This is a genomic window from Chryseobacterium hagamense (genome assembly GCF_007991455.1).
GTDB classification, from domain to species: Bacteria; Bacteroidota; Bacteroidia; order Flavobacteriales; family Weeksellaceae; genus Chryseobacterium; species Chryseobacterium hagamense.
This window is the reverse complement of sequence record NZ_BJYJ01000020.1, coordinates 1-57,671: the sequence shown is the minus strand read 5'-3', so window position 1 is coordinate 57,671 and position 57,671 is coordinate 1. Positions and strand designations below refer to the sequence as shown.

The following is a 57,671-nucleotide window of genomic DNA, read 5'->3' as shown; positions in this document are numbered from 1 at the left end:
GCTTTACAGATCTGCCATCCCGTGAAAATTCCGATCTGCGGGGAGGATTCGTTATCGATTTCCGTGTAGAACTTTGAAAATGGCCCCGGCGCGATGAACCGGTCTTCCAGGCGGTGATCATCCCCGAAAATCAAATTGTTTTCCACGAAATAATTCCAGATGTTGGCTTCGTTGGCTTCGGCCCATTCGTACTGTTTCTGGGTGTAATTCATTTTCAGATATTCCGGATAAGTCGGCAGGAAGGCATCTTTAAGAATCATGATTTTACCGTTCAGGATCATCATGTCAATAAATTTCTGGTGGTCCGGTGATTCTTTTACAAAACCTTCGGCGAAGATCTGCGCTACTTTCGGGACGATGTTATTCGGATTCATAGACTTCTGGAAATACATTTCCAGCCCTTTGTAATTGGGGTTTCCATCGCCCATAAAGCCTGTAATATCGATGAACAGAAGGTTTTCTTTGGCATTGTAGAAGATCGGGTCCTGCACCATCTGCAGAGCGGAAGAAAATAAAAAGACCTTCGGGCTTTTAAAGGAAGGGAAATGGTATTTGATATGCGAGAACATATCCTCCAGATCCGTCTGCAGTTTTTTCTGGTCTATTTTGGCAATGGCTTCCCGGTAGATCTTAATCTCGCCTGCATCCGTCCGCCTTTTGGAAAAATCAGCATCACTGACCGTTCCCTGGAACCACGGGTATTTTGCTTTAAACTGCTCCGAGGAAACGCCCGGATTGTAAAGTTCTTTGGAAATATCGGTAATCTCTACTTTTTCGGCAGGAGCGGTAATTTCTACGTTCCACTGGTTCCGGCATTCTTTCTTACAGGAGTTCAATCCTAAAACGGATCCTGCGGAAAGGGCAATAATTCTGAAAATCTTCATATTTTTACATGAAATTAAAGTGTACAAAAATAAGGATTTAAACACAACCTGATGATTAAAAACAAAATTATTCTGTTACTGCTCTTTATTTTTGCATTCCCTTTTTCCAGGGCACAGCAGCTTTCTTTTAAGGATAAAAATTTTGAGAAAGCCGTTCTTGAAAATTACGACCTTAACAAAGACGGAAAAATAAGCCAGCCTGAAGCGGAATCGGTTGAAAATTTATTTCTGATGAACAAAGGCATTACTTCTGCGGAAGAGGTTTCTTATTTTAAAAATGCACGGATGATTATTCTCGATCAGAATAACATTTCCCGGATATCAATGAGAAATATGGATAAAGTTGAGCTGATTTCCTGTGCCGGCAGCAAAGTTTCCGTCTTTACGGCAGAAAACCTGAAAAGCCTGACTTCATTATACCTGGATGGCAATATGATTGAAAATATTTCCCTGAATTCTACCCCGGAAATTAATCAGTTAACCGTATCTTTAAATAAAATTAAAACAATTGATGTGAGTTCGCTAAGACGTCTTAAAAAACTGAATCTTGAACATAACCTGATCCAGAAACTTGATATTTCCGCAAACCCCGTCCTTCAGACCCTAAACCTCATGGACAATCCTATCATGGAAAAAGACGTTAAAAAAGGACCGGCAAATGTCGTTATCTTCGGATTGGATGTACCTTAAGCACATCTACTCGGAAACGGAACGATGTATTTTCAGAAAACAGGGAATTATTGGACCGGCCGGAATCTGCGTTTGGTACGAACTTAGCCGTGAAAACTATCGTTAAACCCCGTCAAAATTTTTAATTTTGAATTTCATAAATAATAACAGACTAAAAATATAAACAATGCAGACCCAAAAGATTATCGATCATATTGTAAACTGGCTGAAAGATTATGCAGTAAAAGCAAAAGTAAACGGATATGTCATCGGTGTTTCCGGTGGGGTGGATTCCGGTGTGGTGTCCACCCTCTGTGCCATGACAGGCCTTGAAGTTTTATTGCTGGAAATGCCGATCCGCCAGAAGGAAGACCAGGTAAACCGTGCCCAGGAACATATCGCTGATTTAAAGAAAAAATTCCCGAATGTTAAGGCACATACGGTAAATCTGACTCCTGTGTTCGAAAGCTTTGAGCAGTCCGTTCATGAATATGCCGAAGGAAACCCTAATAAAAACCTGTCTTTGGCCAACACCAGATCGCGTTTCAGAATGCTGAACTTATACTATTTCGGCCAGCTTCACGGACTTTTAGTATGCGGAACGGGAAATAAAGTGGAAGATTTCGGGATCGGATTCTATACCAAATACGGAGACGGCGGCGTGGATGTTTCCCCGATTGCCGATCTTTATAAAACAGAGGTGTATGAACTGGCCAAAGGACTTGATCTCATCGAAAGCATCCGGAATGCCATCCCTACCGACGGGCTTTGGGATGCGGAAAGAACGGATGAAGACCAGATCGGTGCTTCTTATCCTGAACTTGAAAAAATCCAGAAAGAATACGGAACGAAGGCTGTTGAAGATTACGAAGGGCGGGATAAGGAAGTCTTCCTGATTTTCGACCGGATGCATAAAGCGGCAAAACACAAAATGGTTCCCATCCCGATCTGCGATGTGCCGGAAGAATGGAGAGCCTGAATAATGTAACGATGGATCAATGTAACAGTGTAACAATGGATCATTGCAACAACGGATGAATATATTGATGGAGTAAGGTTAAAATTTATTCATTAACCCTTTGGCAAACTGTTACATTGGTAAATTGCTATATTGTTATATTGTTATATCGGTAATTAATTAAAGTATGAACGGTAAAATAAGATCGCTGTTTTTCATTTGCCTCGGGCTTCTCTTCGGAATGTCTGTGATGTAGATCTACAACAATTTTATTGCGGATAAACAAGAGATGCCTCATGTAAAACCAGTTGTGGAATACGGCAGTTCCGGTGGAAGCAGTAGCAGCTACCCTGCCGGTCAGGAATCTGTTGATCAGCTCACGGAAGATAAAAGGGTTGTTCTGTACGTAAAGCAGAATCGCCGTTTACCCGATTATTATCTAACGAAAAACGAAGCCCGGAAACAAGGCTGGAACCCTGCGAAAGGAGATCTTTGCGAAATACTACCGGGGAAAGCCATCGGCGGAGACCGGTTCGGCAACCGGGAAAAAATCCTGCCCGACGGTAAAGAATACTTTGAAGCGGATGTTAATTATCATTGCGGAGGAAGACAGGCCGACCGGATCGTCTTTACAAAAGACGGTGAAGTTTACCTCAGCAAAAACCATTATAAAAGTTTTGAAAAGCAGTAATTTTGCCATTGCCCGGTAAAACGTGTTTCATCAGTAATGTACAGGAAGAAATCCTGCTGATAAAGAAACCGGCTTCTATAAAAAAAACAGACCGGTTTTAAAGGAAAAAACCGGAAATTCAATTTAATATGAGTACAATATATATCGATTTTACAGACATAGGAGATGAGGAAGACTTCTATGCCCAATTAAAAGAAAAGCTTCCGCTTCCGGAATACTTCGGCGACAATCTGGATGCGCTTTCGGATGTTATTAGAGGCGGAGTGGAAATGCCGCTCCATCTTGAATTCGTGAATATGACCGTTGATCAGCTGGAAATATTTGAAGATCTTCTCAGCACCCTTGAAGATGCGGAAGACGAAACGGAAGATTTCACTTTCACTTATTTCCTTGAGCAATATGAGGATGATGAAGACGGAGCTGAAGAAGATTAAATTACAACTTTTATACAGGCTGTCTTAGAATTTCAGACAGCCTTTTTTCTATTAAATCCGTAGTTTTCCGGACCAGCCGTATCCCTTCCTAAAATGCGACAGCCATCCTGTTTGATGATTTTAGCAGAACTCTTAAAAACTTTATTTCTCCTGAATTTTCCATAATTTAAGCAAAAAGCTTAAAAACTCTTTATATAGGGCATTTTTGGGGCATCTATGTGGTATCTTTCCGTTTTCCGGCAATGGGTTATTTTATTAATTTTAGCTTCTACAATCAACTATTAAAAATAATCTATGATCATCTCAGAAAACCTCTTGTTTTCTTATGGAGCTGAACTGCAAAATTACCACTCCGGTGACTTTATCATCGAAGAAGACGGCACCCCTAAATATTATTTTCAGATAAAATACGGCACAGTAAAATTGAGCAGCTTTTTGGAAGACGGTAAAGAATATTTATCCACGGGATTCCCTTTGATGGTTATTGTTTTGCGGAAACGTACCTTTTTTCGGACAAGAAATATGCGGTAAATGCCATTGCCATCACCGATTGCGAAATCATACGGCTGGAAAAAGTGAGGTTTGTGGAGCTATTGCTGCAGCAGCCCCAGCTTATCTTCAATCTCTATTCTTTTACGGCAGACCGAATGCATTACCGGTATGTAACATCAGCCCCTTTTTTCTTCAAGGACCCGGTAACGAAACTTCATATTCTGATGCGGCACATCAAATCCCACTTCGGTTTTAAGGAGCAGTTTTCTTTCCCGATCCCCTATACGCGGCAGCAGCTTGCTTCTATTACCGGTATGCGGATCGAAACGGTGATCCGCGCCATCAAGAAAATGGAAAAACAGGAAGTGCTGAAAATCGATAACAGCAAGATTTATATTTAAGGTGCAATCGGAGCAGAACCCGGATGAACAGCCTGGAAGGGGAAAACCGGATGATGGAAATGATCCTGTCAACCTTAAAATCCTGATTCACGATCTGAATTCTAATCTTCATTCAGTAATCGACTGAAAATCAATTAATACAAGCAAATCAAACGTTATATTTAATTAAACCTTTACCTGCCATAAAAAAATCCTTAACTGCCCAGGCGGTTAAGGATTTTGATTTTATAAAAGGGAGGCCTATTTTCCAATCGCTTCGCTGATCGGGTTTCCTACGTTTCCGCTTGGAAACTGGATTTTCAGCAATGAGGAAACTGTGGGTGCAATATCGGTCATGAAATAAGGCTTGCTGCTTTCCCCATGCTGGATTCCCCATCCCATAAAGATTAAAGGAATGTGTGCATCATACGAGTTCCATACACTGTGGGTAGTTCCTGTTTTCGAATACGGGGGAAGCATGGAATCATGGGAAATGAGCTGGATATCCCCGCTTCTCTGCCTGTTGATCCCGTTGATGATCCTCTGCTTGATCGGTTCCGGGATTGTAGCTTCCGAAACTTTCGTTACGGCTACGGCATACAGATCGGACGGATCGTTTTCGATTTCCTTTACCGTAAAATCCACCACGTCTTCCAGTTTAATATTGTTGTCTTTCAGCAGTTTCCTGTCGAAATAGATCTGGTAATTATCTACAGCATTGATCAGCTTATCCACTCCGAATTTTTCTTTTAGTTTCTGGTTGACGTTTTTATCCATTCCGTCACCGAAAAATCCGGTGGCTATTTTATGTTCCTGCAGAAATCCTACCGAATGCGCCCCGCCGTGGTCTGCCGAAAGGAAAACCGTATACTGCCCTTTTCCGACTTTGGAATCCAGGTAGCTGAAGAACTGCGCCAGATCCTGATCCAGCCTTAAATACACATCTTCCACTTCAATAGAATTCGGACCGAATTTATGGCCGGCGTAATCGGTGGAAGCCAGATTGACTGCCAGCATATCCACGACCTCGTCTCCGCCTAATTTTTCGCCTTCCACAGCGGCTTCGGCTAATTTTAAAGTTAAAGTATTTCCGAAAGGGGTATAACGGATGTTGTCTTTCTTAAGCTGGTAATCGGCTGCCAGGTTGCTGTATGGGAATGTCGGGGTCTTGGCACTTCCCAGAAGTCCTTCCCACGAGGAATTGTCCGGCGCACTTTCCGTATACTGATCAATCGGCAGCAAAGTGCTCCACCCGTTTGCCACCAGTTTTTCCGGAAGATTCTGGGCATTGAAAGTCCTGATCCACTGCGGAAGGTCGTTCATGTACCAGGTACTCGTGATAAAATTCCCTGTAGAATCGTCGAACCAGAAAGCACCGTTCGGTGTATGGCCTGCAGGAAGAATGGACGCCCGGTCTTTCAGGGAAACCCCGATCACTTTACCCTGGAAATTGGTGGCGAGCTTCAGCTCATCGGTAATGGTGGTCGACCACAGGTTTTTCGGGGAATGGCTCCCGATTTTGGCATTGGTGGTTCCTACCGGCTGTACGCTCTCATCGGTGGTACAATATACATTTTTCCCGGTTTCCTTATCCGTCCAGTCGTTTCCGGCAATCCCGTGAATGGCAGGAACCGAACCCGTATAAATGCAGGTATGGCCTAAAGCCGTTACGGTAGGCACATAAGGAATATGTACATTGTTTAAAGAATAACCGGTATTCAGTAATCTTTTAAATCCGTCATTGCCATATTTGTTGTAAAAACGGTACAGATAATCCCATCGCATCTGGTCCACCACCAGGCCTACCACCAGTTTCGGCCTTTCCAGCCGGGTATTTTTATTCTTCTGTGCATTGATTGTGATTACAGAAAGGCCTATGGCCGCCGCAACCGAAATTTTCCTAAACATCCGCTAAATTTTTATTGGAAACAAATTTACGGGTTTTGAAAGTTTCGGTGTGTGAAGTTTTGATTAAATTTGATTTTCTTTTCATCATAACCTAATGAAAAATATCTTCTTATTAATGCTCTTCATTTCTTTAAAAGTATCCGCACAGGATCAATTATCTGTAATGCCCGACTGTGAAGATTTAAGCTTAACACTAGAATCCAATTCGAGAAACACCTTTTCTTTCATTAATAATGATGATTATAATTCAAAATTAAAAGACAGTATTGCGAAGCCGGTGAAAGCTTTACTGAAAGAAGATAAAATGCTTTACGACGAATTTCAGAATCTATTTCCGGATCACATTTCCACGCATTGCATCCGGGGTAAACAGTATGGAAGAGGCGAGACGGAAGAAATATCATATTGCAGCAATAAACAAAAGATAATACTGATAGGCAAAGAGCAAAATTTCTATATTTTCAAACTGGATGCCTTTGAAATTGACAGTTACATATTATTCAATACCTTAGATAAAACGATATATTTTACAGAGAACTACCCAATGATTTATGATCATGGAAAAATTGTTTTTGACATCGGGTATGCTTATGGCGGTTCAAATATGATCAATTATTACAAATTCTATGACCGTGAAAAGACTGAATACTTTGAATTGATGATGCCGCTAAGATATACTATTAAAGATTTTAATGTTATCCGGTATCCGGCCATTCATCTTATTGCTGAGATTGAAAAATTAAGCCCTTCAGAAAAATCTTCGGTAAGAAATAAGGGTTGCAGGAAATTACTGATGATTAATTAACTGGCAAAAATGCATTAATCTGATGCACTACCCGTTTGGACATCACTTAACGTGAGTTCGACTGTATTGACATCATATTCAGTCGATTATTTAACTCAAAAATAAAATCAGAATGATTCAGTCGGGATTTTGGATACCACTCATCCTGGTAGAAAGAAAAAAGGTTCACGCTTCTGACAGGATTTTATCCTGTCCTGTACTAAGCCGTTCCTTCAGGACTTAAAAAAAATTTGACCACGGTTGAAAAATTGAGACCAAGGTTATTTATTCAGGAATAAATTAGAATTCCCTCTAATGAAATACTGAAATATTTAGTTTAATGATCAGGATTTTATATCCTGTTTTTTATACCAGAGAAACTTCCGGTATCCGGCATCCCTCTTCCAGCCGCTTAATCCAGGTTCTTCTTTGAGTTCACGTTAACTTAAAGAATGCTTGCAGAATTATGAAAGCCGGATCCATATTTCATGGATTTTATTCGTTCGTACCAATGACTTTTATTTAAATTTGAATAAATACAGCGATCCATATGTCCAATCCCAAATTTCCATTTTCATGAATATGCTCAGGCCCTCACTCTTTTTGATCTCCTTCTTGCTTTTCGGCTGGCTTTTAATGAGTAATATTAATCTGATCAATGTAGCACAGACGCTGAATGAAGCCGAAACAGGATCCGAAGTGCGGAAGGTAAATGCGTTTACCCATATCGGCCGGCTGAAGGAATTTACCATTGAGAAGATCAATTACCTGGAAGTGATCCGGGAGCGGTTTTCGGAAAATGCGATGATCAGGATTGTTGTTATTGCTGCACTGGTGGTTATACAGATTGTCCTTTACATGATGAAAAGAAATTCCTCTGCATCAAGCAGACCTTAAATACTGAATATGGAAATCAGAAAACTGGAAAAACTAAACGGAAATCCCACACTTGCCTGGGGACTGAACGGCTGCCGCACCGATAAAATTTTCGTAGTTTCCGCCATCGAGACAGGAACTTCTTTTGAATTCAGCCTGCGGGAAAAGAACCAGCCCTACATCAAAACCCTGAAAATACCGGCAGAAGATATGGAAGAACTGAATGGCGTTATCGCACAGGGACATTCCTTCGGGGCATTCCATGAAGAGGAACTGATTGGCTGGGCGATCTGTGATTACAGAAAACGGAACAACAGCCTCTTTATAAAAAACTTACTGGTCAGTGAAGCATTCAGAGGGCAGGCTACCGGCAGGCTGCTGATCAAAAACATCAACAGGGAAGCCCGGGAACTGCAATGCCGGATTGTGGAGACCGAAACCCGGAACACCAACTACCCTGCTATCCGTTTTTACAGGAAAGCCGGATTTGAAATTACCGGGATCAATACGAAACGGTATCAGGATTCTACGGAGACTGCAGTGTTTATGAGTTTTGAACTCATTTGAAAAGTAGCTGTGCGTTTTTGGCACATAAGTCACAGAAGATTTTAATTTAAAATATGGAGAATATTCCAGAATACATCAGATTAAAAATAGAAGATTTTTTAAATGCTGAATTGAAAAAGTCATCCTATATTTTTGGCATTTAAGACCCTGAGATGTTCAGCTTTCCGGTATTAGCATGTTGAATTCCGCCTTTTTAGATATATCTGATTAAAGCCAAAGATTTTTGATAATCTCTTTATATGATTTGACGAAATTTTTGACCAAAACGGGAAATTATGGAGTTATCCACACCAACTTAAAAGTTATCCACAAATTTTCCACTTTTATCCACAATCCCATTGCCCCATGCAGTGATGGCCTCCAGTACCGGAATAAAGCTTTTTCCAAAATCCGTCAGTTCATATTCCACCCGGATGGGCGGTTTTTCCCCAAATACCGTTCTTGATACCAACCCGTCTTTTTCCAGCTGTTTCAGCTGTAGGCTCAGGGTCATTTCCGTTACGGAGATCATCTCTTTCCGTAGTTCACTGTATCTTTTTTTTCCGTCTCTCAGATGATACAAAATCACAGTCTTCCACTTCCCTCCCACCAGGTCCATCGCAAGGCTTACCGTACAGGGATAGACTTTTCCGTTTATTTCGACATAATTGCCGGTACATTCTTTTTTCATTTTTTTAAACCTATCCAATCCGATAGGTATTGCAAATGTAGCAGACTCAAAATAATTTTGCAACTATAAATTTTATAGTTAAAAAATATGACATTACTTATCCTCGGGCATCCCGATATTGAAAATTCCATTGCCAATAAGACCATCATCGGAGAACTGGAAGCCGGCAGTCCGGAGATTGAAATCAGGAACCTTTCGGCGCTTTATCCGGACTTCCGGATCGATATGAAGGCCGAACAGGAAGCTTTGCTGAGGCATCAGCATATTGTTTTCCAATACCCGCTGTACTGGTACAATATGCCGGCGATCCTGAAACACTGGTTCGATGTGGTTTTTACCTATCAGTTTGCTTACGGCTCAGAAGGCGACAAACTCAAAGGCAAAAGCTTCATTCCGAGTTTTACCGTCGGGGCTCCGGAAAGTGAGTACCATACCTTAGGGGAACATCATTTCAGAATCTGTGAATTCTGTAAAAACCTGGAGCAGACCGCTTATTATACGCAGATGAATTATAAGGATGCTCTTTACTTTCACGGAACTTCCGTTGATGCAGGATATACTGAAGAGGACATAAAAAATAAGGCAAAAGCACAGGGGAAAAAGCTGACTGAACTCCTGAGCAGCATCTGATGTTTAAGCACGGAAATTTATTTTTTAAAACAAACGGTATTTTTAAATCACTTTGAAGTGTATTAATAAAATAATTTGTATCTTCGTTATCAGCAAATTAAAAAGTATTTTTATGAAAAATCTAAAAAAATTAGTACGCAAAGAATTATCTTTGATCAACGGCGGCGGACCGCGGTGTCTGGAGCCGAAAAGAATATGCGAGCCCTGGGAAGAGGGCTGCGGATGTGTTTACATTTAATAAACTTTCAGATATTTTTTCAGGGAGAGCGGTTTTTACTGCTCTTTTTTTGGATGATGTTGAAACTAAGCCCGATGATGCCTTGCCGTATTTCTATTTCATGATATTTATATTTTGAAGTATCAATATCACGAAATTCCCCCTGTACGCAAAGAAAGGATACTCTGGCATTATATGAAATACCGATAAACATAGGAAAAAAACAAGGCATATTAAAGCACCTGTAATGATGCTATTCATTTTTATACCTTTTTTTAAAATCAATTATAATGAAAGTTAAGTAATTAAAAGACTTGCAATTGGCTGTCCGATTCAATAAAAAGACATTTTTTCTTGAGAGTCTTTTCTGCCAATGGCTTCCGATAATTTTTACGGGATCTTGTTAATTATCAGAAATCTGACGTTGAATTTTATTTAAAACAGCCAGCCTCAGAAATTTGTTGACCAGACCATTCCAAACATATTATCAGGGCAGACTATTGAAACCGCCCTGATTCAAAAGAAATTATCATTTATAATTATAAAGTATCAGGTACATTATTTAACCAGGACTTTAAGATCTTCTTTAAATTTTCCGTGAGTGTTTTCGATAGTAATTTCAGCTATATACATTCCTGATTCCAGCTGGTTTCCAGACATCTTTATTTCCTGCTTTCCGGCAGAGAGCTTTTGCTGATCAATCACACTGATAAGTTTTCTTCCGCTCAGATCGAATAAATCAATATTTACCGTTGATCTTTCGTCTAAAATAATTGGAAAAACCGTTTCTTCCCTGAAAGGATTTGGATAATTTTGACCCACTTTAAAATTTTTGTGATTTGAAGTTTCCTGTGTCCCTAAATTCGCAGCGCCTGCTACATATATGGTATGCGTTAAAATATAACCTGCGGATAAAGAACCGGTAACCGTACTCATTTCATTACTTGTTCCATCGGAGAAGACATTGTCACTGGCATTATAAGTATAACCGGTCATTCCTTTTGTATACCCGTAGGATGTTCCGTTGACATTTACATTATAAACGGCGCTTGTATTCCCTTCCGGAAATGCAATCTGGGTTACTAAAAGTGAAGTGCCATCAGGCTTATAAACATGAACATGAATATGCGTTGCCCGGCTTTGGTACCATCCCGGAAAAATACTGGTGAAAGAAACCAGGCCATTTGAATCGGTAGTCTGCCTGCCCCGAAGGAAATGATAATTTGTATAATTAGCTTGCTGCATCTGCGTTCCACCGTATTCAGAATAATTGCCGTCTTTATCGCAATGCCAGACATCGACCAACACCCCCTGGTAAGCGGCGCAATTTGCATTGGTATTTTTGATGTAAATATTCATCGTAAATGCAACACCTGTCCTGTCTCCTACGATATTCGTCTGGACCAGGCTGGACGGGGTATGGGTCGGAAAAGGCCCTTCTGTCTCTGAATTCGTAACACTGCAGCTTAAAAGTTTTTTTGGAGGATTGCCGATGCATATTTTATCAGAAACATATTCTGAATGAAGCAAATTCGGACCTGTAATTACAATTCCGGCTAATCCAAGAGAATTTTTCAAAAAGTTTTTTCTATCCATGTCTTTCTAATTTTTTGTTTATTTCTAAAGAAAAGAAGGCTCATTCTTATGTAATTTTTTAAAATTCCATAGTTTTAAAACCATTGAATATAATCCTGGAATTTTCAAAAAATAAATTATGAAATTTGAGGGTTCCGGGGATTAATATTTTAAGGTAAATGCAAGATCCTATATTAAACACGGTCTGATAAGAATGCAGATGGTACCACCTTTACCAGACTATCGTTAATATGAACAACTGACTATTTTACGCAACCCTTAAAAAATACAGATTTTCTTTACTCTTACTCCTAACTGCTGTTTGTATGGGGTATATAATCTTACAGTCAAAAATATTTTTAAAATAATCAGGAAAAAAATTTATGCGGTAAACAGGAAAAATGTGCCGGTAAAAATTATTTAAACAATTAGTACTATTCTATATGAATTCAACCGCATTAGAACGTTTATGTGATTCAAAAATAAAATTAAAGCTGATTCAGTCATGATTTTAATCACTCTCGTTAAAATGAATAAACGGTCTCTATTTCCGATAGGATTATAACCTTTATCCGGAGATCGTTAAGTTATCCCGGTACAATAAATAAAAAACCGCGCCTTTCCGGCGCGGTTTCAATATCTAAAGGTCTGTAGTTCATTAAAACTTCAAATCCCCATTCACTTCTCTTACGGCATTGGCTGCTTCGGCAAACTTCAGCTGCTCATCGGCAGTCAGGGTAACATTAACGATTTTTTCAACACCGTTTTTCCCGATGATGGCCGGTACGCCCAGGCAGATATCGTTCTGTCCGTATTCGCCTTCCAGCATCAGAGAACAAGGGATCATTTTTTTCTGGTCGCACGCGATGGCCTGTACCATTACGGAAACGGCCGCTCCCGGTGCATACCATGCAGAAGTTCCCAACAATTTGGTAAGGGTGGCTCCTCCTACTTTGGTTTCTTCGATCACGTATTTCTGCTGCTCATCACTCAGGAATTCCGTTACAGGAACCCCGTTTCTTGTGGCTTTGCTCAATAAAGGAAGCATTCCGGTATCACTGTGGGCAGCGATCACCATTCCGTCTACGTCGGAAATCGGAGCTTCCAAAGCTTCTGCCAATCTGTATTTGAATCTTGCAGAATCCAGGGCACCACCCATGCCGATGATCTTGTGCTTAGGAAGTCCTGATGTTTTATGTACCAGGTAAGCCATCGTATCCATTGGGTTGGAAACCACGATAATGATTACTTCCGGAGAATGTTTTACCAGGTTTTCCGTAACTTCTTTCACAATTCCTGCATTGATTCCGATCAGTTCTTCTCTCGTCATCCCCGGTTTCCGAGGAATCCCGGAAGTGATAACTGCTACGTGAGAACCTGCAGTTTTGCTGTAATCCCCTGTTGTTCCGGTAATTTTCGTATCGAATCCGTTTAGTGATGCCGTCTGCATCAGATCCATGGCCTTACCTTCCGCAAATCCTTCTTTGATGTCTACCAAAACCACTTCCGAACAGAAGTTTTTCATTGCGATGTATTCTGCACAGCTTGCTCCTACAGCGCCTGCACCTACTACAGTTACTTTCATAATATACTTATTTATTGTTTTTAATGGTATTATGGAACGTTACCGCTTCATAATGTTTACTTTTTATTTATTATAATTTATCCTTTCCCGTCGGTTAGTTTTTCCATTGGGAACGCCCAAATTTAACAATTCCTGAAAAATTGGGCAATCTTTCAGGAATTTAATTGTATATGATATAAATTAGTTAACGTTTAGCAGGAAGGTATAAAGCTTCTTAGCGCCGGAAAGCACTTCATCATAGTTCTTTTCGGCCACTTCCGTATCCAGCACTTCTTTGAAATTTTTCCACATCGCCCCTGTATTTTCCTGATAGCAGCCGAAAAAATTAAAGGTAACCTCATCAAAACCTTCCGTTTTTGAAAGCTGTCTGGCAATAACATTTCCACCCAGGGTAGAGCCTTCAATGACGTATAAAGCACCCAGGGCTTCGTTTGCGTTGGCAAATTCCAGATCATGGGCGGGGGTTTTATTCTCAAGGGAAAGGCTGGCCAGATCTTTTTCGATCAGCGGCAGTTTTTTCCGTTCTTTCAGTTGCAGTTTATCGGCCAAATCACCGGAAAGACTGCTGAAAATCTGATCTTCGGAATGAAGCAGCATCAGGTAATTGGTCCCTATTATTTTTTTATAATCTTCAAGCGTAAAGGTCCTGTTGAATATTTTTTTGGAGTTAAAAAGTTCTTCTGCAGCATCATGATAGGCTGCCGTATGTTGTTTAAGATATTCAGATACCATAAGAATTTAAAAAATGCCAGAATTTTTAAGGCTTTTTAAATGTTAATATAAAACAAGTGCCGTCCTGGCTGCTTTCGTAGTTTACGTTTCCGCCCAACCTGCGCATAATCCGGTGTACAATGGAGAGGCCGATGCCATTTCCTTTAAATTTTTTCGCGTTGTCCATCCTGTTGAAAATCTTAAACATTTTATGCTTGTTTTCAGCAGGAATTCCGATCCCGTTATCTTTAATCCGGTAGATTACCATATCTCCTTCTTCTTTTCCTTCAATCTCCACCCTTGGCTGTTCCTGCCGTGAAGAATACTTGATGGCATTGTTGATGATATTTAAAAATACCTGGTGAAGCATGGTTTTATCCGCCAGCACATCCGGGCATTCTTTAATCACCACTTCACTGCCCGGACTTCCGAAAGTGATTTTTGCATTTTCGGAAATTTTCGCGATGGTACCGGCAGTCTGCAGGGTTTCCAGCTGAATCTCGCTGTGTTTGGCACGGCTGAGCTCCAGAACGTCGTTCATCATTTCCGCCATATTGTCGATTTCCTCAATAATGGAATTGATTTTATTCCGGCTTTTATCCGATTCGTCGTTCAGGCTTTTCAGAAGCATCTGTGCATTCAGCTTCATCACGGTCAGCGGTGTTCCCAGGTCATGGGAAATGGTATAGGAGAAACTGTCGAGTTCTTCATTTACCTTTTTCAGCTCGTCGTTCAGCCTTTTGATGGTATTGTAGTTTTTATGGGAGGTCTCCAGAATGAGGTCTTTCATGGCCTGCAATGCCGTGATATTCCTGGAACTCCATCTTTTTGAGTTTCCTTTGATGCTCTCCGTAAAGATTTCGAAAGAAGTTCTCGGAGAAACAATTTTCCGTTCTTCGCCATCCTGGGAAATCGTATCGATTTTCTTCTCCGGATTTCCGGCCCAATCGATATGTTCGTCAAACTCTTTTTTGAACCAGATGAGGAGGTTATTTTTGCTTCTTTCAATAAAGTAGATGGCAATTCCGGCAATGCCTTCCTTCAGCCCCAGTTCCTGGCCGTGATCCCTCAGGAAACTCCGGCTCAGATACATATCATCTTCCGTATGGGCGTGGGCCCAACGGATAATGCTCAGCATGTTGTCATGTCCAGGTACATTTCCTTCGGTTACTATATTTTCATCGGCAATAATCGCCAGTCCGTCCGCTTCCGGAAGACTTTTGATCTGTGCCTTATTCTCAATCAGGGAGTTGAATAAATTGTTGTGTTTTAAAAATTCCGTTTTCAGATAAGTCATCTTCCGGTTAAGTTCCAGCCGGTAGTTCAGTTCATTTTTAGATTTGAACGAAGAATAGGCGTTGGATGCCAATGCCGTAAAAATCCCTGCCTGCACGCGGTCTTCCAGATCAATATGTTTCGGCTTTACGTTCTGGCAGGTGACCAGCCCCCAAAGCTGATCGTCGATGATGATTGAAACACTGAAGCTCGAAGAAGCCCCGGAATTCTTTATATACTGCCCATGGATCGGCGACATTCCGCGGGATGCAGAATAAGTCAGATCAATGGTTTCATGTGTCTTGCTTAAAAGCGGTACCGTTTCCGCATGCACATTACTAAAAATCCTTTTTCTTTTTTTAAGGTAAAGCTCCCTTGCCTGTCTCGGGATATCGCTCTCAGGATAATGAAGTCCCAGGTAGCTTTCCAGGTTTTCATTGGTTTTTTCGGCAATTACCTTTCCGGATCCGTCCATGGCAAACTTATAGATCATCATCCGGTCGTAATTCACGATTTTAGATAACGTATTCAGGAGCTGGTCCCAGATTTCCTGGTAATCGTCGATAATGTAGAAATTATCGTACTTATTGGAAATCCTCTTATTGGGATTGCGGACCACCTTTTCGAATTCCAGAAAAATAATATTCTTACTTTTATAGACGGAGAAATGATATTCGCTTCCGCCGATAAAAATCTTATCGTAATAAGTTTCGTTTTCTCTACGGGTAAATTTAGGCAAAGAATTATAAATATCGGATTCTATAATACTTACAAAGCTTTCGGAAAAGTCCGTTAGCTTCCTGCCGAAAAGCTGATTTAGATTTTCGACAGAAAAAATATCCCTGATATTCTCGCTGAAAAAAGTTATGGAATGAGACTCTGCATCAATGCCAATCAGATAACCAAAACTTTGTATGTAGCCCGGAATATGGATAGGCTCTTCATGACATTCTACAAAATTCATATAATACTTTGACCAATCAAATATAACTCTTTTTTTCGTGGTACAATGTTTTTTTCTTTACAATTAATACCACAATATTCGAAAAAATTTCATTCCATCGGGATATTTTTAGGATATTATTCTTTGTTAATAAGGCTTCTGCAGTAATTTATTTCTGATACATCTAAAGTAAAACGGAAGAAATAAACCTGTCCCATCCTTTACAGTCTGTTTAATCTCCCTATTCCAGGATGGCGACCACCCGTGCCGGGGCTGCCGATCCGCCAACGATCTTCAAGGGAAACACACACACTTTGAATCCGGAGGACGGCAGTGCAGAAAGATTCGTCAGCTGCTCCATGTGAAGATATTCTTTATCAAAAGCTTAGCAGGAAGGCCCAATGCCAGACGGATCAGCCAATGCTACTGTTTATGGGATTTATGCCTGATCTTCACTTTCATAAACCACGGATCTCCCGCATTGTACCGGATCGGCTTGGAAAGATCGATAATTTTATACTGCTGCATGGGAATTAAGTTTTTCCCAAATTTAAACTTCTTTCTCGAAATACAGCATATAATATTTTCCGTTCTCATCTTCTCCCTGCGCAAGTTTCTGCCGGTCGCCGTGGATGTAGATGTGGAAGTTCTTATCGAGCTTGATGATGCTTTTGAAATGACGCTGCGTTTTCTTTACCGCCGCTTCGCTGATGGGGAATTCTTCAGCGATGTTGATCTGCATATCCTGCTCATAATCGGTTTTAAAATTATTGAAGCTTTCGATCACGTGCTCATCACCCAGCACTTCACTGGCAAATTCGTCAAGCTTGAATTCTTCTTTTTCCTTAAAGAAATTAATGGACTTGTTCAGAAAATCCGCCTGGTCCGCCTTGGAAACTTCAAATTCCTGCGGCAGCTGCTTGGTGATGTAGTCTTTATAGACCATCAGGGCTTCCTGGGTATGGAAATATTCGTCATCCCGCTGTTTTACCTTCAGGAAATCCTCGAACCAGTAGTACATATCGCCGTTTTTGTTGTTATCAACCACGGAAAGCACATAGCCGGTTTCTTTATCGTTATTGTAGATCAGGGCTGCCTTGTCAATCTTGGACAAACCGATTCCCTGGTCTTTTTCGATCTCAAAATTGTCTTCGCCAGGGGCAATTTTCAGGAAAGATTCTCTTTTTTCCGTTTTGAAAATACCGATCTTGTCTACCCTTTCCGTGCCTTCCCTTTCGTCTTCGAAGTAAACGATGAACAGCTCACCCCCCTGAACCCTCGGGTTTTCCGCCGCTTCAAAAAGGTGCTTGGCGATATTTTCGGCTTCCCACATGAATTTAGCCTTGTCATCAAAAATCTCGGATACCGAACTGTATACCGGATTATTCACCAGATACGAATCGCTGTAAAAATGAAACGTCTCTTCCGATTTGAAGGAGCCTAAAAAATAGTTCTCCAGCAATTCCGCCATCCCTTCCTCCAGCTGCAGTTCTTCCTGCGAAAGGATCAAAGATTCTCCGTTGATTTTATTTCCTACCCTGTGTACTACGATTTTTGAAAACATGTTCCTGACTATTTTTGGACTGCAAAGATATTAATTATATCAGACAATCGGATGAATTTCATTCTGATAAAATCCCTATCATTCTGAAAGGGTTTTTTCTTATGCCTCAGAGAGGACGTACATTTAAAATATTAAATATCAAATATATACTACACCACATCCCACATAGGAACGGAATTTGGCATCATGCTTGTGAACATTTACCCATAGATTATGGACTTAAAAACCTTAAACAGAATAGATACGCTGAGAAGAATCAGAAGCAGAGGCCCGGAGACCCCGGAATGGCTGAAGCCCTATCACCTGCTCCTGATCCTCCTTACAGCCGCCGTAACAATTTTAATCCTTTTCTTTTAACCAAATCACAAAATATATGAATTACGTACAAGCTACCCAGGAAATTACCGTTGCAATTCCGGAAATCTGCAGTGATCTCGAGAACACCGACATCCGGAATTCTTACCACCTCATTGAGTTTTTAACCGATAAAATAAAAACAATGATCCGGAAGAATGATACCCACTGTTTATCCAGATGTCTCCTGATGATGGATGAAATTTATAAGGATGGCGACCAAATGGTGAAGGATGCCATTGAGAATTCTTTTATCTATTCGCTGGACAACTGTACCGCATTCTGTGATAAAGAATACCGCCATCTGATTTTCGGCCACCTTTCACCGGAACTGCAGCAGGTATATGCAAGACAGATTTACAGCCACAGCATTTAACAAAATTACATTGACAGGATGAGAAATAAAATAAGAAGACAATCCGACTGGAAAACCTGGGAAGAATCCAAATCCCGGCAACAGGTTAAAATCCTGATTACACATATTGCGGTAACGGTAAGCGTATTTATTGTTGCAGCATGCCTGTAAAAATATTCAGAATTAAAAATAAAGAGACTGTCCGGAATATTCAGACGGTCTTTCTATTTTATCCATCAACCTAAACCCGCAGTAAAAATCAGGTTAACAGATGGGAAGCAGGAAGTCTCCCTTTTCCATCCTGCTAATCTATGCTCTTCTTCGATTTCAAGCTAAATAACAAAGGAGTGATGATTAAAGAGGAACTTTGTTCATAACAGGAACTTTGATTCTGTTTCATTCCGGGATTAGCGGATCTTCATTTTTAAAATGACCAGGGAACGAGCGGGAACCGACGCTACTATTTTTCTGTTTTTAATCAATACTTCCTTTTCTGCCGGAATAATATGTTCCCGACCGAAGGTATTCGTGTCATCCGGTTTCGAGGCTGTCAGAACGGTTTCCGAAAGCTTTTTCACGGCTACCGGATGACTGGGAACAACCTCCACTTCCCTGTCTGTGCCATCCACATTAACGATTTTTACAATGACTTCTTTTTTAAGCGCATCTTTTACGGCGGAAGCATATAATCTCTGTTTCTCTGTCAAAGGACTTCCCTTGTTTACCGAAAACAGCTGCTGGACATAATAACTCGGCGTGGCGTAAGACCCGAGATTATTGAACCAGATCAGATCCGGTGCCCACTGCCAGTTGTCGGTATGGGCAAAGAGCGGTGCGTAGGAACTCATGTACACGACATCGGCATTCCGTTCCAACCCGGTCATGAAAGCCGCTTCAGAAAGCGCGGCTTCCCAGTTGTTCCTCTTCCGGCCGTCATCTCCGGATCCGCTGTGGGCCGCATATTCGCCGGCAAAAACTTTCGGGCCGGAACGGTCGTACCGGTCATACCTGGCCGCATTTTCCAGGAACCATTGCGGCGGTTTATAATAATGTTCGTCAATCAGCTGAGGATCCAGTTTTTTAAGTTCCTTCCACCCGTAGTCAAAGTATTCCCCGTCGGAATAAGGTCCGCTGCCGGATACGATATTGATTTCCGGATATCTCGAATGAATGGCATGCTCAAAAATCCGGTACCGTTCTAGATAATCAGGTCCCCACTGTTCATTGCCTACCCCGATGAATTTCAGGTTGAAAGGTTGAGGATGCCCGAGTTCTGCCCGGAATTTTCCCCATTTGGTCTTTGCGGGATCTCCGTTGGCAAATTCAATAAGATCCAGGGCATCCTGCACGTAAGGATCCAGGTCTTCCATCCTCACCAATTCGCCGGTGTTGAACTGGCAGGCCATTCCGCAGCTCAGGATCGGAAGCGGAGCCGCGCCCAGGTCTTCGGCCAGCTGGAAATATTCCATAAACCCAAGCCCAAAGGTCTGAAAATAATCGGGAGAAGACCGATGGGAAAATTCGGTATTCCAGCGGTTAATAATCAGTTCGCGGTCGGCCACATCACCGATTGTTTTTTTCCACTGGTACCGGTTGGCCAGGGTTCTTCCCTCTACAATACAGCCGCCCGGAAATCTCACGAATCCCGGCTTCAGGTCGTACAACTTCTGAACAAGATCTTGCCGCAATCCACCTTTTCTTCCTTTCCAGGTGTCCTGCGGGAAAAGAGAAACCATATCCATCAGCAAAGTTCCTTTTCCGGTAAAGGTGAGTCTTAATTTTCCTTTTTCAACGGTTCTGGAGGCTTTCATGGCCACCGAATATTTCTGCCAGCCCGGATTTGTTATTTTGACTTCGGCTGAGGCCACTACTTTATTGTTTTCATCCACAAGTTCCGCCTTTACCGTCCTGATATTTACTTCTCCCTTTGCCAGCAGGCAACTGAAATCATACGACGCCTCCTTCTGTATGCCAATTCCCCTGAAGCCCTCGTTGACCAGCTGATAATTTTTATCATTGCCGACCGTAACCCGAAGATAATTGTGGTTGGTTTTATTGGGATTATTAAAAACGGTAGCATATCCTGAGTCCGGGTTTTCCGACTGGTATCTGGTATTCGGCTGTTTCCAGCCCGTCAGAGGTTCAGTGAATTCAAAAGACCGGTTCTTCACGAGCTCCGCATACAGGCCTCCGTCAGCCGCCTGATTGATGTCCTCGAAAAATATCCCGTACATCGTAGGCTGTATTTTAATACCGGTAGTATTCATATCCAGCTGCAAAACGGTTCCGGATGCAGACTGTGAAAACAGGACGGAAACGATGCAGAAGCAGCTGAAAAGGAGTATTAGTTTTCTTTTAAATAGATTCATTTTACAATACTTTTAATGAGAGAGAGATCAATAATATGGTGAGAGCCAATCTAATGTGGCTCGAAGCAGAACCTGGATTAACAGGCCGGAAGAAGGAAGCCGGATGCAGGAAGTTCCTCTTGTCAGACATAGGAGTAAAGATCCTGATCATCAAACTGAATAGGTTATCGCTTTTATCAGAGGAATTCTTATTCAATCCTGAATAACCGGCCTTTTTTTTCAATCAGGGAGTGATTCTCTTGTTTTTAAAGCCTTGAAAGAACGGCCTGATAAAGGATAGGATAAAATCCTTCAGAAGCATAAACCGTGTATTTGTTCCGGCAAGATGAGTATTATTTAAAATCCCGACCGAATCAGTCTCAATTTTATTTTTGAATTAAATAATCGGCTGAATATGAGTTTTATACATTAGAATTCACATTACTTTTAGGAATTAAGATATTTTAGCCTTACAAAATCAATTTAGTGATTACTAAATGATATTCATTTCATTCATTGCATTATCGTACTAAAATGAAGAACAGACAAAGTTCATTTTAATTCAGAAAATTAAGAGAAATGACAGAACGTCTTTTTTAATCAGAATCTAAACAGTCTCCAAATAAATTCACGTTAATCCAGCTTCAACTGTCAGATGATAAGATCAGAAAATTCCGTTCCTGATCAACGTTGAGGAATATTGATCCGGAACGGAACATTTCTTTTAAGATTATTTTTTTGAAAAATTAAAAGGCCTTTTGCTGAGGTACAGTTTAAAATCTTTGATGATTCCTTTTTTGCTTTTGTCCATACGCGGCAAAGCTCCGAATCCGGTGACTCCGGCCTCTTCTCCCAGATCAATAATTATCGTATGCGGATAAGAAGTAGGATGGGACAATGAAGTCTGCCAGATCACCGATTCCTGGCTGTCGAATAGTTTATCCGCAGAGTTGTTGGCTGTGATCACTTCTTCACTGTCTGCATAGACCACTTTCCATTTCTGGGGATCGATGGCTTTACCATTCTTTCCGGTTATTTCCATTTCAGCTAAAGATGCAGCTACCTCGTAATCCTCCTGCGCATTCAATGCCACCAATGCAATATAGCGTGCATTCTGCGGTTCAAAGCTGATCTTTTTCCATCCCGGCTCATCAGCAAAATTTCCTGTTGCCACAGCCTTCATTCCGGTAAAATCAGGTTGCTCACCTCCCCTGTTATGAAGCAATGAAGGATCTGCAATGATTTCGTAGATTGGTTTGTCTGTAAAGGAAATGGTACGGTTATTCTTTGCCAGAACATCATAAATGATAATCTCATTGTTCCCTTCTTTCAGAAAGGTTCCGGGCACAAAAAGCGTCTGGGTAGGACCTATATTCCAGTAATGGCCGAGGTTATGCCCGTTTACCCAGGCCATTCCCTTGGCCCAGCCGGTCAGATTGATAAAGGTATCGCCAACGCGGTTGATATGGAAATCGGCCCGGTACCATCCCGGACCTGATGCCGCATCACTTTTATATTTCAATTGGTTTTGAGCAGCCAGATCGACGGGAAGCGTATAGATATTCCAGTTTTTCAGAAGCTTTTTACGGCCATCCGTTTCAATGGTTACATTTCCGTTGATTCCCTTACGGTCGATGATGGCCTGCCCGTAGTTTACTCTTCCCGTGGTTTCTACAAGGATGTCGAGCTGTGCCGCTTTTGAAAAAGAGGGTAATTCTATGGTTTTTTCATTCAGTCTGCGATCCAGTTTCCCGATGTATTTCTTATTGAGGAATACCAAAGCATAATCATGGGCATCTTCGATATGCAGGATTGATTTTTTGCCTGCAGGCGGAATTATTTTTCTATACAGAATGCTTCCCCATCCCTGATCCAGATATTCCATCGTTACCGGATCTTCACTGGTTACAGGCTTTGGAAGATGATCAAAAACAGAAGCGAATCCTTTCATTTTAATTTCCGGGAAGACCTGTATTTCAGATACGGGTTTCGGAATTTCCGGAATGGATTCTCCCGGGTTGAGGTAATTTTTCAACAGGTTGCGGATGGCAAAAAACTTATCGGTCGGTTTCCCGGTTTCATCAATCGGGGCATCATAATCATAGGATGTTACCGTCGGGGCATAAGGCGGCGCATTGGCACCGGCCCACTGTCCGAAAGAAGTTCCGCCGTGCGCCATGTATAAGCTGAAGGAAATCCCTCTGTCCATCATATCTTTCAGGCTGCCGATAAAGGTATCGACCCCGCGGGTTTCATGCGGCCTCCCCCACTGGTCGAACCAGCCGGTCCAGTATTCGCTGCACATCAGGGGAGCGTCCGGATTTACCTGTCTGAATTTTTTAAACTGTTCATCGATGTTGGAGCCGGCCCCGAAATTCAGGGTACTGGCAACGCCCGGCAGCTGGTAGCGGTCGAAATTGGAGGACCAGTCGCAACGGAACAGCTGGACTTTATCAAAGCCCGAGCTGCGGACGACATCCCTTACGGAAGCCATATACTGCGCATCGTCTCCCCAGGTTCCATACTCATTTTCCACCTGCACCATGATGATGTTCCCCCCATTCTGGATCTGCAGGGGAGCCAGCTGTTCCCCGACTTTCTTCATGTATCTTTTCAGGCCCGACATATATACGGCATCTTTTCCGGTTCTTACCTGCAGGTCTTTTTTCCTGAGCAGCCACCACGGCAAGCCGCCCATATCCCATTCGGCACATACATACGGGCCGGGACGTACCATGCAGTACATTCCGTTTTTCTGTATCAGGCGTACGAATTCCGCTACGTCATTCTGCCCCGTGAAATCAAACTGGTTTTCTCTCTGCTCATGCAGATTCCAGAAGATATAGATGCAGATGGTATTCATCCCCATGGCTTTGCAGAGCCGGATGCGGTTTTCCCAGTATTTTTTTGGAATTCTCGGATAATGCAGTTCCGCCGCCCGGATCAGGAATGGTTTTCCATTGAGCTCGAAATGTCCTTTCCCTGCTCTGAAATCCTGAGCACCGGCCGCCTGCTGGGCACTGACCGGAATCCATGAAAAAATACTCAGCAGTAATAAGGTAAATGTTTTTTTTAAATTCATTTTTATAAAGTGTTTATAATATGAGCTGTTATAAATTCAGCTTAACCGGATTTTATTCTTTATTGTTTAACGCGAATTCGATCTCATCTAACTTATATCCAGCTGTTTAATTAATTAAAAAATAAAATTTAATGCTATTCAGTTATGATTTTAAACAAGAACGCTTTCAGATCTATGACAAAAGATTCAGTTGATCATTAGGACCTCTGATTATATTTTTGACAACAATAACTTCCGGCCTCCCTCTTCCAGCCTTAAGATCATATCTATACATCGAGCTCACATTATTTAGCTGCCGTCCCGATTTCAATTTTTGCGGGTTTCAGGCCTTTTCCCGAGACTTTGAGCGTCATGTTTCCGGGCTTTTCCGTAGACTGTACCGTTACCACAAGCTTGCCTTTAAAAGCTCTCATCACCGGCAGATGGAACATCTGAAGGTTTGTTGCATCACCGTTTGCAGCCACTTTATAGATTCCGTTACCGGAAACTGAAAAGCTAAGATCCTGATCTGCATCAGGGCAAAGGTTCCCGTTGGCGTCTACAATGCCTGCGGTAATATAGGCCAGGTCTTTTCCGTCGGCAACCAGCGTTTGACGGTCGGTTTCCAGAATAATGTGATGGGGCTTTCCGGCTGTTCTTACGGTTTCTTCCGCCGCCGCTTTTCCATCGGCATCATAGGCAACCACTTTAATTTCGCCGGGCTGATAAACTGCATCTTTCCACATCAGTCGGTACCTTTCGGTATTGGAAGATTTGTTTTTTTCCTGTCTGCCCTGGCTTTTCCCATTGATGAAGAGCTCAGCCGAAGGATAATTGGTGTAGACAAAGACAGGCGTCACTTTTCCCTCCCTTCCCGGAAAGGTCCAGTGCGGAACGATATGCAGCGTAGGCTTTGATGTATTCCAGTGGCTGCGGTACAAATAATATCGGTCTTTAGGAATTCCTGCCAGATCGATGATACCGAAATACGAGCTGTGGGAAGGCCATTTCTCATCATAAGGAGTCGGCTCGCCGAGATAATCGAAACCGGTCCATACAAACTCACCGATCACGTAAGGCAGATCATCCTGTTTTACGAATTCGTCATCGGGAATCTGGGACCAGTTGCAGTATTCCAGGTCATAAGATGAAGACTGGTTATCATCATACATCTTATGCTTCTGAGGCTCTGCCGGAAATTTGTAAACCCCTCTGGAGCTTACCGTGGAAGCCGTTTCACTGCCCAGGATCATCCCCTGTGGCAGACGGCCGTAAGCCATTTCGTAATGCTTCGGCTTATAATTGAAGCCGGGAATATCCAGTACGGCGGCAAAGTTGTTGTCCAGTGCATTCTGTAGCCGGTCCATTCCTGCGGTAACAGGGCGGGTGGGATCTTCGCGGTGGCAGATGTCCTGCAGGAATTTCAGGATTTTTCCGCCTTCCTTGGTACCCTGGTCGGGAACTTCATTTCCGATGCTCCACATCACGACACTCGGGCTGTTGCGGTTGGCATGGATCATATTAATGAGGTCTTTTTCCGCCCAATCGTCGAAAAGATGGCTGTATCCATTGGTTACTTTCGGGGCTTTCCATTCATCGAAGGATTCCACCATCATCATGAATCCCATTTCATCGCAGAGCTTCACCAACTCCGGTGCCGGCATGTTGTGGGAAGTTCTGATGGCATCCACGCCCATATCTTTCAGCAGAACCAGCTGGCGCCGGAGCGCAGCTTCATTTACGGCTGCCCCCAGAGGACCGAGGTCGTGATGGTTGCATACCCCTTTGAATTTCCGGTATTCGCCGTTTAGGGAAAAGCCTTTTTCAGGTTCAAATTTAATCGTCCTGATGCCGAACCGGGTCGTATATTCATCTTTAAGCTCATTTCCGGAATACAATTTACTTTCCGCGGTATATAATTCCGGGGTCTCCGGCGACCATAATGCCGGATTGCGCACGACGAGTTCCTGCTCAAACTCATTTCCGTCGGTCTCTTCCAGATTTTTGGTTGCTGTGGCTACGGTTTCGCCTCTGGCATTTTTAACGGAGGTTTGTAAGCGCAGGTTTTCAAGGTTTCCGGCTACTTTGGTTTTTACATTTACTTTAGCAAAATTTTTATTGATAACCGGTGTTGTGATGTAAGTACCCCACACCGGAATGCTCGTATCCTCCGTAATGATCAGGTGGATGTTTCGGTACAATCCGGCCCCGGGATACCACCGTGAGGCTTCCGGCTTATTTTCTAGTCCGATCGCCAGGGTATTCTTCCCTTCTTTCATCTGATCGGTGAGATCTATGGAAAATGAATTGTAGCCATAGGCCCAGTGCCCGACTTCCTTTCCGTTCAGGTACACGACGGGATCGCTCATGGCGCCGTCGATCAGGAGGGTTGCCTTTCTGCCTTTTTTAAATGTCGGTGCCTCAAAAGTATTGCGGTACCAGCCTTTGCCTATGAAGGGCAGGCCTCCGGTACGTCCGGTTTTCAGGGTGGCTTCTTTTTCTCCGTTCTGTACGATCTGCACTTTCTGGCTGTCGTTGTTTCCGTCAAAAGGCCCTGTAATGGCCCAGTCGTGCGGAACGGTTACCGTCTGCCAGCTTTTGTCATTGTAGTCTGTGTATACCGCTTCCGGATGATTACCTTTGCTGAATTTCCAGTTCTTGTCCAAAAGGTATTCGGTCCGGGTCTGTGCATGAGCCAACCCAATACCCAAAGCGATCAGGCCGGTAAAAATTAATTTGCGGATATGTCTTGATAACGTCATATTTTTTATATTTAATGATAAGCTGAACAATTATTAATCATGCTGAAGATCTTTAGGTACGGCAAAAGATTCAGCATCTTCAGGTGAGGATATTTCTGCAGATCAGTTATCGGGATGGTCAGCCTTGATCAGTTTAATTAAAACTTCCGGTATCCCGCTTTCCTCATCCGGTCTGTAATCAGAATTATTCCGGTTCATGTTAAGTCTACGATAAATCAGCCTTATTTTTCATTCATGGGTTTGCCGATGGTTGCCAGTATTCCGCCGTCGACGTAAATAATCTGGCCGTTGACAAAATCACTAGCTGCGGAAGCCAGGAAAACGGCTGTCCCGGCCAGGTCTTCAGGATTTCCCCACCGTCCTGCCGGCGTGCGGTTCAGGATAAATTCGTTAAAGGGGTTTCCCTCTACCCGTATCGGTTCGGTCTGGCTCGTGGCAAAATATCCGGGGCCGATTCCGTTGACCTGGATGTTGTATCTCGCCCATTCGGTGGCCAGGTTTTTAGTCAGCATCTTCAGTCCGCCTTTGGCCGCGGCATAAGCGGAGACATTATCCCTTCCCAGTTCGCTCATCATCGAGCAGATGTTAATGATTTTCCCACCGTTCCGTTCTTTCATTCCTTTGGCAACAAGCTTTGACATGATGAAAACACCTATTAAATCCACCTCAATAACCCTTCTGAAATCTTCCACTTCCATATCGAGGGCCATGACCCTTTTAATAATCCCTGCATTATTTACCAGAATATCAATTTTCTGATGTTCGTGAATCATTTTCTCTACGTTGTCTTTGGCCGCCTGTTCATCGGTTACATCAAAAAGATAGCCCGAAGCAGGGTATCCTTTTTCCCGGTAACGGCTTAGTGCCTCTTCCAGTCTGGAAGGAGTCGTTCCGGTAATCAGCAGTTCTGCTCCTGCGGCGGCAAGCCCTTCCGCCATGGCCATTCCCAATCCGTGGGTAGCTCCGGTAACCAGAGCGGTTTTTCCATTTAAATCGAATAATCTATTCATCATTATTTCATTTGATCCGGTGACACGACATCCATATCGCTGTAGTCTAAATTTTCCCCTGCCATTCCCCAGATAAAGGTATAGCTGGACGTTCCTGCTCCTGAATGGATCGACCATTCCGGAGAGATCACCGCCTGATGGTTTTTTATAAAAATATGTCTTGTTTCCTGCGGCTGTCCCATAAAATGGCAAACGGCCTGGCCTTCTTCCAGTTCAAAATAGAAATAGGCTTCCATCCGTCTTTCGTGGGTATGGGCAGGCAGGGTATTCCAGATGCTTCCGGGATGAAGTTCGGTCATACCCATCTGTAATTGGCAGGTTTCCAGCACGGTGTTGACGATCAGTTTGTTGATGGTTCTTTTATTGGCATATTTTTCTTCTCCCAACTGTACGATCTCCGCTTCATTTTTTGTGACTTTACGGGTAGGATAAGTATGATGCGCCGGAGCAGAATTGATGTAGAAATAAGGCTGCCCGGAACCGGTTTTATTAAAAATAATTTCCTTCTTCCCTTTGCCGATGTAAAGCGCCTCTTTATGATCCAGTTCGTAGATTTCCCCATCCACCGTAACGGTTCCTTTTCCTCCTACATTGATGATGCCCAGCTCCCTTCTGTCCAGAAAATGTTCGGATTTTAGCTCTTCAATGGTTTCAAGCTTAAGCGGACCGGTAACAGGCAGGATTCCTCCTACCAGGTAACGGTCATACATCGTGTAGACCAGTTTAATCGTATCTTCCCGGAAAAGATCTTCAATTAAAAAATGCTTCCTGAGCTGTTCCGTCGTATAATTTTTTACATCATCCGGATGATGGGCGTATCTGAATTCCGTTTTTGTCATTGTATTGTTGTTTAATTGTTTCAATTTTTATTTTTTTAAAGTTTATTGTCCGGTCTTTCGTTTAATAAGGAATTTAGCAAAAATTTATTTCAAAACTTGTTTAAAATGATCTGTCAATATCTTTACGAAACGTTTCACTCCTTTCATTATTTCTTATATTTAACCGCCTCAAAGGAATAAGTCCCTTCAGCCACCCTGAAAAGAATCCGTCCCTTTTCAACCCCCTGATATTTGAGAGCCTTTCTGCTGCGGACGGCAAGTCCGTCTTTCCAGACCGGACGGTGGTTGAGCCGGACGGCCGAAACTTTTTCTACCGGTATACCGATGACGGCGGTGGTCGCTTTCGGTACGGTTACCTCAAGCGTGAAGAGGTGTTCCGAATTAGTGAAACGGCTTTTGATCATGCCTTTTACCGACTGCATACCAGCAGACGCATTTTTTACGGAACCCGGATTCGGGAAAACCCGGAATGATGCATATCCCGGTTCGGCAGGTTCGACTCCACACATATATTGAGATAACAGGGTAAGGGCGCCTCCGCTCCACGCATGGTTCGTCGTACCCCGCAGCCAGCTTTCTACATTACCGGCCCTCCATACTTCAAAAAGAGTGGCATAATTGAGGTCATTTACCATATCGGCAAACCGTTTTTTCATGCGTTCCACCGCATCATCGGCGTATCCCATCTTAAAGAGTGCCTCTAAAACATATTTTTCCATATAGGGGCTCGCATGTTCCTCTTTCTTCAAAGTTTCACGAAGGGCAGGATATTGGTCAGGATCTGCAATCCCTGATACAATGGCAACGGCCTGGCTTCGGTCATCGGTTTTCCCTTTATAGCCAGGATAACGGTAGGCAGAACCGTCCCAGAATTCTTTATTGAACGTGGCTTTCATTTTTGCCATCATCTGCCTGTATTCGAAAGCTTCTTCTTTCAGAGATAAGGCATCGGCCATATTTGCGGCTCCCTGTAGCGCCAGGTAGTAAAATCCGTTGGTCAGAAGATCCATGTCGATGTTATCGCCCCAGTCGCCCCAAGACCATCCGCCCTTTCTTACCTCAACGGTACCGTTTTCCTTCAGCTTCCAGATCTGCAGGTATTTTTTTACCCCGGGATAAAGATCGGATATGGTTTTGAGGTCGCCTGTATTTAAATAGTAATTCCAGAAGCCATAATAGCCAATGCTTGTTAGCATCTGCACCGGCAACTCCTTATTCCAGTTTCCGGCAGGGATGGGGCTGAATAAGGTACTGTCCGGTTTCTGCCAGTTGATCAGTTCATACATTCCTTTTTTGAAAAGCAGATGGCTTTTGGTATCCAGTGCATAAAAAGCCTCCCCGCCTTCGTTTACTTCATCGCCCCACCATTGTGCCCTTTCACGGTCCGGACAATCCATATAATTATCACGCATAGTAAGGTAGAGGGTCCGGCGGGCTTTCTGCCAGATCCTGTTGAGAAAATCGTCCGAACTGGTAAAGCTTCCGGCAAATTCCGTATCGTATCCTGTTTCCCTGTATTTAAGATCCAGCACTTTAACCCCTGCAGGGATTTTATAGGTTACCGTATGGCCATTCATCCAGCCGTAACTTTCGTATTCCTGAATACCTTTGCCGGCTACGTACTGGGCATAGACATTCGGTTCCCCTCCGCCCATAAGATTTTCTGTTATTATTTCGATCAGCTTCCCTTCCTCCCGGGTTTCAATTTTGAGGTAAGGCGTCACCTGCAGATTGGACGGTAAAGTACAGGTGATGACCGTATCCTTATCATATTGAACCGGAAAAGCAGGTGCTTTTAGATAAGAAACGAGGCCTGAATTTTTCCATTGCGGAATAGGCCGCTGTACCAATCTGTTCCATGGTGCCATCGGAGGCCGTCCCAGTTCAGTGGCATTTTTCCAGGCCTGTGCAGAAAAATTATGGGTGTACCATAACCCCGGATCTTTTGCAGCATCAAATCTTATGCTTGACTCCGGCAGGCGGAAGTTGGGTAAAGGGGGCGGACAGGTCTGATAGGCCTCATTTCTGATTACTTTCCACGATGCATCGGTGGCCAGGGTGATTCCAGGCGTGATGCATTCGAACAAAAACCCGAATTTTCCGCTATCGACGTGTGAAAACCCCTGTTTTCCAAAATACCACGCCAGCACCGCGATGGTATTATTTCCTTTGGTTAAATAAGCGGATAAGTCGACCGTATCATAATAGGTGTTCCGGGGATCGGGCCCCCGTTTCAGCCCGCCTTCAAATATGACCATTTTACCATTGATCCATAACCAGTATTTGCTGTCCACCGCTATCTTTGCCCATGCTTTTTCCGGTAATTTTTTCAAAGTGAATTCTTTCCGGAAACAATACCAGGAATTGGGTTCATTCCGGCAGTCAGGCTCAGTAATCCATTTTGCTTTCCGGATGTCCTGAGCCTTAGTGCCTGTCTGAAAAAATAATATCAAAATTAAAATAACTCTGTACATCATCGTGAATATCGTTTTAAATGTTCGGCAAAGACCATCGCCTTTTAAAAGTTTTATCTGTTTAAAGTTTTTTGTAGATCTAAAAAAAATCTGATTGTCATCTTTTCCCAGTCCTTTTGTTTTCTCTGATTAAATTGACCCTATTGACTTTTATGAAGAAATGATCTATTTCTTCAGGTTGTCTGCTCCAGGTACTGAAACCGGTTCAATACCTTCAAGAGTCGGAACTGCGGGAATAATAAATCCTTTACCATCAAAGGCAAGCCGATCGATGCAGACCTCCCTGTGAAATCCTGCAGCATCTCCCATCTTAATCCCGTCAGGAACACTGAACCTATGATATACAATATACCACTGATCGGATCCCGGAACCTGAATCACCGAATTATGCCCGGTTCCGTAAATGCCCTTTTCGGGAAACCTGCTGATTACCATGTTATTTTTGGGAACGGTTATGGGACCGACCGGACTGTCTGAAATGCCATACCTAACTTTATAATCCGTGCTCCGGGTATCGTCTTCGCTCCACAGGAAATAATACTTTCCTTTCCGGTAAAATACTTCCGTTCCTTCCCGGAAGGTCGCATCCGGCGTGATGGCTTTTACCGTATTTTTCTGAACAGACAGCCCGTCTTTACTGAGCTCCGCCACCGCAAGATAGCCATTGCCCCAATAGAGATACATTTTCCCGGACTTCGGATCGGTAAAAACATCCGGATCAATTTCCTGCCCTCCGGAAATGCCTTCCGGCTTAAAATTCACCAAAGGCTTTCCGGAATCCTTAAACGGGCCGACAGGTTTGTCCGATACAGCTACGCCTATTTTCTGAGCGGCAGAAAAATAATAGAAATATTTATATTTTCCGTTAATTTTTTTCTCTGAAATAGTGGGTGCCCACGCATTTCTCGGTCCCCATTGTACATCTTTTTTCAGATCCAGAATTACCCCTTCATCTTTCCAGTCGGTAAGGTTGTCTGAAGAGAAGGTTTTAAAATAGCTTCCACTCCAGGAAGTAAAGCCATCGGAGGTAGGATACAGATAGAATTTCTTATTTTTACGGGAATATAAAATTTCCGGATCGGCATAAAATCCTTCCAGCACAGGATTATTATTAACCAAAGGAAATTCTGAAGGTTTTCCCCATTTTGAGAACAGCCGTTTCAGCTCGGCGTTGGTGATGGGCATTACCGTACCGTGCCGCGGATGAAAATCCATGGATATTTCCTGGTCAATCACGGTAAAATGTTCCAGGTCCCTGCTTTTGGTAAACTGGTATTTTCCTTTCATGTAGACATCGTACATCAGGATATACTCATCCGAATGATTCAGTTTAAATACCCCGGCTCCTTCCACCGCTTCTTTCGTCTGCTGTTTATAATCGTCCTGTTCTTCCCATTGTCCGGAAGTTAGTTCTGTAGTGGTCGCTTCCTTAATACCGTTTCCGTCACCTTCGGTTTTGTAGAAAAGATGGTAAATGCCGTCTTTCAGAACGATATCTCCATCAATGCAGGATTTGCCGTTTTTCGGAAAGAAAAGCTGCCTGGGCCTGTTTTCGAAGCCTGAAAAATCTTTGTTGGCATAGGCATAATAAATGATATCCGGACCGTTGCCGTTTTTCATCGAAAAGTAGATCATGTATTTTCCGGTCTGCCGGTCATAAATGGTCTGCGGTGCCCATACCCTTTTCAGATCTTCATTACCGGTATATGTTTTTTGAATGTCGAGGGCGTGCGAAGTCCAGTTAATGAGGTCTTTCGACTGCATCAAAACGACTCCCCTGTTGGAATCCCAGCCTTTGTCGGAAGTCATATCGGTCATCACCATATAGTAGGTCTTCCCGTCTTCCGCCCTCAGAATATGCGGATCCCTCACGCCTCCGGTGTTGCTGATGGCTCTCGAATCGATCACCGGCTGATTGCCATTAAGGCTGTAGTAATGGTACCCGTCTTTACTCACTGCAAAACGGACAGCTTCCTCTTCTATTTTATTTCCGGTAAAATAGATAAACAGATAGGCATTAAGATCCTTACCAACAGGCTGTTCCGGTTCCTGGGAAAAGATCTTTCCGCCGGAAAAAAATATGCATAATAAGGATATGATTACTGCTAACTTCATCTTTTAATTTATATTGATCGTTGATATAAACCCGTCAGTTTTCAATGGCAAACGGTTTAATTTTTTTATTCTGTAATCGTTTTAGTTTCATTCTCCGGTAATAATTATTCCGCCGCCGGAGAGGATGGAAACTTCTGTTTCCCCATTTTCCGGGATCCGTTTTTTCTCCATCCGGGAGGTTCTGTCTGTTTTATCGGAATAAAGAACCACATTTTTATCCGCCAGCATCGGCAGCTTCAGTTTTAATTTCTTTGGTTCTTTTTCCGCATTGATACCGGTGACATACCATTTCCCGCAGCTTTTTCTTGCCAGAACCACATATTTTCCCGGATAGCCATCTATGAATACGGTTTCTTCCCAGGCAGCAGGGACTTTTTTCATAAAATCAATTACGAAGCCCGGACATTCGGTGAGGTTATTCGGGGTAATCCCGAAGTTCTGTACGGAAGACTGAAAAAGAACCGCAGTAGCAAGCTGAAAGATTTCCGTTGTCCTGCGCTCTGTTCCGCCATTGTTTTCACGGTTATGCTTCTGGTTGAGCAATACCGGGCCGAAATCCATTGAGGCAACACTGTTCCTGATGAACGGGTGCAGCGTGGCATTGTAGGCTTCGAAGTCATTTGCATGTTGGGTAAAATAAAGGTTCTCGGATGCAAGAACGGCTTCTGCTCCCACAAAATTGGGATACATCCGCTCCCAGCCTCTCGGCAGGGTGCATCCGTGGAAGATCACCGCCAGGCCATAATCATTGGCATCGGAAAGAATGTCTTCATAGAGTTTCATCGTTTCCTGCTTGTCGCCTCCGAAGAAGTCTACTTTTATTCCTTTGATGCCCAGACTTTTCATCCATCCCATTTCTTCCTTGCGGCTTATTGAGGTATTCATCCTGTTTTTCGGCGTCTGCGGCGCATTGTTCCAGAAGCCGTTGGAATTGTACCACAGAAAGATCCCGACATTTTTTGAAGCTGCGTATCGTACCAGCTCCTTCATTTTATCACGCCCGATGGTTTTGTCCCACCAGCCGTCGATCAGAACAAACTCATAGCCCAGTGTGGCCGAAAGGTCGATAAACTTTTTCTGGTCCTCGTAATTGATGCTGGCATCCTGCCAGAGCAGCCAGCTCCATGTACTCCGACCCGACCCGTACTCCCGGGAAGGTTTATACAGCGGCTCCACCAGATCGAAAGGAATGCTTGTTTCTACCACCGGTTTCAGAGATTCTCCCACGGTGATCGTTCTCCATGGCGTTTCACCCGGCAATGCCAGGGAAGGTGCCGCACTCCCGATCCCGTTGTTTTCGCCCGGTTCGGGAAAGCTGACGGTATACAGCCCTTCTTTTGCCTCACTTAATCTGGAACCGCAATACAGGCTTCTGACTCCCGTTTCAGAAACCAGTGCCCAGCCGGCTCCCGGAATGTGAAACAAGCCCGGGAAGGTGTATCCCAACCCGTATTTTGAAGGGGCACCAATGGGCTGATCCGGAATGTATTCTTCCTCGTAGCTGGGTTTTGTATGCTCCCAACCTGACATGGGGGTAGCCTGCGGGGTAAGGAAAGTCGTGGTAGCTTTTGGAAAACGGAATCCGGTGAGTTCCTCTTCCACGATGCAATAAGAGCGGTTCCCGTTTTTGGGCAAGTTGTATTTCAATGCAATATCATTGTTGCTTACCCGGAATATGATTTGAAATTTCTGTTTTTTTCCATTTTCAAAATTAAGGATCACTTCATTGGCTTTGTAGTGATTATGCAGTTTCTTGATCCGGGTTTGCTGATACGTTTTTTCTACCGGCTTCTCTTCTTTTCCTGTGTATACCAGGTGATGCCCGAAATCTCCCGCAGTGGTTACAATCCCTAACGGTGAATTTTCCAATACTTGCTTATTGTTATATTTTACCTGATAATTCGCCTGGCCATCGTTCAGGGTACATGTTACTTTCAGAAGTCCGTCCGGACCGGAAATATCAACGGTTTGGGCCCTACCGCCAGTGCTGAATAATAAAGTAAACAGTATGAAACAAATGTTCTTTATCATCATTATTATTTTACATCATTAATTTTCTTTTCAGTACCGTTTGAAAAGCTAACCGTTATTGTATTACCGGATTTTGTATTAATCTCCTTTACCGGCATCAGCTCTTGCTGTGACCATTTTTCCCCGGATTTTTTCCAAAGCAATAAGGTGGAATACACCTCATCTTTACCCGGACTGTAATGGGCAGAGGCATTCAGCACCATGCTTTTTGTACTCACGGGATGCAGACCTTTGGTAGCAATGGACTCTACTTTTTCCCAGCCGGATAACGGAACCATGGCCAGCTGGTAAACTCCGTTGTCTATTATGGTTGCTTTATATTTTCCCGCTTTCTGGACCGATACTTTTATTTCCTTTTCCAGCTGAGGCAGCGCATAATGACCCAGGCGCATATCAACAGCTTTCCCGGAATTATTTTTATCGACTCTCAGAATCCCATTAGGCAAAGTGATTTCTGCCAGATTCATTTTTACGTCATCATCGGTTTCCAGCACTACATCACGGTAATAGATTTCATTTTCATATTTCCTGAAGGTGTACAGCCGGAAAGCTTCCCATTCATTTTTTTTGTTTTTCAGGACGTAATTCATGGCGACTTCACCATTTTTACCGTCTGCCTGCCACGGGAATGCGGTATTGTATGCAAGACGGTTGTAATTCTCTGAAGAACGGAACTGCTGCCAGTCGTCTGCTACTTTCTCGTGGCACCAGGATCTCATCTCTGCGGCCCCAATGGCAGGATAGTTGGTAATCATCAGATTGCTTCCTTTCTGGAATTTGTTGTAGACCCGGTCTTTTTTAAACTCATCTTTCCATGGTCCTGTATTTTCCGTAGCGGTCCAGAACGGGTTATCCGGCGGAAGCAGAAGGGCCAGAAATGCCTTTCCCATCCAATAGACGCTACCCCGGCAACTATAAACCTGCACGGCCGGCTCAAAATGGCCATAGAATCCCAGGGTAGGAACACGGTCTTCCATAAAATCCGGATTTTCAAGAAACTGAAGCAGGGTTCCTGAAGAAATGCGCCTCATCCAGCCGTAATTGATCTTCTCATCTTTCAGCGTTCCCAGGAAAGGCAACGGGCTGATGGAAGCGAAACGGTAACTGATGCTTCTGCCCCACATATTCATTTGACCATCTTCCGAGAATGCATACGGATAATTTTCACCCATTTCCTTAAAATTCCGGATGAACCTGGCGGCTATTTCCGGTTCATTTTTTTTGCCATAGAAATCAGACCATAAGATGCCGTACAACTGAAAAGCCCACATGCTGTAATAATCGTAAGCCGGGGAATCATTGTACCAGCCGTCCGCCCTGTACTGTCCGAGGGATTTGGAAAGGTACTCCCTCATCAACGGTTCATTGACCGGATAACCGTTCTCTTTGAAGAAGCTGAGAATAAAAATGTTGAAAAATCTCCAGTTGGAAGCAATCGTAGGGCCATCACCATAGCTGAGCATCGTTGCGGCCAGTTTGTCTTTCTGTTCCCGGGTGAGGGGTTTCCATAATACATCCGGGGCTGCGAACAATGAAATAGATAATGCCCCGAATTCGACCAGAATCTGGCTGGGACCGCTTTTGGGATCTTTCAGAGGAATATAGGAAGGACTTTTCGGGTCAATCAGATTCAGGACCTGATGGCGGTAATATTCGGCAAGTTTTATCCCGTTGATTTCCAGATCCGGATCTTCCCGTAGCAGTGCTGATGCAATAAAGAGCGTCCTGCTGAGGCCTTCCAGCTTTTCGGTAGGCAGCTGTTTCGGGTCTCTCGGATAACTTTTGCCCGGCTGTTTGGGAAATACCATTGGATCATCAAGGGTATGCACATAGCTGAATGCCCCCTGAAGCATATATTTGGCGGCGTCTTTCCAATGTTCACGGGTCATCCCGGTGTACGGACTTTTCTTATAGTCCGGCTGATTTATACGGAAAACTTCCGGAACGGCATTCTTTACCGGCTGGGCCCGAAAGTTTCCGGCCATCAGGCTGAAAAAAAACAGTGAAAATAAGTAATGTATGGTCTTCATTTTATTTTATTTAAATCCAATTATTTTTCATCGGGATTCCAGTCCAGCACTTTCACAGGAGCAGCCTTTTCCTCAGACAATCCCTCGCCGTCTATCTGCATGGTTTTCTGCACAAATAAGCTCAGCCTCTGCTTTTTCCGCCACAGTTCGGTATCGAAATTCGGTTCCCATGACCCGACATTTTCCTCTGAAAGGTCTCTCACTATCCATTTCTTTGTAAAAGGCAATCGGTTCTCAGCTACGGAAATCCGGCTGTCACGTTCGGCATCCCTGAAGACGACGTATATTGTTCCGGCGTCAGAAACCACTACCTGAGGCCGTGAAATAGGAATGGTTTTCGTTCCGCCGCCACTCAGACTGAAAGGCTGTGTCCTGAATGCCAAATCATTGACTTTCCAGTTGGTCCCTGCTTTATAAACCAATTGGTATTGAGGAACAGGATGCCCTGCTTCCCGCCAGTAGCTGACGATAAACGGATTTCCCTGAGCATCGGTGGTCATAGAGGTCTGGTTAATCAGTTCACTGTTCTGCGGAATGGGAACGATGCGCTCCGCAGTTCGTATGGTAATGGGCAGCTTATACTTTTCCCCTGTGGATTTCTGCCAGGTTTTCCCGCCGTCCCGGGAGCAGGCGTATGATAAATCGTGATTGGATGCTACATCCGGCGATTCCCTCCATACCCAGGACAGATGGATGGTTCCCTGCCGGTCGATACAGGCCTGGACATAGGCATTTCGCTTTCCTTCTCCGTCGATCAGGTGATCCTGCATACGCGTCCAGTTTTTTGTTTTAACGTCATATTTATTGAGGACAAGATTTCCGTTTCCTGAGCTTCCGTCCCGGTAGAAGAAAATCAGATTCCCATCGGGAAACCTGTAAAATTCAGGGTAGGAAATCTTATTTTCGTTTTTTCCGGTCATAGGCAGGAGTTCAGTAAAGTCCAGGGAACCGGGCGTTTTGCTCCGGGCATACTTTAAAGGCGTATCATGGTGATCCCATGCCATATGCAGGTAACCGTTTGCATCGGTCATAATGCTGATCGCATTGTGAGCATCCTGGACATGTCCTGAATAAGGCGTCTTCCTGGTTTCCCATTTCCGGGAACGGAGATTCCTTTTCCCCACCACCACTTTTCCCTGCGGATCATAATATGCAATATACTGATTGCCATGATCGGTTACCAGGGCATTTTTCCGGAACACGACGGTGTTGACGGAGTTCCTTGCCCAGCCTTCCCCCACCTGAGATTCGGAAATCCTGTTTTCAGGACGGTTGAATGCCGGTGAACATGAGGTACCTATCAACAGGATGGCCGTTAGCAGGCTGCAGTAATTTCTTTTATTCATTTAGTATGAAGATTTTCCAAGGTATCTTAATAATGCTTCTACGTAATAATAGTCGGCGTAAGACAATGGAACGTCGACTTCGGTTTTATCCGGCATGTTTCCTACACTGTGTCTGAGGATAAAGCCTCCGTTTTCACCGTTCCGGGCAAGGTATTCCGGAGAGGAAAGGGTCTTCAGCATGGTTTCCGCAGCCTGTGCGTAGGTTCTGGATTTCAATTTGGGAACATAGGTTTTCAGTTCAAGCAAAGCGGATGCAATTACAGCGCCTGCTGAGGCGTCCCTTTTAGCATTGGGAACTGAAGGGTCATTGAAATCCCAGTACGGAATTTTATCTGCCGGAAGGTTGGGGTGATTGAGAATGAAGTCGGCAATACCCTGCGCCTGTTTCAGGAATTCCGGTTTTTTGGTAAACCGATACATGACGGTGTATCCGTACAGTCCCCATGATTGTCCTCTTGCCCAGGCCGATCCGTCCGCATAGCCCTGATCGGTATTTTTCTTCTCTACTTTTCCGGTTTCAGGATCATACGAAACCACATGGTAGCTGCTGAAATCCGGGCGGAAATGGTTTTTAAGCGTCGTTTCAGCATGCTTAAGCGCTACGGCTTTGAATTCCGGGTTCCTGAAATGGTCTGCCGCCCAGAGCAGCATCTCCAGGTTCATCATGTTATCGATGATGACCGGATATTTCCACTGGCTGTTCCAGGGTGCAGCATCCCATGACCGGATGGTTCCGGTAACCGGATTGAATCTCGAAATCAAGGAATGCGAAGAAGTGTTGATCACTTCTTGGTATTGAGGCAGACTGGTGATTTTATAAGCATTTCCAAAGCTGCAAAACATCATGAAACCAAGATCGTGCGTCGTCTTATTGTTTTTCTCTTTTTCCAGGACCGTCAGCTTTTTTTCCGCTTCTTTAAGAAAGAACGGATCACCGGAAGCTTTATACAGGTAAAGCAGGGTTCCCGGATAAAACCCGCTGCACCACCAGTCTGAACTGCTGGTTATCAGTTTGCCTTTTTCAAATGTTTTAGGGAAACGGTCGGGAGGGGTTTCCTTAGCCAGAAACCGGTACTGCTGTCCGGCAGTCTCCAAGGCGGAAGCCGCCCATTGCTGACCGGCCGATGCGGAAGATTTTGTTTTGCAGGAAATGATGCTCAGCAAAAGCACGCTTAGGGTAAAGATCCTGATGTTTCGGATAGGTAACTGTTTCATTTGTTTGTCTTAAAGGATGTTCAGATCGCAGGTTGGTACTTTTTATTTATTCAAATTTTACTTTCAGCGGATGTTTTATTTTTTCCGCCTGCCGGTTCAGCATCTGTTCCCAATCCTGAATGTTACTGATCTGGCCGCTTTTCTCCCAGGCAAAACCTGCATAATAACTGATTTGATTTTTCGCATTGGTAACCAGGAGCACATTGCTCTGATCTTTAACTTCTGAAATATTGGCAAAAGCGGAAGAAACATCCGCAGGGTCCATTACCACTCCGCTTCCCGTATCGGTTCCGTCGATTTTTTCCCAGTAGCTGATCCATCCGGCTTTTTCATTGATTTTATATTCCCCTTTTTTATCATGCATCGTAACGCCAACCGTATAGTTTTTCAGCGGTTTTTCAGATTTCAGGCGGATGTCGAATCTTGAAAAATTAGATCCCAAATCCAGAGTGATTCTTTTAACCTCTGAAGTTTTATACGGACCGTACGGAGCATAACTTAATTCAAAAACCGTTCGCAGCGGTCCGGCTGCTATAGTGTTGTATTTTACATAATTCTGAGAGATGTAAAGGCTGTCATTTTTCCAGATCCCGGTTCCTCCGGTTCCCCGGCTGTTTCCCACATGATAGGCATCATAGCCCTCGCCATGATCGGTATGGTAATAGAACGGCGTTTTTACATGGCCGGCATACCATTCATTGATAATGGATTTTTCCGTTCTTTTGAACCAGAGATCAACCCCGCTGGAAATGGTGCTCCCGTTCACCCCTTCCAGCGCTTCTTTCTGCCCTTTCGGTCCATAGGTCCGGAAAGCCACCTTATCATTTTCCCAGGTATAATCATCGCTCCGTTCCGGAACAAACCGGGAGTAGGCAATTTTTTGGCTTTGAGGTTCTTTTGTCGCTGCATCGGCAAAAAGGACATACCGGGTTGTGCTTTTTGCCGGTACTTCCGCCTGAAAGAGAAATTCATCCGCTTTCCCGTTTTTATCGTAATCCATCCACTGGGTTCTCATGATTTCACCTGTTTCTTTATTTTTGATCCTGAGCGATGGCTGGGAAAAATGCTTGAGTCCGGATGCAGGAATGCTGACAACTTCTTTCCGTTTAAAGCTGAGGTCATTGGTGACGCTGACATTCACGGTGCCTGCAGTCTTTTTTTGCTGTGCATTGAAGAACAGCGGTACAAGTATTGCACAAAAAGCGATCGGTTTCAGAGGGTTTTTATTCATGACAAAGTTTTGGGAGGGAATTGTATATTTTATTTGAAATCTTTCAGTGACCAATGGTCTTTCCACCGGATAACCGGCCTGCCGTTTTCAAATTCAACCGGAAGCCAGATGTATCTGCCGTCCACCGGATTTTTAGGACGCCAGCGGTCTGCCATGAAAATGAAAGCATCTTTTTTACCTTTTACAGGAAGGACATAGGTACTCTGCGAATGAAAAGTAGTTTCGGCATCTTTACCTACGGCAGGATTTCCAAGGGATTCCCATGGCCCCCAGATTGATTTTGCCCGGAAAGATCTTGCTGCATTGGGATCCCATCCGGTACATCCGGAAGTGATGAGGTAGTAGATTCCGTCTTTTTTGAATAGTGCCGGTGCTTCGTTCTGGCCACCCGCTGCGATCAGGGCATATTTTCCGGTGAAGCTTTTGTAATCATCAGTCAGTTCCGAAATGTGCAGGGTCATATTTTCTTCGGATGAGTGGATGTGGTAGGCTTTGCCGTTATCATCTACAAACAGCGTCATGTCCCTGGCCATCTGCCCGTTTTTAAAGTCTCTGCGGATGTAAAGTCCTTCCTGTACTTCCTTTTCCCATTCCGGGGTCCAGCCTTTCAGGTCTTTTTCAATGATCTTTTTATGCTTCCATTCTTCTCTGAATCCTAACGGCCATTGTCCGGCGTTGGGATTATGAGATTTTATATAGACGAAAGGTCCCTGCGGTGTTTTGCTTACCGCTACAGCGGTTTTCGCAGCCTTGTACCCCTGGTCTTTCAGCTCCAGATGAAACCACATCACATATTCTTTATTTTTTTTGTTGTAAATGACTTTCGGTCTTTCGATGATGCATCCGGAAACAATTTCCGATTCCGGATCACTGCTTACGGCAAGGGCAACCCCTTCATATTTCCTGGTATACAGGTCTTTAGAAGAATAGCAGGTTACCCCTACCCTGGCATCATTGGTTTTATCTTTGTGTTCCCCGTACCAATAGTAGGTATTGTTATGAAAAAGGATTCCGCCGCCGTGGGCATTGATCGGATTTCCCCGGGTATCTTTCCATATTTCTCCCGGATGGATCTCCTGAGCATGAAGCCAGGACCATATACTGATCATGAAAAGGAGAAAGAATATCTTTTTATTATTTTTCATAAAGCTGTTACCTTGTAAAGTTTTTTTTCCAATATCAATCTTAAGGATCAATTTATTATAATTTCTTCAACATTCATCTGAATTCCACCGAACTTTTTTACTGCAGATCCATTTCGTAGGAAAAGTAATGCCCTTTGCAGAGCATTACTTAAAATCAAACTATATAAAAAGAAAATTAATGTGTTTTTAGCTTCTGTTGCTATCAATATCCGGGGTTCTGCTCAAGAACGGCATCTTTATTCAGCTGTATTTCATTGAAAGGAATAGGCAACAGAAGATTATTCGCCGTCAAGCCTACAATTTGTCTCTGAGCAGGACCGTCGCTATTACGGGTGGCTGCTCTCTGCACTAGAGTTTTTGTTCTTACCAGTTCCTCTCTCCGGTTTTCTTCGGCAAGCAGTTCTCTCACTCTTTCATCGAGCACGAAATCCAGTGTCATCTGGGAAGCGCTGACCTGCGGAGCCTGCGCGCGGGTTCGCAGTACGTTGATGGAGGCTGCCGCTCCGGCCGTATTTCCCTGTTTTACCTGGGCTTCAGCTCTTAAAAGATAGGTTTCGCCTAACCGCATCAGAATGAAATCCTTCCACATTCCGAAACCAAATACGTCATTCGGATCAAACTGCCCCCATTTCAGCGTATATGGATTGAGCTTTGCCAGGGTATCTGCTTTGGCAATATTCACCTTACTTCCATTCACCAGCGTAAACTGTGCATCCTGTCCATAAGGAACTTTAAGGCCTTTGATGGTGCTGTAATTGGAAGCAGGATTGTTAAAATAATGCTGCCTGTGGATATTGTATTTGGAATTTCTCATATCGCCCTGCGGATACAATTTGTACAACACCCAGTTGTTGAGACGGAGCCTTGAAAGACCTCTTCCCCCGAGTGAATCTGTCGGGACCATTCCATTAATATTATGATAGCCGCCACCCCAGACGCGTCTTTGCTGAGGGCTGCCGCTGCTTCCATTGACGATAATACTCGGATTTTCATTTTCCATAACCCAGATGGCTTCTTTATTTCCCTGGGACCGGCGCTGGTTACCTTTGAAGAACATATCGGAAAAGTAATCTCCCGGACTGCCGGCCTTTATCCCATATCTCGCATTGATCAGGGTATATTTTCCACTGTTGATAATGGCATTACACTGGGCCTCTGCCAATGCGGGCTCATTGGTTCTCAGGTACACTTTTGCCAGGAGCTGTCTGGCTACATCTTTTGTAATACGCTGTTCAGGAACGGATTGAGCATCAATCTTTCCATCAACATCACGTAAGTTGGTTACCCCATACAGTAAGTCGCTTTTTATCAGATTATTTACCTGATCAAGAGGAGTTCTTACAAAATCATATCTGGGAGTTCTGATAGGCTCCGTTATTAGTGGAACAGGCCCAAAAAATGTTGCCAGGCTGTTATAGGCATAGGCTCTAAAGAATTTTGCTTCTGCTGAAAATGCCTTTTTCTCTGTTTCAGTCATATCAGAAATAGGAGTATTTTCAATATTATAAATGATTGCATTGGCATTTCTGATAATGTTGTAATTAGAAGCCCAAAGACTTGCCGCAGCTCCGTCCCTGGAAGTAAGTAAAGAATAGTTATAATAAGGAACTTCTATACCCTGTATTTCTTGTGGCCATACAATGTCGGTACCTACCTGCCAAACAGAAACCCAGCCCTGAGCTCCACTCTGGGTATAATAAGTACTCAGATTCTGATACAACCCAATAAGCCCTGCCTGTAGTGTAAGCTTATTGTCCATCTTCTCTGCACTAATATTAGATGGCGGATTCTCATCCAAAAAAGAATCTTTACAAGAGGTTACTACTGAAAACGGCAGCAGCAAAATGAATATTGATTTTATTATCTTTTTCATAATTATGGGTTTATAATGTGATGTTTAAGCCTATAGCAAAATTACGGGATAAAGGGTAGTTGTTATTAAAATCTCCGGAGCCTCTAGAAGCCTGATTACTTTCAGGATCCCACCCGATCCACTTGGTCCAGGTATAAAGATTTCTCCCTGCCACATAAAGCGACATATTCTGAATTTTTGTATTTTTCAACAGAGAAGCAGGAAAAGTATATGTCAATCTGATATCTCTAAGTCTTACATAGCTCGCGTCTTGTGTAAACCAATATCCTCTGGTATTGGTATAAGTAAGGGATGGAAAGTCATTGCTTTTGTTTTCCGGGGTCCAATAGCCTACTTGCTGCGGAATGTTTCTTCTACCGATCTCGTCTCCGTAGCTGATGTCGTTATTTCCTCTAAGAAGTCCCTGAACCGTATCAATGAATATGCTTAAAGAAATATTTTTATAGGTAAAAGTATTGGAGATACTGCCTGTCCAGTCCGGCAGCGTTTTCCCGGTGAATGTCAGGTCCTCGTTTGTGATTTTTCCGTCACCATTAACATCTCTGAATTTCAAATCTCCCGGCTTTGCCGTAGGATCCCATTTAGAAGAATCTTCACCTTCCTGCCATACGCCCACCATGTCAAAATTGTAAACAGTTCCTAAAGACCTGCCGATGAACCATCCATTGGCGATATCATCTTTGCCGTCTCCGTATAATTGCGTGATCTTATTTCTGAATGTAGAAAAAACAAAACCGGTTTCCCACTTGAAATTTTCTGTTTTAATATTTACCGTATTCAGCGTAATATCCAATCCTTTGTTCTCCAATTCTCCTATATTATCCAATACACTTGAGGTTCCCGTAATGTCAGGAATTTTTCTGGACAAGAGCAGATCCCGGGTATGAGTTTTGTAAACTTCTACCGTACCATTGATTCTTCGGTTGAAAAAACCAAAGTCAAGCCCGATGTTCGTTGTTCTGGTAGTTTCCCATTTGAGGTCCGGATTTCCGATTCCTCCCAGGTAAGTACCCGTAACAATATTACCGCTGAAAGGATAAAGGGAAGTTCCTAAAAGTGTTAACGTCTGATAAGGATCAATCCCCGGATTTCCGGTTTCTCCGAGAGAGAATCTGAGTTTAATTTGATCGATCCAAGTCGACTTTTTCAAGAAGCTTTCATTATTGATATTCCATCCCACTGCCATTGCCGGGAATACTGAAAATTTACTTGTATTTTTTCCAAACACCGAAGCTCCATCCCTACGGGCAGTTAAACTTAATGAATACCGGCTGTCATAAGAATAATTAACCCTTCCCAACTGAGAAATCTGAGATGACCGAGAGGCACCTGAACCTGCATTTTTGGTAGTGGCAGCCCCTATATTGTTATAAGAAAAATCATCAGTAAAGAATCCTACGCCGGATGCCCAGGTACTTTCACTCTTTTTTTCATATACTCCATACATCAGAGTTGCATCCAGATGGTGTTTTTCAAAATCACGATTATAGGTCAGGATATTTTCTAAATTCCAGTCATTATATTCATTATTGCTTTTGTAAGCATTTCCTACATTGTCATTAGCTTTGCGTCCGGTATAGCTGCCGTAGGCATTGGTATTAAGTGCATATGAAGCTATAATCTTGTAGCTGAGCCCCTTAATTCCAGGTTTGATTTCCATATAGGCATTTCCCGATAGATTTTTGGCGACAGACATACGGTCGGTGGCAAGACCAAGCAGAGGATTGGTATATAGCAACTCAGGGTCCATCGGAAATATATTGTATTCTCCATTCGCTTTATAGGGTACGGAATACGGACTCATTGCTGTTGCATAGAGAAGATTGGCTCTTCCGCCACTATAGTTGTTGTTGACATAAAAGAAACTCACCCCGGTTTTCAGCCATTTGGTGACATTTATATCCAGATTGGTTCTGAAATTAAAGCGATGGTATTGATAGCCCTTCACAACCCCTTTCTGGTCGGTATAGTTTCCTGACACATAATATTTTACATTTTCCGTCCCTCCGTAGACACTTACATTATGCTCATTGGTACTACCCGGCTGTGTCACTTCTTTTAACCAATCTGTGGTAATTCCTTTATTATAGTTTTCAATCTCGCTTTGATTGGGTAATATAGTAGTTTGGGTAAGACCACGCGCATGCATATAATCTGCATATTTTTGTACGTAGGCTTCGGGCCCTAATGGAAGCAGCTTGTGGGAAATATCATCCACTGAACTGGATACACTGTAGCTGATGGATGGTAATCCGGTCTTTCCTCTTTTGGTACTTATCAAAATAACCCCATTGGTTCCCTTTGTTCCATAAATTGCCGTAGCGGAAGCATCTTTAAGTATTTCAATCGATTCTATATCTCTGGTATTAATGTCATTAAAAGAACCGTAAAAAATAGCTCCATCCATTACGATTAAAGGAGTACTATCCGCCCTTATAGAATTAATGCCACGGATTCTGATACCCCCAGTACTCCCAGGAACCGAAGACCTTGTAGTAACAGTTACCCCGGCGGTACTCCCCTGCAAAGCCTGGGTAAAATTGGTAATCGGCAGATTCTGCAGACGGTCTTTCGGGATGGAAGCTACGGATCCCGTGATATCTTTTCTTTTCTGGGTACCGTATCCTACCACGACCACCTCATCCAGGACTTTGGTTTTTGTGGAGTCATTGGCCGGTTTTACAGTTCCTGTCTTTTGGGCACTGATCATTTCAAACATCAGGAAAAATACTGCAACACAGGTTTTTCCGGAGAAAGGCATCCCGATAGGAACCTTATTTCTTTTGGGTAAAATTTTGTTCATACTCAGTTTTTTTGATTCTATTTAGTTTTATTTTAACAAGTCCGGATTATTTAGGGTCTTCATCCAGTGCCGGATACCGGTGCCGGGCATTGCTGGTTTTGTAATGAACAGAAGGCAGGTTCCTCAGTATTTCGGCACTCTGTTCAGGGGTGATATCCCTTTGGGCTTCGGCCAGCATTTCATAGCCCACCATAAATTTCTTCACGCTTGCCGAACGGAGCAGCGGTGGATAAAAGTGCATGTGGAAATGCCACTCCGGGTGCGCTTCTCCATCGGTGGGTGCCTGGTGGATGCCTGCAGAATACGGAAATGAGGTTTCAAAAAGATTATCATACCGGATGGTCAGGTCTTTCAGGATTGCCGCGAATGATTTCTTCTCTTCTTCCGAAAATTCCGGGATGCTGCCGATGCTTCTTTTGCTGATGATCATGGTTTCGTAAGGCCATACGGCCCAGAAGGGAACCAATGCCACAAAAAAATCGTTTTCCAGAATAATTCTTTCCTTTTTTTCAATTTCTTTTAACAGGTAATCTTCCAGAAGGGTGCTGGTGTGCTGATCATAATACTTTTTCAGATTCTGCTGGGTCCTCAGGACCTGGGTCGGAATGGAAGACTGTGCCCAGACCTGCCCGTGCGGATGCGGATTGCTGCATCCCATCACACTGCCTTTATTCTCAAAAATCTGTACATGATTGATGTATTCCGCAGCACCAAGCGTTTTATATTCTTCCTGCCATACCGCAATCACCTTTTCAATATCTTCCGTTTCCATTTCCGGCAGCGTCAGGCTGTGGTTATCCGAAAAGCAGATCACCCTGTTGATTCCTCTTTCAGGCTGTATCCTGAACAGATCCTCCTGATCATCATTTTCATAAGCTACTTCTTCACTCAGTAAAGCCGGAAAATCATTTTTAAAAACAAATGCTCCTTTATAATCGGGATTGACGTCACCATTCATTCTCGTATTCCCCGGACACAGATAACAGGTATCGTCATGCTCGGGACGGATTTCTTCGGCAGTGGTTTCCTGCTGTCCCTGCCAGGGACGTCTGGCCCTCTGGGGAGATACGAGCACCCACTCATCCAGAAGCGGATTGTAGCGGCGGTGCGGATGTTCGGCACGGTCAAATGCCGTTTTCTGCTTTTCATCATAGGCGTGAGTACCTTCTGAAATATTCACCTGGTAAACTTTCATATCGATTCCGAATGTTTCTTTATATTTTTCCCGTACCGATGCGATAACGTTATCTGCTTTGGATCTTTCCACAAGGTTAATGGAGCAGCCTCCGAAACCTCCGCCCATCATTCTTGCCCCGCAGACCCCTTTTTCTTTCAGGGTTGCTTCCACCAGGAAGTCCAGTTCCGTACAGCTTACTTCATAGTCCTGGGAGAGTCCTCTGTGGGTTTCGTTAAGCAATGTGCCCAACCTTTTGAAATCCTGATCCTGCAAAGCAACAGCAGCGGCTTCTACCCTGCTTATTTCTTCTATGATATAGCGGCATCTCCTGAAAATGAGTTCTCCGAGATCTGTTCTCAGATGTTCCAGCATCTCATGGGTAACCTCCCTGAAACCTTTTACTTCCGGAAAACCAGCCTTTATGATTTCAATCCCGCGGTCTACTTCATTTCTGCGGTCGTTATAGCCGGAAGTCAGATGGCTGTGCTTGACACGGCTGTCGAAGAGGATAAAACAATGGTCATCCATCCGGGCATCGTAATAAGAATAATCCAGTGTGGAACAGTCGAGCTTGATCACTTTTCTGTCTTTTCCGAATACGGAGGCAAACTGATCCATAATTCCGCATTTTACGCCTGCAAAATGATGTTCGGAAGCCTGCCCGATAAGCGCAAGCTTCTCTTTTTTTATCCCTAGCTGAAAAATTGAGTCTAAAGCAAAGGCAAATCCGCATTCCAGCGCTGCAGAAGAAGAAAGCCCCGCTCCCATAGGGATGTCACTGCTGACGGCCATTTTAAATCCGCCAATCCCTTTTCCCTGTTTTTTTATTTCATCAATAACCCCGAGCATATAATTGACCCACTTCTGCGGTACAGGTTTCAGGTCATCATTAACATTTACGATAAAGTACCGGCCAAGATCAGCAGCATAAAATTCCCCCGACTCCGAATCTGATAATTTCACTGCAAAGCATACATATTTATCAATGGCTGCCGGAAGTACAAATCCATCATTATAATCTACGTGTTCCCCAATAATATTGATTCTTCCCGGAGACATGAAAATATGCTCCGGATCTTCTCCGAATCTTTCCCGGAAGGCCTGACAAGTGGAATTAACCAGTTTACTTTGCATTTTCTTTATTTAATTATTATCCTGTTCCCTATCTATTCTAAACGGAGTTACCGGTTCAGCTTTATTGATTCAGCATTCATCAGCATCGTATTATCATTAATTATTCAATTCTTACGACTCCTTATTATCCTGTTAAAAAATCACTAAAAAAGCTGTCAACATTTTCCCTTTTTGTGCCTTTATTTAAAAATTATTAAAATTAAGCCTCTTAATTATTTAAATAAAATGACGTAAGTTTCAGTTTTTAAGTAAATTAGACAGATATGTTAATTATTTGTTAACGGTTTTTGAAATATATAAAGTTTGCAGTACATTGCAAACCAATACCCACCAGTTTTTACAGTTTTACTACCAGATTTGTTATGAAATTCATCCATATTGATAAAGAAAACTCCATTGCTTTTTATCAGCAAATTATGTCCAGCATTGAGAAAGCCATTAAGGAAAAGAAATTGCTGCGGAATGATAAGCTCCCGTCGGTAAACAAGATCTGTATCGAACATAAAATATCAAGGGATACGGTTCTTCTGGCTTATGAAAAGCTTAAAAAGAAGGGAGTGGTAAAATCCATCAGAGCCAAAGGATATTATGTACGGACGGAAGATTTTAATTTTGACGAACGGTATTTTCTTCTTTTCGACGAACTGAATATTTTTAAGGAAGATCTTCTGAATTCTTTCCTGAAGGGTCTTGCGGGAAAAGTTCAGGTGGATACGTTCTTTCATCATTTTGATCCGGCCATGTTTTCGAAACTGATCTCAGATAATATGGGTAACTATTCAAAATATATTATCCTGGCGGCAAACGTTGAAGGCGTGGAATCCAGTATCGCGAGACTGCCTAAAAATGACGTGTATATCATCGACCAGATGAGGAATTCGCTTAAAATCTATTCCGGCATCTACCAGAATTTTGTGGAAAACATCTACACGGCAATGGAGTCTGTGCTGGATCTTCTTCAAAAATACAACCGGTACATCCTGATCTTTCCCGGTCATAAAGAGCCTTATGACATGGTTACCGGTTTTGAAAAATTCTGCAGGGAGCACGGTAAAAACTATTCGGTAATTCCTGATCTTAAAAATTTCAAACTCCGAAAAGGGCAGGTATTTCTTATCCCCAATGACCGTCAGTTGGTGGAAACCATTGAAAAATGCAACCATCATCATCTGGTGATCGGGGAAGACATCGGCATTATTTCTTATAATGAAACCCCTCTGAAAAAAGTAGTGCAGAACGGGATTACCACTTTATCCACCGATTTTTCGGAAATGGGAAAAAAGCTGGCGCAAATGGTTTTAAAGAATGAAAGAAAACTGATTGAGAATAAATGTACCTTAAACCTCCGGAAATCATTATAAAAGTACGGTATAAAAATTTATGATTAATTTTCTGTTTTTAAACGGTTTTCTGAACACTTTGGTACAGTTTTCGCCACAGTAGAGATACTTTAAAAAAAATTTTAATTATGATGAATGCATCTGTGCAGACGATCAATCAGAAAACGGCCACTGAATATTTAAAATTTTTCTATGCACCGCTTCGCAGTGAAATCATCCAGTTATCCGCTCAGGATAACTTCGCAGGAATTATCCAGTCTACCATCAATTATCTGAGAAACCTTCTTCAGGAAGCTAAGGTAAATATTATTGCCCATCATATCATGCTGATGGAGATGATTTACAAAAGCGGGGATTCCTATGTAAAGGACATGATTGAAAATCTTTTCGTCAGGTCTTTCGAAAGCTTTAAAAAGCGGGCCAAAATTGCCCAATGGAAGCTCCTGTACCGGTATATGCCCGTTAGTTTTCAGATAATCTACAACGATCAGCAGAAACAGGACAAAATATTCTTCGGAAAATAAAAAATGCCGGGCAGAAACAGGATTTCGCCCGGCATTTTTTTGATCTCAGCTGCATCCATCTGATCTGATATGTAAAGCCTGAGCATTCTTCCTGCAATTTCATCGCTTTATTTTCCAGCTTCATTTCCTTATTTTAATGAATGAGCGTAAATATTTACGTTATTTGCAGATATGATGAAAAATGAAACCAAAATCTGCATATACAGTGCTTTTTTAATCACGCTTGTGGTTAATTCGGCAAAATTGCTGGCGCTTAAAAGCGGAGGAATCATTGCGCAGTACTGGACTTTCGATATCCGGGAATACAGCTTCCAGTTTTTATACAATATGCTGTTCTGCCTTTTATTGTTTCGGCTGAATCTTAGCGTGAACAGATTCTTCAGCATCTACCGGGAAAACCGGCAGTGGATACCATTTTATGCCTGTAATTTTCTTTTGATAAACGTTGCCCTTGTTTTAGGAACGATCATTCATTCGGCACTTTTCGGGGCCGTGCATCTGCCCGGCACCATCGTCAGGGGATATTTCATCCGTTTTTTGCTCAGTACGGTAATGGTTGCGGTTATGATCAGGCTTATCCTCCTGATCAGGGAAGGAAAGCGGAAAGATCTCGTGAACGAACAGCTTCGTACCGCTTATGTAAAAGCTCAGCTGACCCTTCTTCAGGAGCAGCTCAATCCTCATTTTTTCTTTAATACCCTAAGCAGTATTTCGGCCATTATCAGGGAAGATCCGGAGCGCGCTCAGGCTTATATTATGCATCTTTCCAAAGTTTTCCGGTATTCCCTTGCACATTCCGGGAACGATTTGGTTACACTGGAGAAAGAACTTCAGCATTTGAGTTCCTATACCGAACTGATAGCGATGCGGCTGGAAAATGCATTTATGATACAGATCAATATCGCTCCAGGCCTTCTACAGAAGCATATTCTTCATCTGTCTCTTCAGCCTCTTGTGGAAAATGCCGTCAAGCATAATACCGCAACCGCTTCAAATCCTCTCATTATTAATCTTTTCAATGAAGGGGACCTGCTTGTTATTCAAAACAATTTACAACCTGCCTATGTTACCGAAAGTACGGGAACGGGGCTTGCCAATCTTGATGAAAGGTTCAGGTTACAGGCTTCCCGGGAGATAGACATCCACCGTACAGAAGATCATTTCATTGTAAAACTGCCCCTGTTATGAAAAGAAACCTCTGCATTGTCCTGATAGAAGACGAACCTGCCACTGCAAGAAACCTTGAACACATTATAAAGGAAATAAATCCTGCTGTCCGGCTCATCACAGTACTGGCCAGCGTTAAAGAATCCCTGAACTGGTTTCCGGCCTCGGAAGAGGACTATGATCTTATTTTTTCCGACATCAGGCTTTCCGATGGATTGTCATTTGAAATTTTCAGTAGAATCCCGCTTAAAAAACCGGTTATTTTCGTGACCGCTTATAACGATTATGCCATCGATGCTTTCCGGAACAACGGCATCGATTATATTTTAAAACCTTTTGACAGGGAAGAAATACGCCGTGCGTTAACAAAATATGAGGATCTTTTTACTTCCGGTACTGAAGCCGGTCAGCATCAGACCTCCGCCGCAGTCCTCCAGCTGCAGCCGTCCTTTAAAAGCTATAAAAGGTCCTTCCTCATCCATTACTGCGGCAGACTGATTCCGGTAGAAGCTGCTAAGATCCACTGGTTCCATACCGCCTATGAGACCGTATATGCCCATACTGCACAGGGATCACAATATGTTATCGGGTTCACCCTGGAACAGCTGGAGCAGCACCTGGATCCCGCTGTTTTTTTCCGGGCCAACCGCCAGTTTATCATCAACCGGAATGCGGTGGAGACCGTGGAGTATTTTTTTAACGGCCGGCTGCTGGTTACCGTGACTCCCTTACCGGATGAGAAGGTTCTTGTAAGCAAGGCAAAAGCGACAATGTTCAGAAAGTGGCTGGACCAATAGGTGATTTCACCCTAGAATTTGGAAGGCTCACCCTTTTTTATTCTTAACAAAAGAAGGTTATCCATACATTTGTTTCAGAAAAAAGCTAAAGAGATGATTTTAAAGACACAAAGACAGGTACTTGCAGCTGCAGCTTTCTGGATATGGGCATCGTTTACCCCATTAGCCGCACAGCAGAAAAGCCTGCAGGACAGCACCCCCGAACAGCGCGCAAAAATGCAGACCGAGTGGATGAAAACCAAACTGGGACTGAACGGCTCCCAGGTCACTCAGGCCTATAATCTCAACCTTTTTTATGCACAAAAAAACGAGTCTATTCTCAAAAGCAGCGAAGGAAAACTAAACAAATTTAAAAAACTGAGGCCGATACAGAAAGAAAAAGATAACGCACTCAGTAACATCTTAAATCCGGATCAGTATAAAAGATATCAGGAACTCAAAGACCAGTTAATTCAAAACCTAAAAGACAAAAAAAGATGAAAAAAATGCTTCTTCCCATGCTTCTGCTTTTGTTTATTACAAATTCAGCATGCTCCGTAACTACAGATGCCGATGATGAACTCCCGTCATCAGCGTTCAGAACGGATAACAGCCTGGAAGGTCCTATCCAGAAACCCCTATCGGGATATGGTTCGGACGGAAATTATGAAGTGGCTGAAATCGATTTCGATAATCCCCTGTATGCAGGAACGCAGGTTTCGGTCTTTTATCCGCAGGGGATTACTTCGCCGCGCCCTACCATCTTTTTTTCGCATCCCTACGGCGGAGAAGACAAAACCTATAATATGGGACTGTATCATTTTATTGCCAAAAAGGGTTTTGTAGTGATATTTGTCCCCTACCGCACGATTGATATCAGTGTAGACCACCGCTACCAGACCCTCTGGCAGGGATTTGTAAAGGCAGCCAATGACTATCCGAATATCATTGATACGAAAAAAGTCGGGTTTATGGGTCATTCATTCGGCGGAGGCGCATCAATTGATCTCGCATACAAAGCCTTTACCGAAAAAGGCTGGGGTCAGGAAGCCCGTTTTCTTTTTACCATGGCGCCATGGTATGCCTTCAACTGGAACAGTCCGCTTACTACGGAACAGCAGCTGCAGAATTTCCCGGCCAATACCAAAATGATTTCCCAGGTCTATGATGAAGACGGGATAAATGATCACCGTCTGGCCATCGACATTTATAAGCACATTAATATTCCCGACAGCGAAAAAGATTTTATTTACGTAAAATCCTCGACCATCAACGGCTACAATTATGTAACGGACCACGCCACGCCAAGCTCCCGGAAAGCTTTCGATGCGCTGGATTATTATGCCGTATACCGGCTGCTGGACGCCATGATGGATTACAGTTTCAACGGAAACTCCGGTGCCAAAAATACGGCCTTGGGAAACGGCTCTTCCGCTCAGGTAACTATGCCTTCCTACAATGGCCAGACCATGGCTCCCCTGGAAGTTACCGATAATCCCACCCCCCGGTATCCGCAAGATCATTATCAGTTTCCCTGCAGCAGCAGTACAAATCCAAGAATTGCTTACTGCAACTGAACATTGAAACACTCGCTCCGAAGCAACATTAAAAGAGTCCGTCTCTCAACTAGTGGAAACGGACTCTTTTTATGATTTTTCTCGATCTTCTGCTGGAGAATGATTTTCATACAATCGATTCTCAACCCACATTATTGAATTATAAGACTGATTCTTTTCTATTTTAAAAATGCCTTTTTAACAATCTGAAGTTCATGATCACTCATTTTTGAAGACTTTTTCAGCTTAGCTGCAAAGACGTCCACTTCTTCAGCGGTTGAAGGACAGCCGAGGTTTTCGTTTTTATCATTAAAGGAATCGGCCAGAACTTCCCCTTTTGGATTAAGGATCAGCCAGAACGGCAATCCTGCATCTTTGCCTTTATACCTGTTCATCAGATCTTCCCCACCGGGATTCTCAAGTTTTTTCTTGTCTCCCATTTCCTGGACATCTACATATGCCGTAACCAATTTCTTATCGAAAACAGGTTTTGTTTCCGGCAGGTTCATATTATTTTCCATAACATGGCACCATTTGCACCACGATGCATGAAACATAAGGAGTACATTTTTATTTTTTGATTTGGCTTCGGTGAGTGCTTTTCCAAGGATTACATCCGCTTTTTCCTGAGCAGAATTCAACTGGAAAAACAGCAGCCCCGCTATTAAAATTATTTTTGAAAATTTCATATTGAATCGTTTATACGAATGTAATATTTTCCCGGGCATAAAAATCAATTTTAATAATACTTTAACGTGAGCTCAATGTAGAAATGTGATGGTAAGGCTGGAAGAGGGATGCCGGATGCCGGAAGTTACTTTTGTCAAAAGTATAATCAAAGGTTCTAATGATCAAACTGAATCTTTATCATTCGATCTGAAAGCGTTCTTATTTAAAATCATGACTGAATAGCAGTAAATTTTATTTTTTAATTAATTAAACAACTGTATATAAGTTAAATACGACCGAATTCACATTACTTTAACTTTACAACCAAAGAATTTTTATTTTTGCAGGGTTATCTCTAACTATGAAATTACATTCTTTTTTATTATTTCTACTGGCCATGTTTTCCTGTTATGCACAACAGGATATCCATACAATACCTGCTCCGAAAATCTTAAAGAACGAATTTCTGTTTACCGAAGGTTCCTGTTTCAAGCAATGCCACGCCTCTACCATCGTACAGGCAGCCAACGGACAATTGCTGGCAGGATGGTTCGGAGGTCCTCACGAAGGAAGCCCTGAGGTTGTTATCTGGGGAATCCGCTCAGAAGGAAAGAAATGGACCCAGCCCGAAGTATGGGCAGATGGCCGGATCAACGACTCCCTGCGGTACCCCTGCTGGAACCCGGTTTTGTTCAGGGCAAAAGATGAAAAAACCGTTTATCTGTATTATAAAGTCGGACCGAATCCACGCGAATGGTGGGGCATGGTGAAAACTTCGGAAGACAACGGCAAAACCTGGAACCGGGCAAAACGCCTCCCGGATTCTGTCCTGGGGCCTATTAAAAATAAACCGGTCGAGTTGCCCGGCGGCGATATTATTTCGCCTTCCAGCAGAGAGCTTACCGAAAACCGCTGGACGGCTCACGTCGAAATCAGCAGAGATCATCAGCAGACCTGGAATGCTTACCCTATTGATCCTTCATCAAAATTCAATGTAATCCAGCCCAGTATCCTGATGCATAGGGACGGCAGTCTGCAGGTACTTTGCAGAAGCAAGGAAGGGGTTGTGGCCACCTCATGGTCGAAAGACAGTGGAAAAAGCTGGTCTGAATTATCCGCTACCCATCTGGCCAACCCGAATTCCGGGACAGATGCCATCAGCTATAAAGATTTTTTTCTCATCGTCTATAATCCCGAACTCCCCGGCAAGGAATGGTGGGAAGGGCGTACGAAGCTCCGGCTGTCCTACTCTTATAACGGCATCGACTGGAAGGACCTGCTATCGCTGGAAGATGAACAGAAAGGAGAATTCAGTTACCCAACAATCTTTAAGGATAAAAAAGGGCTGGTGCATATTACCTATACGTACAACCGTGTAAACATCAGACATTGGGTTTTGAAATTTTAAATTTAACGTGAGCTCGAAGAAGAATCAGGATTGATAGTCTGGAAGAGGAAAGCCGGATGCCGGAAGTTTCTCCTGCTAAAAAGAGGATTAAAGATCCCGATGCCCCAAATAATCTTTTTTTCATTCTATCAAAGAGAATTCTATTTAAAATTCTGACTAAAAGCCTGATTTTTATTTTGTAATTGAACAGAAGGCTGAATACAGATTGAATATAATCGAATTCACGTTAAATTTACTAAAATCGTTATTCTTCAGCTCCGGTCTTAAAATTATTTTGCCTTTACAGGATCAATTTTAATTTCATGATCTACACAATATAAAAAGGGCTGCCTAAAATAGGCAGCCCCCTTTGTGATCATCATTCTGTAAAATGATCTAAGAAAACATGAAAATTATTTCTTAATGAATTTGAAGGTCTGCATACCGTTTTCTGTAAATACCTGGATCAGATACATTCCCTGAGGTAATACCTGAACATCGATACTTCTTTCTCCGGACTTCAGTTTCTTCTCGGTTACCAATCTTCCGTCGGCTGCAATAATTACGGCTTTGGTAATGGTTTCCGTACCACTGAAATTCAATAAGTCTCTTACAGGATTAGGATAAATCTGAAGCTGTGACTTCGGTTTTGTATTATCTGTTACCCCAAGCGTACTGTTGATGGCCAATACAGCAAGATAAGCAGTCGATTCACAGGTTCCTGAGGTCTGCGTCGCATAATACGTGGTATTGTTTACCAAAGCTGTAGTCAGCGGCAGGCTGTTTATATGGTTCTGTGCATCTGAAGCCGATGCATACCATTTGATATTCTGACCTGTTACCACCAATGCACTCAGTGTGCTTCCCGGAGCAAAGTTTTGTGATGCCGCTCCGGTAGGAGCTGCTACAGGGGCCGACTGGGTAATGGTAAATGTTCTTGATAAAGTACATCCTTTAGCATCGGTAACGTTTACCGTATACGTTCCTGCAGAAAGGCCTGATGCTGTGGCTGCGGTACCTCCTGCCGGAGACCAAGAATAAGCATAAGGTGCGGTTCCGCCGGATACTGTAATGGTTGCAGTTCCCGTAGATCCGCCATTACAAGACACATTGGTTTGTGAAGTCGTTGCAATAAG

The 57,671-nt window shown here is 43.2% G+C and carries 45 protein-coding genes and 1 pseudogene (1 of these 46 running past the window's edge); 19 read left to right on the top strand and 27 right to left on the bottom strand.

Translation table 11 applies throughout. The features are described from left to right. Positions 1-884, bottom strand: partial view of a gliding motility lipoprotein GldB gene (gene gldB, locus CHA01nite_RS15185; RefSeq protein WP_146942863.1) — the 5' portion only. Its footprint begins 100 nt before the window's first position; only the first 884 of its 984 coding nucleotides appear in the window; it begins with the start codon at positions 882-884; its stop codon lies off the left edge, out of view. A gap of 51 nt (positions 885-935) precedes the next feature. Here gldB and CHA01nite_RS15180 point away from each other — a divergent pair, with 51 nt between their 5' ends. The 6 genes from CHA01nite_RS15180 to CHA01nite_RS15155 all read left to right on the top strand — a co-directional run bounded on the left by CHA01nite_RS15180 (position 936) and on the right by CHA01nite_RS15155 (position 4,529). Beyond that, complete coding sequence (locus tag CHA01nite_RS15180) at positions 936-1,574, top strand: leucine-rich repeat domain-containing protein (protein ID WP_146942861.1); 639 nt, start codon at positions 936-938, stop codon at positions 1,572-1,574. A gap of 166 nt (positions 1,575-1,740) precedes the next feature. After that, positions 1,741-2,532 (top strand): NAD(+) synthase, encoded by a 792-nt coding sequence (gene nadE, locus CHA01nite_RS15175; RefSeq protein ID WP_146942859.1) that lies wholly within the window; start codon positions 1,741-1,743, stop codon positions 2,530-2,532. Positions 2,533-2,800: 268 nt separating this feature from the next. After that, positions 2,801-3,202, top strand: a complete 402-nt coding sequence (locus tag CHA01nite_RS15170) for a ribonuclease domain-containing protein (RefSeq protein ID WP_146942857.1) — start codon at positions 2,801-2,803, stop codon at positions 3,200-3,202. 128 nt (positions 3,203-3,330) lie between these two features. Continuing rightward, positions 3,331-3,636, top strand: a complete 306-nt coding sequence (locus CHA01nite_RS15165; protein WP_146942855.1) for a barstar family protein — start codon at positions 3,331-3,333, stop codon at positions 3,634-3,636. A 294-nt stretch (positions 3,637-3,930) separates the two neighbouring features. After that, entirely contained in the window at positions 3,931-4,167 is a 237-nt protein-coding gene (locus tag CHA01nite_RS15160) for a hypothetical protein (RefSeq protein WP_146942853.1), read from the top strand. Between the two features lie 53 nt (positions 4,168-4,220). Then, entirely contained in the window at positions 4,221-4,529 is a 309-nt protein-coding gene (locus tag CHA01nite_RS15155) for a Crp/Fnr family transcriptional regulator (protein ID WP_146942851.1), read from the top strand. Between the two features lie 240 nt (positions 4,530-4,769). Here CHA01nite_RS15155 and pafA read toward each other — a convergent pair whose 3' ends face one another. Next, the gene (pafA, locus tag CHA01nite_RS15150; RefSeq protein WP_146942849.1) at positions 4,770-6,416 is read right to left on the bottom strand and encodes an alkaline phosphatase PafA; all 1,647 of its coding nucleotides are present in this window, start codon (positions 6,414-6,416) and stop codon (positions 4,770-4,772) included. Positions 6,417-6,510: 94 nt separating this feature from the next. Here pafA and CHA01nite_RS15145 point away from each other — a divergent pair, with 94 nt between their 5' ends. The 3 genes from CHA01nite_RS15145 (at position 6,511) to CHA01nite_RS15135 (ending at position 8,643) form a co-directional block, all read left to right on the top strand. Then, positions 6,511-7,221 carry a hypothetical protein gene (locus CHA01nite_RS15145; RefSeq protein ID WP_146942847.1) on the top strand — a complete coding sequence of 237 codons (711 nt, stop codon included), beginning with the start codon at positions 6,511-6,513 and terminating at the stop codon, positions 7,219-7,221. A 615-nt stretch (positions 7,222-7,836) separates the two neighbouring features. After that, positions 7,837-8,097: a hypothetical protein gene (locus CHA01nite_RS15140; RefSeq protein WP_146942845.1), complete on the top strand. Its 261-nt coding sequence runs from the start codon at positions 7,837-7,839 to the stop codon at positions 8,095-8,097. Positions 8,098-8,106: 9 nt separating this feature from the next. Further along, the gene (locus CHA01nite_RS15135) at positions 8,107-8,643 is read left to right on the top strand and encodes a GNAT family N-acetyltransferase (RefSeq protein ID WP_146942843.1); all 537 of its coding nucleotides are present in this window, start codon (positions 8,107-8,109) and stop codon (positions 8,641-8,643) included. 295 nt (positions 8,644-8,938) lie between these two features. Here the strand turns inward: CHA01nite_RS15135 and CHA01nite_RS15130 are convergent, their stop codons facing one another. Further along, positions 8,939-9,313, bottom strand: coding sequence for a winged helix-turn-helix transcriptional regulator (locus tag CHA01nite_RS15130; protein WP_146942841.1), 375 nt, complete (start codon positions 9,311-9,313; stop codon positions 8,939-8,941). Positions 9,314-9,400: 87 nt separating this feature from the next. On the opposite strand from CHA01nite_RS15130, the gene CHA01nite_RS15125 reads away from it, so the two are divergent. Further along, complete coding sequence (locus CHA01nite_RS15125; protein WP_146942839.1) at positions 9,401-9,943, top strand: NAD(P)H-dependent oxidoreductase; 543 nt, start codon at positions 9,401-9,403, stop codon at positions 9,941-9,943. A 775-nt stretch (positions 9,944-10,718) separates the two neighbouring features. Here CHA01nite_RS15125 and CHA01nite_RS15120 read toward each other — a convergent pair. From CHA01nite_RS15120 to CHA01nite_RS15095, 5 genes are all read right to left on the bottom strand, one after another. Beyond that, complete coding sequence (locus CHA01nite_RS15120) at positions 10,719-11,756, bottom strand: dioxygenase family protein (protein ID WP_170234747.1); 1,038 nt, start codon at positions 11,754-11,756, stop codon at positions 10,719-10,721. Positions 11,757-12,393: 637 nt separating this feature from the next. After that, on the bottom strand, positions 12,394-13,320 hold the full coding sequence (locus CHA01nite_RS15115) for a malate dehydrogenase (RefSeq protein ID WP_146942837.1): 927 nt from the start codon (positions 13,318-13,320) through the stop codon (positions 12,394-12,396). A 180-nt stretch (positions 13,321-13,500) separates the two neighbouring features. After that, positions 13,501-14,052, bottom strand: a complete 552-nt coding sequence (locus CHA01nite_RS15110; RefSeq protein ID WP_146942835.1) for a biliverdin-producing heme oxygenase — start codon at positions 14,050-14,052, stop codon at positions 13,501-13,503. A gap of 25 nt (positions 14,053-14,077) precedes the next feature. Then, complete coding sequence (locus CHA01nite_RS15105) at positions 14,078-16,270, bottom strand: ATP-binding protein (protein ID WP_146942833.1); 2,193 nt, start codon at positions 16,268-16,270, stop codon at positions 14,078-14,080. Positions 16,271-16,799: 529 nt separating this feature from the next. After that, complete coding sequence (locus tag CHA01nite_RS15095) at positions 16,800-17,813, bottom strand: nucleoid-associated protein (protein WP_146942831.1); 1,014 nt, start codon at positions 17,811-17,813, stop codon at positions 16,800-16,802. A gap of 373 nt (positions 17,814-18,186) precedes the next feature. Between CHA01nite_RS15095 and CHA01nite_RS15090 the strand changes: the two genes are divergently transcribed. Beyond that, positions 18,187-18,543, top strand: a complete 357-nt coding sequence (locus CHA01nite_RS15090) for a DUF7674 family protein (RefSeq protein WP_146942829.1) — start codon at positions 18,187-18,189, stop codon at positions 18,541-18,543. An 18-nt stretch (positions 18,544-18,561) separates the two neighbouring features. Further along, positions 18,562-18,693, top strand: a complete 132-nt coding sequence (locus CHA01nite_RS20955) for a hypothetical protein (protein ID WP_262712143.1) — start codon at positions 18,562-18,564, stop codon at positions 18,691-18,693. 236 nt (positions 18,694-18,929) lie between these two features. Here the strand turns inward: CHA01nite_RS20955 and CHA01nite_RS15085 are convergent, their stop codons facing one another. The 17 genes and pseudogenes from CHA01nite_RS15085 to galK form a co-directional block, all read right to left on the bottom strand. Beyond that, entirely contained in the window at positions 18,930-20,891 is a 1,962-nt protein-coding gene (locus CHA01nite_RS15085) for an alpha-L-arabinofuranosidase family protein (RefSeq protein WP_146942827.1), read from the bottom strand. A gap of 709 nt (positions 20,892-21,600) precedes the next feature. Then, complete coding sequence (locus CHA01nite_RS15080; protein WP_146942825.1) at positions 21,601-23,952, bottom strand: glycoside hydrolase family 35 protein; 2,352 nt, start codon at positions 23,950-23,952, stop codon at positions 21,601-21,603. A 284-nt stretch (positions 23,953-24,236) separates the two neighbouring features. After that, positions 24,237-26,693: a beta-galactosidase GalB gene (gene galB / locus CHA01nite_RS15075; RefSeq protein WP_146942823.1), complete on the bottom strand. Its 2,457-nt coding sequence runs from the start codon at positions 26,691-26,693 to the stop codon at positions 24,237-24,239. 221 nt (positions 26,694-26,914) lie between these two features. Beyond that, positions 26,915-27,706, bottom strand: a complete 792-nt coding sequence (locus CHA01nite_RS15070; protein ID WP_373869029.1) for a gluconate 5-dehydrogenase — start codon at positions 27,704-27,706, stop codon at positions 26,915-26,917. Further along, entirely contained in the window at positions 27,706-28,542 is an 837-nt protein-coding gene (kduI, locus tag CHA01nite_RS15065; protein ID WP_146942821.1) for a 5-dehydro-4-deoxy-D-glucuronate isomerase, read from the bottom strand. Before kduI ends, CHA01nite_RS15070 begins: the two co-directional genes overlap by 1 nt. A 146-nt stretch (positions 28,543-28,688) precedes the next feature. Beyond that, positions 28,689-30,875, bottom strand: coding sequence for an alpha-L-rhamnosidase-related protein (locus CHA01nite_RS15060; protein ID WP_170234746.1), 2,187 nt, complete (start codon positions 30,873-30,875; stop codon positions 28,689-28,691). A 306-nt stretch (positions 30,876-31,181) separates the two neighbouring features. Next, the gene (locus CHA01nite_RS15055) at positions 31,182-33,131 is read right to left on the bottom strand and encodes a glycoside hydrolase family 43 protein (RefSeq protein WP_146942817.1); all 1,950 of its coding nucleotides are present in this window, start codon (positions 33,129-33,131) and stop codon (positions 31,182-31,184) included. Positions 33,132-33,218: 87 nt separating this feature from the next. Beyond that, complete coding sequence (locus CHA01nite_RS15050; RefSeq protein ID WP_307725997.1) at positions 33,219-35,162, bottom strand: glycoside hydrolase family 97 protein; 1,944 nt, start codon at positions 35,160-35,162, stop codon at positions 33,219-33,221. Positions 35,163-35,167: 5 nt separating this feature from the next. Then, positions 35,168-37,192, bottom strand: a complete 2,025-nt coding sequence (locus CHA01nite_RS15045; RefSeq protein ID WP_146942812.1) for a DUF2264 domain-containing protein — start codon at positions 37,190-37,192, stop codon at positions 35,168-35,170. Positions 37,193-37,212: 20 nt separating this feature from the next. Then, positions 37,213-38,538 carry a BNR repeat-containing protein gene (locus CHA01nite_RS15040; RefSeq protein ID WP_146942810.1) on the bottom strand — a complete coding sequence of 442 codons (1,326 nt, stop codon included), beginning with the start codon at positions 38,536-38,538 and terminating at the stop codon, positions 37,213-37,215. Then, positions 38,539-39,753 carry a glycoside hydrolase family 88 protein gene (locus CHA01nite_RS15035; RefSeq protein ID WP_146942808.1) on the bottom strand — a complete coding sequence of 405 codons (1,215 nt, stop codon included), beginning with the start codon at positions 39,751-39,753 and terminating at the stop codon, positions 38,539-38,541. A 46-nt stretch (positions 39,754-39,799) separates the two neighbouring features. Next, positions 39,800-40,984 (bottom strand): BT3233 family polysaccharide utilization protein, encoded by a 1,185-nt coding sequence (locus CHA01nite_RS15030; RefSeq protein WP_146942806.1) that lies wholly within the window; start codon positions 40,982-40,984, stop codon positions 39,800-39,802. Between the two features lie 29 nt (positions 40,985-41,013). Then, entirely contained in the window at positions 41,014-42,129 is a 1,116-nt protein-coding gene (locus CHA01nite_RS15025) for a glycoside hydrolase family 43 protein (RefSeq protein ID WP_146942804.1), read from the bottom strand. 202 nt (positions 42,130-42,331) lie between these two features. Continuing rightward, entirely contained in the window at positions 42,332-44,002 is a 1,671-nt protein-coding gene (locus CHA01nite_RS15020; protein ID WP_146942802.1) for a RagB/SusD family nutrient uptake outer membrane protein, read from the bottom strand. A 10-nt stretch (positions 44,003-44,012) separates the two neighbouring features. Next, positions 44,013-46,805, bottom strand: a complete 2,793-nt coding sequence (locus tag CHA01nite_RS15015) for a SusC/RagA family TonB-linked outer membrane protein (RefSeq protein WP_146942800.1) — start codon at positions 46,803-46,805, stop codon at positions 44,013-44,015. A 46-nt stretch (positions 46,806-46,851) separates the two neighbouring features. After that, the gene (locus tag CHA01nite_RS20850) at positions 46,852-48,000 is read right to left on the bottom strand and encodes a UDP-glucose--hexose-1-phosphate uridylyltransferase (protein WP_262712144.1); all 1,149 of its coding nucleotides are present in this window, start codon (positions 47,998-48,000) and stop codon (positions 46,852-46,854) included. Further along, a pseudogene (galK, locus tag CHA01nite_RS20740) lies at positions 47,977-49,116 on the bottom strand (galactokinase); the annotation flags it as partial. The gene CHA01nite_RS20850 and the pseudogene galK, both read right to left, overlap by 24 nt. A 362-nt stretch (positions 49,117-49,478) precedes the next feature. Between galK and CHA01nite_RS15005 the strand changes: the two are divergent. The 6 genes from CHA01nite_RS15005 (at position 49,479) to CHA01nite_RS14980 (ending at position 54,500) form a co-directional block, all read left to right on the top strand. After that, positions 49,479-50,477, top strand: a complete 999-nt coding sequence (locus tag CHA01nite_RS15005) for a GntR family transcriptional regulator (protein WP_146942796.1) — start codon at positions 49,479-49,481, stop codon at positions 50,475-50,477. Between the two features lie 107 nt (positions 50,478-50,584). Further along, positions 50,585-50,980, top strand: a complete 396-nt coding sequence (locus CHA01nite_RS15000) for a DUF7674 family protein (RefSeq protein ID WP_146942794.1) — start codon at positions 50,585-50,587, stop codon at positions 50,978-50,980. Positions 50,981-51,151: 171 nt separating this feature from the next. Continuing rightward, complete coding sequence (locus tag CHA01nite_RS14995; protein ID WP_146942792.1) at positions 51,152-52,168, top strand: sensor histidine kinase; 1,017 nt, start codon at positions 51,152-51,154, stop codon at positions 52,166-52,168. Continuing rightward, entirely contained in the window at positions 52,165-52,944 is a 780-nt protein-coding gene (locus tag CHA01nite_RS14990) for a LytR/AlgR family response regulator transcription factor (protein ID WP_146942790.1), read from the top strand. Before CHA01nite_RS14995 ends, CHA01nite_RS14990 begins: the two co-directional genes overlap by 4 nt. Positions 52,945-53,037: 93 nt before the next feature. Next, the gene (locus CHA01nite_RS14985; protein WP_146942788.1) at positions 53,038-53,424 is read left to right on the top strand and encodes a DUF4890 domain-containing protein; all 387 of its coding nucleotides are present in this window, start codon (positions 53,038-53,040) and stop codon (positions 53,422-53,424) included. Next, on the top strand, positions 53,421-54,500 hold the full coding sequence (locus CHA01nite_RS14980; RefSeq protein ID WP_146942786.1) for an alpha/beta hydrolase: 1,080 nt from the start codon (positions 53,421-53,423) through the stop codon (positions 54,498-54,500). Before CHA01nite_RS14985 ends, CHA01nite_RS14980 begins: the two co-directional genes overlap by 4 nt. A gap of 158 nt (positions 54,501-54,658) precedes the next feature. On the opposite strand, the gene CHA01nite_RS14975 is transcribed toward CHA01nite_RS14980, so the two are convergent. Continuing rightward, complete coding sequence (locus CHA01nite_RS14975; RefSeq protein WP_146942784.1) at positions 54,659-55,168, bottom strand: DUF255 domain-containing protein; 510 nt, start codon at positions 55,166-55,168, stop codon at positions 54,659-54,661. Between the two features lie 341 nt (positions 55,169-55,509). On the opposite strand from CHA01nite_RS14975, the gene CHA01nite_RS14970 reads away from it, so the two are divergent. Beyond that, positions 55,510-56,556 (top strand): sialidase family protein, encoded by a 1,047-nt coding sequence (locus tag CHA01nite_RS14970; protein ID WP_228458427.1) that lies wholly within the window; start codon positions 55,510-55,512, stop codon positions 56,554-56,556. A 392-nt stretch (positions 56,557-56,948) separates the two neighbouring features. Here the strand turns inward: CHA01nite_RS14970 and CHA01nite_RS20535 are convergent. Continuing rightward, on the bottom strand, positions 56,949-57,671 hold a 723-nt coding region (locus CHA01nite_RS20535), incomplete at its 5' end, for a T9SS type A sorting domain-containing protein (protein WP_170234745.1).

Coding starts and splice junctions, on each gene's coding strand:
- CHA01nite_RS15165 (WP_146942855.1), top strand. CDS start 3,331: ATGAGTACAATATATATCGATTTTACAGACATAGGAGATGAGGAAGAC.
- CHA01nite_RS15045 (WP_146942812.1), bottom strand. CDS start 37,192: ATGAAGACCATACATTACTTATTTTCACTGTTTTTTTTCAGCCTGATG.
- CHA01nite_RS15020 (WP_146942802.1), bottom strand. CDS start 44,002: ATGAAAAAGATAATAAAATCAATATTCATTTTGCTGCTGCCGTTTTCA.
- CHA01nite_RS15015 (WP_146942800.1), bottom strand. CDS start 46,805: ATGAACAAAATTTTACCCAAAAGAAATAAGGTTCCTATCGGGATGCCT.
- CHA01nite_RS15080 (WP_146942825.1), bottom strand. CDS start 23,952: ATGAATTTAAAAAAAACATTTACCTTATTACTGCTGAGTATTTTTTCA.
- CHA01nite_RS15105 (WP_146942833.1), bottom strand. CDS start 16,270: ATGAATTTTGTAGAATGTCATGAAGAGCCTATCCATATTCCGGGCTAC.
- CHA01nite_RS15135 (WP_146942843.1), top strand. CDS start 8,107: ATGGAAATCAGAAAACTGGAAAAACTAAACGGAAATCCCACACTTGCC.
- CHA01nite_RS15160 (WP_146942853.1), top strand. CDS start 3,931: ATGATCATCTCAGAAAACCTCTTGTTTTCTTATGGAGCTGAACTGCAA.
- CHA01nite_RS15000 (WP_146942794.1), top strand. CDS start 50,585: ATGATGAATGCATCTGTGCAGACGATCAATCAGAAAACGGCCACTGAA.
- CHA01nite_RS14985 (WP_146942788.1), top strand. CDS start 53,038: ATGATTTTAAAGACACAAAGACAGGTACTTGCAGCTGCAGCTTTCTGG.
- pafA (WP_146942849.1), bottom strand. CDS start 6,416: ATGTTTAGGAAAATTTCGGTTGCGGCGGCCATAGGCCTTTCTGTAATC.
- CHA01nite_RS15035 (WP_146942808.1), bottom strand. CDS start 39,753: ATGAAACAGTTACCTATCCGAAACATCAGGATCTTTACCCTAAGCGTG.
- CHA01nite_RS15070 (WP_373869029.1), bottom strand. CDS start 27,706: ATGATGAATAGATTATTCGATTTAAATGGAAAAACCGCTCTGGTTACC.
- CHA01nite_RS15110 (WP_146942835.1), bottom strand. CDS start 14,052: ATGGTATCTGAATATCTTAAACAACATACGGCAGCCTATCATGATGCT.
- CHA01nite_RS14975 (WP_146942784.1), bottom strand. CDS start 55,168: ATGAAATTTTCAAAAATAATTTTAATAGCGGGGCTGCTGTTTTTCCAG.
- CHA01nite_RS15055 (WP_146942817.1), bottom strand. CDS start 33,131: ATGAAGTTAGCAGTAATCATATCCTTATTATGCATATTTTTTTCCGGC.
- CHA01nite_RS15120 (WP_170234747.1), bottom strand. CDS start 11,756: ATGGATAGAAAAAACTTTTTGAAAAATTCTCTTGGATTAGCCGGAATT.
- CHA01nite_RS15090 (WP_146942829.1), top strand. CDS start 18,187: ATGAATTACGTACAAGCTACCCAGGAAATTACCGTTGCAATTCCGGAA.
- CHA01nite_RS15130 (WP_146942841.1), bottom strand. CDS start 9,313: ATGAAAAAAGAATGTACCGGCAATTATGTCGAAATAAACGGAAAAGTC.
- CHA01nite_RS14995 (WP_146942792.1), top strand. CDS start 51,152: ATGATGAAAAATGAAACCAAAATCTGCATATACAGTGCTTTTTTAATC.
- CHA01nite_RS15095 (WP_146942831.1), bottom strand. CDS start 17,813: ATGTTTTCAAAAATCGTAGTACACAGGGTAGGAAATAAAATCAACGGA.
- galB (WP_146942823.1), bottom strand. CDS start 26,693: ATGACGTTATCAAGACATATCCGCAAATTAATTTTTACCGGCCTGATC.
- CHA01nite_RS15025 (WP_146942804.1), bottom strand. CDS start 42,129: ATGAAAAATAATAAAAAGATATTCTTTCTCCTTTTCATGATCAGTATA.
- CHA01nite_RS15085 (WP_146942827.1), bottom strand. CDS start 20,891: ATGAATCTATTTAAAAGAAAACTAATACTCCTTTTCAGCTGCTTCTGC.
- CHA01nite_RS15125 (WP_146942839.1), top strand. CDS start 9,401: ATGACATTACTTATCCTCGGGCATCCCGATATTGAAAATTCCATTGCC.
- CHA01nite_RS14970 (WP_228458427.1), top strand. CDS start 55,510: ATGAAATTACATTCTTTTTTATTATTTCTACTGGCCATGTTTTCCTGT.
- nadE (WP_146942859.1), top strand. CDS start 1,741: ATGCAGACCCAAAAGATTATCGATCATATTGTAAACTGGCTGAAAGAT.
- kduI (WP_146942821.1), bottom strand. CDS start 28,542: ATGACAAAAACGGAATTCAGATACGCCCATCATCCGGATGATGTAAAA.
- CHA01nite_RS14990 (WP_146942790.1), top strand. CDS start 52,165: ATGAAAAGAAACCTCTGCATTGTCCTGATAGAAGACGAACCTGCCACT.
- CHA01nite_RS15145 (WP_146942847.1), top strand. CDS start 6,511: ATGAAAAATATCTTCTTATTAATGCTCTTCATTTCTTTAAAAGTATCC.
- CHA01nite_RS15140 (WP_146942845.1), top strand. CDS start 7,837: ATGAGTAATATTAATCTGATCAATGTAGCACAGACGCTGAATGAAGCC.
- CHA01nite_RS15050 (WP_307725997.1), bottom strand. CDS start 35,162: ATGATAAAGAACATTTGTTTCATACTGTTTACTTTATTATTCAGCACT.
- CHA01nite_RS20955 (WP_262712143.1), top strand. CDS start 18,562: ATGAGAAATAAAATAAGAAGACAATCCGACTGGAAAACCTGGGAAGAA.
- CHA01nite_RS15030 (WP_146942806.1), bottom strand. CDS start 40,984: ATGAATAAAAACCCTCTGAAACCGATCGCTTTTTGTGCAATACTTGTA.
- CHA01nite_RS15170 (WP_146942857.1), top strand. CDS start 2,801: ATGCCTCATGTAAAACCAGTTGTGGAATACGGCAGTTCCGGTGGAAGC.
- CHA01nite_RS15180 (WP_146942861.1), top strand. CDS start 936: ATGATTAAAAACAAAATTATTCTGTTACTGCTCTTTATTTTTGCATTC.
- CHA01nite_RS14980 (WP_146942786.1), top strand. CDS start 53,421: ATGAAAAAAATGCTTCTTCCCATGCTTCTGCTTTTGTTTATTACAAAT.
- CHA01nite_RS20850 (WP_262712144.1), bottom strand. CDS start 48,000: ATGAAAGTTTACCAGGTGAATATTTCAGAAGGTACTCACGCCTATGAT.
- CHA01nite_RS15005 (WP_146942796.1), top strand. CDS start 49,479: ATGAAATTCATCCATATTGATAAAGAAAACTCCATTGCTTTTTATCAG.
- CHA01nite_RS15040 (WP_146942810.1), bottom strand. CDS start 38,538: ATGAATAAAAGAAATTACTGCAGCCTGCTAACGGCCATCCTGTTGATA.
- CHA01nite_RS15115 (WP_146942837.1), bottom strand. CDS start 13,320: ATGAAAGTAACTGTAGTAGGTGCAGGCGCTGTAGGAGCAAGCTGTGCA.